Here is a 55,540-nt window from a genome sequence, read left to right on the forward strand (position 1 = left end):
CTCGACGTTCGACCGTGGCATCGTCGCTCCGAACAATCGCTGGAGCGGCGTTTCCCGCTCGACTTTCTTGGGCGAGCCCAACGACGGCGACATCGACAATCACAACAACATGCTCCAGGCCGCCCTCGAACATCAGCTCAACGACACCTGGCAACTGCGCCTGGCCAGTCACTACAAGCAGGGTGAGCTCTGGGGTTTCGCCTCCGAGGCGCGGCCACTGAACGCCGACGGCCACACCGTGAACCGCCGCTATCGCGAGCGCGACAACAATTGGCACGACAGCATCACCCAGCTGGAACTGCGCGGTCTGTTCGATCTCGGCCCCTGGCAGCACGAACTGCTGATCGGCAGCGAATATGAGGACTACCGCAAGAACGAGCGCGTGACTACGATCGGTGGTAGTACCTATCCCATCGACATCTATCAGCCGATCTATGGCCAGCCAAAACCCAACGGTGCTCGGACCGGCACAGACTTCTTCGAACATGTACAAAGCCGTGCGCTGAATCTGCAGGACCAGATCGTCTTCACCGACAAGCTGCGAGGCATGCTCGGCGTGCGTTATGAGCATTTCGAGCAGAGCATCGACGATCACACCCGCAATAACACTAGCCGCCAGCGCCACGACGCCCTGACGCAGCGGGCCGGTCTGCTGTATCAGTTGATGCCCCAGGTCGGCCTGTTCGCCAACGTTTCCACCTCGTTCAAACCTAACAACGGCCTGGATGCCGGCGGCAAGACTTTCGACCCCGAGGAAGGGGTTGGCTATGAAATGGGGATCAAGAGCGAGTTGTTCGACGACCGCCTGAGCACCACCCTGGCAGCGTTCCATATCGAAAAGGAAAACGTCCTGAGCCCAGTCGCCGGGACCGATTTCAGCCGCGCTATCGGCAAGGCCCGCAGCCAGGGCATCGACTTGCAGGTGACTGGGCAACTGACCGACGCCGTGCGGGTGATCGGCGCCTATGCCTACATCGACGCCGAAGTGACCAAGGGTGACCAGCAGACGCCTACCGGCAGCCGAATCCTCGGTGTCGCCAAACATAGCGGCAGTCTATTGGGAGTCTACGAGTTCCAGGACGGGCACTTGCGCGGCTCGGATGTCGGCGCGGCGTTCACTTACGTCGGCGATCGCTCGGGCGAAGCCGGTAAGGATTTCGAATTACCGGCCTATCACACCGTTGACCTGCTGGCTCACTACAAGGCCAGCGACACCGTCACCGTAGGCCTGAACCTGAACAACGTCTTCGACGAAAAATACTACGAACGCTCCTACAGCAATTACTGGGTCACTCCCGGTGATCCGCGCAACTTCACTGTCAGCCTCACCCTCGATCTATAAAGGAAGTCAGCATGAAATACCCCAAGACCTTCGCCCTGCTCGGCCTGCTCCTGGCCACACAGGCCTCGGCCCATGGCCTGTGGACCGAACAGCGCCGCGGCAACATCGAAGTGATCTACGGCCACGGCGCCGAAGACAATGCCTTCAAGGCGCAGAAAGTCAGCGGTGCCTGGGCCTATGACCTGGGCGGCAAAATGATCCCGGTGACCATAGAGCGCCTGCCGGACCACGCCCGCCTGCAACCGCTCAAGCCGCCGGCCGTGCTGGCCGTGGCGCTGGACAATGGCATGTGGTCCAAGACCGCGGACAAGAAGTGGATCAACGAAGGCCGCAGCAAAGTGCCCGGAGCGGTCGAGGCGACCCAGACGTTCAAGTACAGCCTGGCGATCTATGAGCCGGGGGCGAAACTGCCGGCGCTTGAACCGATCAAGTTCGTTATCCTGCCGGAAGTCGACCCGCTGACCGTAGGCCCGGGCCAGTCCTTGCCGGTACGGGTGCTGCTGGACGGCAAACCGGCGGCCGGGGTGAAACTGGTGGGCGACTACCGCAGCGCGCCGAACACCGTCTCGACGGAAACCGACGCCGAAGGCCGGGCCAAGGTGCTGGTGCGCAACGAAGGCTTGAACGTGATTGCGGCGCAGATGGAAGTGAAGCTCAAGGATAACAAGGACGTGGACACCCGCGGCGTGTTCACCTCGCTGACCTTCCTGGGCGAACCGCATCACGAGTAACCGTCCGCTCTCATAATGTCAGGCAGCTCACTTAAGAAAAGCGATGAACCTGTGGCGAGGGAGCTTGCTCCCGCTTGACCGGGCTGGCGCTCCAGTGCGAAGCGCTCACCAAAAGGGGCCGCTGCGCAGCCCAGCGGGAGCAAGCTCCCTCGCCACAATGGCCCAGCGGTAATGCAACATTTCCTGTGGGAGCTTGCTCCGGGCGGCGATCCGACGATGGGGCCAATACAAGCGCCGCAATGCTCAAGCCGGCGTCAAGCACTCCGGCCCATTGAGCTTCGGATCATTGACCATATTGGCCAATACCCGCTCGCGCAGTGGCGCCGGCTCGCTGGCCAACAATCCCTGCAAGGCATGCAGCGGAGTCTCGGGATCGAGCCACAGGCGCTGGCCTGCTTCGTCCAGGATCAACGGCCGACGTTGACCCGCCGCCGGCTGGGTGATGACCGCCGTGCTCAGCCACACCTGTTCCTGCACCGGATACGCCTCCCAGATCGCAGCAAAAAACAACGACGAGCCCTCCCCCGGCGTCAGCCAGTACGGACGCTTGCGCGTGCCGCCGCGCCATTCATAGAAGCCGTTGGCCGGCAGCAGGCAGCGGCGCAGGCGCAAAGCCTCGCGGAACATCGGTTGCTCGGCCACGGTTTCGGCCCGGGCATGGGCCGGGGTGCGGGACAGGTCGGTCAGCCACGGTGGCGTCAGCCCCCAGCGCGCCCGGGCCAGTTCGCGCTGGCCCTCGGCGCCGGCCCGCAGCATCAGCACCGAATCGTTGGGCGAAATATTCCATTGGGCCTTCTGATCGGCGGGAAAACCGGGCAGGGCCGCAAAGGTGGGGTTCCAGCGAAACAGGGCATAACGTCCACACATGGGGCAACACGACTCTTGATCGAACGAACGACCGCCAGCCTAACAGACCAGCGTGCCGGGGTAGCTGTCCGGTTCATCGCCGGGCAGCGGCAGCGCGGCATTGTACGCGGCGATCAACTCCCGGGCGTATTGCGCCTGTTCGTCTTCCACCGCCAGCCCCAGCAGGCCCTGCATGGGTAATTCTCCCGCACCGCCCAGCAGATCGCGCCCCACCAGGTGCGCCGTGATGCCTTCACTGGCGAGCATGCCTTGCAGCAACTCCCCTTCCATCAAGTTGTCCAGCTCGTAGATTCGCTGCATGGGCGCCCCATCATTCGTTTTCGCTGAAGACCTCGAGATGCCATTCCTCGCCATGGACCTGTAGCACAAAGGTGATCGGCCGGCAGCACACCTGACAGTCCTCGATGTAGGTCTGGTCGCCACCGGACAAGTCCACGGTTGTCTCAACTTCCTCCCCACAATAGGGACAATCATAACTAGCCTGTTCCAGCATCGCGGTCTCCCAGGTGACTTGTGCGTATAATCGCCGGTCTATTTGCAGGGCTATTTTTGTCTGGCTTATCTTCCAGGCCGTGCCCTGTCGTTTTTTCGATCGAACCTTTACTTACCCTAGCCGTTTCCAACAAGAGAGCATGATGGGCGAATTCGATGCCATCCGACCTTACGACGACAGCGAAGTCCCAGCGGTGCTGGCACGGCTGCTCGGCGACAAGGCGTTTCTAGATATCCTCACCCACTTCCGCTTCCCACGCCTGGCCGGCGCCTTTGGCTGGATGCTCAAACCCCTTATAGCGCAAAGATTGCGCCGTGAGTTCGCCGGTGTGACGTCAGTCGCCACGTTGCAGGACAAGGTGGAGTTCTACGTCGACCACACCATCGAGCGCGCCACCGATGGCGTGACTTACACCGGAGTGGAGCAATTCAAGTCCGGCAGCGCCTACCTGTTCATCGCCAACCACCGCGATATCGTGATGGACCCGGCCTTCGTCAACTACGCCGTGTACCACGCCGGCCTGCCGACGCCGCGCATCGCCATTGGCGACAACCTGCTGCAAAAGCCTTTTGTCAGTGACCTGATGCGCCTGAACAAGAGCTTCATCGTGCACCGCTCCATCACCGGGCGGCGGGAAAAAATGGCGGCGTACCAGTTGCTGTCGGCGTACATCAACCATTCGATCCGCAACGACTGCGCCTCGATCTGGATCGCCCAGGCCGAAGGGCGGGCCAAGGACGGTGACGACCGGACCGAATCGGCGATCCTCAAGATGTTCCACATGAGTCGCAAGGATGAGCCGTTTGGCGAAGTGATCCAGTCGCTGAACCTCACGCCGGTGTCGATCAGCTACGAATACGACCCGTGCGACCAGGCCAAGGCCCGCGAGCTGTACATCCGCGCCACCACCGGCACCTACACCAAGGCACCGGGCGAAGACGACGTGAGCATCGCCAAGGGCATCACCGGCTACAAAGGCCGGGTCCACGTGAACTTTGCTGCGCCCATCACCGAACTGTTCGAGGACACCAAGCAATTGGCCCTGGAGATGGACCGGCAGATTCTCGGCGGCTACCGGCTGTTCCCGGTGCATTACCTGGCCTACGCCCAATGGGCCGACGCCGATCCGCAGTTGCAGGTGCCGACCGCGGCCGAGGTGTTTGGTGCTGATGAGCTGGCCAAGGCCGAGGAAGAATGGCAGCGCCGGCTGGACGCGTGCCCGCCGGAACACCGGCCGTTCCTGGTGCTGCAGTATGCGACGCCGGTGCGTAATCAGTATCGGGTCAAGGCGGGGTTGGCGCTTTAAAGCCGGGCTTGCGAGGGCCTGGTTTGGCCTCTGTGGCGAGGGAGCTTGCTCCCGCTCGATTGCGCAGCAATCGCAAAACGGGCTTGCAGTGATTTGAGTTGACCGCTCGAAGGGGGCCGCTTCACGCAGCCCAGCGGGAGCAAGCTCCCTCGCCACAAAAGCACTTTTGCCAGGCAATCCTCATTTGCCCTGCAAACACTTTTGCAACGCGATCCTCGATTGCCTTGCAAGGCTACTTCATCAGAACTGCGTACTGATCCACGACACCAACAACGCCAGCGCCAGGCAGCCAAAGCCGAACCGGTAGAAAAACCGGTTCATGCGCTGGGTGGCCAGGTCCAGCAGGGCTTCGAAGCGTTCATCACCGTTGCCACTGCGTGCTTGCAGGCAGGCTCGCGCCCGTAGCTCACGGCGGCGCGTCGCATGCAGCACCCAACCGCCCGGGCAGGCAAACAGCAACGCGAACAGGTTGATCAGTTTGGCGGGGTGGGCGGCGAACAACGAAAACAGATGCGACGACATCACGAACCTCAAGCAAAAAACGGACAGGACATGCCCGTGGCCTACGAACAGGGCGCGGATTCTACCGAAAGCCTGCCGTCCTGCGCCGTTTTTTCCGACCAGTAACGATCCCACCGCCGCACTGTAATACTGTTCACTGAAGGCTTGTGTGAGTCATTGTGGCGAGGGAGCTTGCTCCCGCTGGGCTGCGTAGCAGCCCCAAAACAGGGCCGCTTCGCGCCCCAGCGGGAGCAAGCTCCCTCGCCACAGGATTGTCGCCAGGCATTCGGGCCGTGTGTGTTTTGTTGGGCTGGCCTGGTCATTACAGGATCGGCAATCAGGCCTTGGATTAATTTCCCCAGTCACCGTTTCGTCATCTGATTAGGCCACTCTGTCGCCCTTCAAACCTGCACGGAACCCGTCATGCTGCATGCCGAAAACCAGGATCGCCTCTACCTCATCAGCCCGAGCGACGAACAACAGAACCTCGTCGACAGCCTGTCCTTCAATGTGCAGGACCGCCATTGGCTGGTGTACTGCGCCCTCGGCGGCCATCAACATGCCGACCTGCCGGAGACAGACCTGCTGACCGGGATCAGCGTGCTGGAGTTCTATTCCCAGGCAGCCTGAAAAAACTGTGGGGTTACGGGACTTAAGGTTTACTCAGCCAGCACCTGGCCAATGGTCGGGTCCTTGAACAGCCGGGTCAGGGCATCGCTCAACACGTCGCTGACCAGCTTGGTGTTGGTGTCCTGGTTAGGCGCCATGCCGAAGCGTTGGTCCAGGGACGCCCCGTAACGACCGCTGTAGCGGCGGTTGGCGTTCTGCACGTCGGAGCGGAAGGTCGCGCCGATGGTGGCTTCGGTCACGTACATGCCTTCCTTGGGCGACTGGTACTTGAGCTCGGCCAGGGTCACCGTCAGTTGCGGCGCATTCAAGGCGTTGGCCGTCGGCGTGAAGCCCAGCAAACGCACCGCCGCTTCAGCCTGGGCCTGCAGCTTGGGCAGGATCTGCGCGCCCTGCACCGTGATCACGCTGGTCTCCGGGTACAACCCGCCGCGGGTGCCGAGCGTCGGCGACGGACGACCGTCCACGACCCGCACCACCACCGGCTGGCCACGCCCCACTGGCGCCAGTTGGGCATTGAGCTTGGGCTCCGGGTTAAGTTGTTGCGGGCTGTGGGCGCAGCCGACGAGGGTCAGACTGGTCACAGCGATCAAACCGAACAACAGGCGTTGCAACATGCTCTTCTCTCCAGAATCGGGCACAAACAGGCCGGCAGTATAGCGGTGCGCCATCGCGGTGAACTAGCGCCTTGCGATGAATACTGAAATGTCTGACACGGGCCGTGATTGCCGGTTCCTGTCACCCCATTGTCACGGTCCTTAAACCTGCATGTCATGGCCCGCTGTCAGGCTTGCCCCAAGCTTCCTGACTCGGTATCCGCTCATGCGTTATCTCATCTCCTTGTTCACCCCGCGCCCTCATCACCGCAGCTTCGCCCTGCTCGATCGCAACGGCCGTTGCCAGGCTTTCAAGCAGTGCAGCCTGCAGCCCATGGGTGAAGGCTGGGTGGAAATCGACGAGATCCGTCTCAACTGGTTGCACCAGCCACTGCCCGCCAGCGCCCGCGTGCAACCGCTTCGTGCCCGCGCACGCCACCGGCAACTGTTGACCATCTGACCGGACGCCTAATAAAAGTCATTAAACACGACCATTTCCCTGCGTTTCTTCGATACAATCTCCCCCCGATTATAAGGACGTCTCCTGATCGGGCCTCGCAACACCGCTGATGCGCTGGTATTGGCACCCCGCACCGCCCACAGAGAGCCGCCCACACAGATCGAGTGAAGCTGGCGCGCTTGCTGTTCTCTCAGGCAAATCACCACTTTTCGCGAATCTGCAGAGCTGTCATTACGCTCGGTCACTGAGCTGTCTGCCCGTTTTGCCTGTCATGTACTCCATGGGGGCAACCAAACCGGGCGCAGTGCCAGGCTGGGACAGCCCTTTTTTGAGGTTCACGTCTTCAAAAGAGCGTGAAAAAACGGGTTTTCACAACTTCACGAGAGTGTGGCGAGCAAATGAAGAGTTTTGCGTCTGAACAAGCACCATTAGCGTCTGAAACAGCCCAACGACACAGGACCGGATATCGTTCAAGAACCGGCGCCTGAAGCCTGTCCGCTACGGATTTGGTTGCACGAACGGATGTCTCGGCCATAAGTCGAATTGCCCGCCCGGCGCTTAAATGAGTTCATGTGACTCTTGAGGGCAGGCTGCATGCATCCGCGGTAGGTGCGAAAAATTGCGAAGATTCGGACATGGCGATCCTGGCCATGGATCACTGGGGCGCAACTGACCTGCCCCGCCACTCCTGGCCGCTATGCCGACAATTTGGTGCTGCAGATTTTGGAGACGCGTTAAATGGCGCATAACGAAGCAGTCGATGTAGTTCTGGTAGGGGCCGGCATCATGAGTGCCACCCTGGCCGTGCTGCTCAAGGAGCTCGACCCCGCGATCTCGCTGGAAGTCGTCGAGCTGATGGATTCCGGTGCCGCGGAGAGTTCCAACCCGTGGAACAACGCCGGTACCGGCCACGCCGGGCTGTGTGAGCTCAACTACACACCCCAGGCGGCCGACGGCACTGTCTACATCAAGAAAGCGGTGCACATCAACACCCAGTTCGAAGTGTCGAAGCAGTTCTGGACGTACCTGACAAAAAAAGGCACGTTCGGCTCCTCCAAGTCCTTTATCGCCCCGGTGCCGCACCTGAGCTTCGTGCAAGGCGAGAAAGGCGTGGAGTTCCTGAAGAAGCGTTTCGAGCTGATGCGCCAGCATCACGCCTTCGCCGACATGGAATACACCGAAGACAAAGACCAGATGGCCGAGTGGATGCCGTTGATGATGCCTGGCCGGCCGGACGATGAAGTCATCGCCGCCACCCGCGTCATGAACGGTACCGACGTCAACTTCGGTGCCCTGACCAACCAGTTGCTCAAGCACCTGACCAGCGCCCCGGACACCCAGGTCAAATACTGCAAGCGCGTCACCGGCCTCAAGCGCAATGGCAGCGGCTGGACCGTGAGCATCAAGGACGTCAATTCGGGCAGCACTCGCGAAGTCGACGCCAAGTTCGTGTTCCTCGGTGCCGGCGGCGCGGCCTTGCCGCTGCTGCAAGCCTCAGGCATCGAGGAAAGCAAGGGCTTCGGCGGCTTCCCGGTCAGCGGCCAGTGGCTGCGTTGCGACAACCCGGAAGTGGTCAAGCACCACCAGGCCAAGGTCTACAGCCAGGCAGCGGTGGGCTCGCCGCCAATGTCGGTGCCGCACCTGGACACCCGCGTGGTCGACGGCAAGAAATCCCTGCTGTTCGGGCCATACGCCGGTTTCACCACCAAGTTCCTCAAGCACGGCTCGATCATGGACCTGCCGCTGTCGGTACGCGCCGGCAACATTGGCCCGATGCTGGCCGTGGCCCGGGACAACATGGACCTGACCAAGTACCTGATCAGCGAAGTGATGCAGTCCATGGAACAGCGCCTGGAATCCCTGCGTCGGTTCTACCCCGAGGCGAAAGCCGAAGACTGGCGCCTGGAAGTGGCCGGCCAACGGGTGCAGATCATCAAGAAAGACCCGAAGAAAGGTGGCGTCCTGCAGTTCGGTACCGAACTGGTGGCCGCCAAGGACGGCAGCCTCGCCGCCCTGCTCGGCGCATCGCCGGGCGCTTCGGTGACCGTGTCGATCATGCTGGAGCTGATCGAGCGCTGCTTCCCGGACAAGGCCAAGGGTGAGTGGGCTGCCAAGCTCGTAGAGATCTTCCCGGCCCGGGAAAAAGTGCTGGAAACCGACGCGGCGCTGTATCGCAAGGTCAATGCGCAGAACAACATTGCCTTGGAGTTGGTTGAAGACAGCAAGGCGCAAAGTTACGCCTGATACGTTGCAGTCAATGTAAAAAGCCCCCGTGCAAACGGGGGCTTTTTTATTTCTGCGGCGTTGTTAGTTCATGCTGAACTTGATGCGCGTGCCACCGTGATGAACATAATCGTCATCGTCTTCGACATAAAACAATTCAGCGACACAGGTCCCCGTCGGTTCCGCCTTGACCCAACGATGATAGGGCATTACCGCTTGATCATCGCCCGACGCTCTTGCGACGTGACCAAAACTGAAATGACACGTGCGACTGCCTTGCGTGTAGCTAAAGGCCTCTCGCTCGGCGCGCGATTGGGGCAGGTAATAGGTCAACTCCTGGCTCTCACCGGGGTCTATCGAAAAACTGTGGCCCGCATTGGCCGGATTCTGCGTCCAGGTAAAATCGCTGCCGGGAACGATGACTGCGCCTGTTGCGTTAAAGACTTCGACATTGACAATCTCATCCCGCGCACAGGCTGCTGAACTTGCCAGACACGCCGCCAAAGACAACACGCCGGCGATACACTTTTTTTGATCTTCCATGATAGATACAGCTCCATTGAAACAATGACGTTAAAGCCAATTGGCTTCGACGCAAAGTAATGGAAATCCAAATAAAACAAAACAGCCCGAATGGTGACATAACCTTTCGGAGCAACTTGCAAAGGAAGATATTAGTTGCGCTCAAGCGGTGCCTTCAACGCTCCGAAGAGCGTTGACAGGACTCAACGCACTCAGCCGCGCGCCTTGTTGATCAACTCGATGTATTCCTCGGCATTACGCTGGTCCTTGATCAGCGCAACGAAATCGTTGCCGTGCTCGTCCTTGCCGTTGAGGTCATGGCCGGCCTCGACGAAGAACGTCAGGAAGCGCTCGAAGTCGTCGACCCGCAGGCCGCGGTAGGCCTTGATCAGTTTGTGCAACGACGGCGAAGTGGCATCGACCGGTTCGAAATTGAGGAACAGCTTGATCTGCTCATCGCCAATTTCGTCGCCAATCACTTGTTTCTTGTCTTTACGCATTGCCGGCTCCAACTCGCACAATTCACGGGGCGGGCAGTTTACCCCCCGCAGGCCCCGGGGCTCAACGCGGGCGTTCGGCACCGGTGTGCAGGTCGGCCCAGATATGGCCGTTGGCGTAGGTGAGGAACTGCACATAGACCGTATTGTTGCGCAGCAGATCGACGACCACCCGGTACTGGGCCTGTGGATAAGACAGCGTCAGGGTCTTGCTCGCCTCATCGAAGACTGGCTTCTTCAGGCTTTTGCTTTCGCCGTCGAAGTTGAGGATCACCTGGCTGATGGTCGCCCCCTTGTTCAAGGGCTTGCCCTTGAGACGAATCAGCAAGGGCGAAGTGACCGGAATCGGTTGCTGGTTGGACTGACGCTGGTTACCCAGCACCACCGAATACTCCGTCACTTGCAGCAACTGCTGTTGTTCAGGCTGTTCCTGGCGCACCACCAAGTCATCCGGCGGCAGAAACTGGCTGTGCATCGGCGCGGCCACAGCCGTTAAAGGCAGACTGGCGATCAACAGCGAAATGGCGCAACGGCGGATCGATACACGCATGACAAGCTCCAGGGTCTTGGCCGAGCACTCTAGCATGAGCATGGACGGTAAAAATAAGCGATCCGGATCAATACATCCGGGCAGCGGGCGCGGCATACTCAAAGGGCCATCAGCCCTCGCATCGCATGATGCCCCTTGTGGCGAGGGAGCTTGCTCCCGCTGGTTTTGTGTAGGAGCTGCCGAAGGCTGCGATCTTTTGATCTTGATCTTTCGCTCTCGACTCAATAGGCAGTGGAAAGATCGCAGCCTCGTTGCACTCGTCAGCTCCTACGACGCCGCCGAGCGGGAGCAAGCTCCCTCGCCACAGGGATCGTTGTTCGGCAGGTCCAGATGTAACGCCCGTTCATTTGTGTGGAGTGCCCATGTCTTTCTCCGCCCCACCGCTGTTCGCCGCCTGGCGCCAAACCTGGCGGGCCGGCTATACCCTGGAACGCCTGCGCGGCGATCTGGTGGCCGGGCTGACCGTCGGCATTATCGCCATCCCCCTGGCCATGGCCCTCGCGATCGCCGTCGGCGTGCCGCCGCAGCACGGCCTTTACACGGTGCTGGTGGCCGCGCCGCTGATCGCCCTCACCGGCGGCTCGCGCTTCAACGTGAGCGGGCCGACAGCGGCGTTCGTGGTGATCCTGTTGCCCATCACCCAGCAATATGGCCTCGGCGGCCTGCTGTTGTGCACCATGCTCGCCGGCCTGATCCTGATCGCCCTGGGTCTGATGCGCGCCGGCCGCCTGATCCAGTACATTCCCTATCCGGTCATCCTCGGTTTCACGGCGGGCATCGGCGTGGTCATCGCCACCTTGCAACTGAAGGACCTGCTGGGGCTGACCACCGCCGGCCAAGCCAAACACTACATCGAACAACTGGGTGAATTGATCGTGGCGCTGCCCGGTGCCCGTCTCGGTGATGGGGCCATCGGCGCCGTGTGCCTGGCGGTGCTGATTGTCTGGCCGCGCTGGGTGCCACGGGTGCCCGGGCATTTGGTCGCCCTGCTGGTGGGCACGCTATTGGGGCTGGCGATGGAGCGCGGCGGATGGCCGATCGCAACGCTGGGCGAACGTTTCAGCTACGTCGCCGATGGCATCATTCACCCGGGCATACCGCCTTTTTTACCGAGCTTCGACTGGCCCTGGAACCTGCCGGACGGCCAAGGGCATCCGTTGATCCTGTCCTATGACCTGGTCCGCCAATTGCTGGCGCCCGCCTTTGCCATCGCCATGCTCGGTGCCATCGAGTCACTGTTGTGTGCGGTGGTGGCGGACGGCATGACCGGCAGCAAGCACGACCCCAATGCCGAGCTGATGGGCCAGGGCCTGGGCAACCTGGTGGCGCCGCTGTTCGGCGGCATCACCGCCACCGCCGCCATTGCCCGCAGCGCCACCAACGTGCGCAGCGGTGCCTCCTCACCGCTGGCCGCGATCATTCATAGCCTCGTGGTGCTGGTGGCGATTGTGCTGCTGGCGCCGCTGTTCAGTTATTTACCCATGGCCGCACTGGCCGCGCTGCTGGTGATGGTCGCCTGGAACATGAGCGAAGCCGGGCATGTGCTGCATACCCTGCGCATCGCCCCACGCAGCGATGTGCTGGTGCTGCTGACCTGCCTGGGCCTGACGGTGCTGTTCGACATGGTCCTGGCCGTCGCCGTCGGCCTGCTGCTTGCCGCCGGGCTGTTCATCAAGCGCATGAGCGAATTGACCGACAGCGCCGAGTTGCCACGCCACTTTCACCAGGCCTTGCTGGACATGCCCGAGCATGTACGCTGCTACGGGATTCGTGGGCCGCTGTTCTTCGGCGCGGCGGAAAAGGCCCTGGATGTGCTGCGCCGTTTCGACCCTGGCGTGCGGGTGGTGGTCGTGGACATGAGTGCCGTGCCGATGCTGGACATGACCGCCCTGGCCGCGCTGGAAAATATCCTGAGGGATTATCGAAAGCAGGGTATTGGCCTGATCCTGGTCGCGACCGCCCCCCGGGTGCGCCTGAAGTTGCGCCGCGCTGGCATTCATCGCGAGCAGCGTCAGTTGGCGTATGTGCAGACCTTGGAGCAGGCGCGGGTCAAGAGCGAAAAGTGGCTGGCCGGTGGTGCAGTTCACTCAAAGCCGGCCTGATCGGCAGCAAGGAAAGCCTTAGTAGCGAGGAGCACTTTTGTGGCGAGGGAGCTTGCTCCCGCTGGGCTGCGTCGCAGCCCCAGGGTGAGCTGCGCAATTGCAGGTGGGTGCTCCACCCCCAAGCGGGAGCAAGCTCGCTCGCCACAAAAGCGCCATCGTCACGTACTAGTCGAACTGGGCGCGCATCCAGGCGTGGTATTGCGCCACGCCGGCCTCGCCTTCACGGGGCGCCCAGTGGGCCAGTTCGCCCTCGCCCACGGGCCGATAAGGGCCGGCCTTGCATTCGAACATCAGGCTGTCGGCTTCCAGCACCACCAACCCGTGATACACGCCAGCCGGCAGGTCGACGCCGAGGCAATCGCCACCGGCCTGCAGGATGCGCTTGTCCACCACCGCACCGGCTTCGTCGAAGATCAACACCCCCAGCCGGCCCTTGAGCACCAGCAAGGTCTCCGCCTTGTCGGCGCTCAGGTGACGATGCGGCGGAATATAGGTGGAAGGCTGCAAGCCAACCGCCATGCGGTGGCACGGCTCATCCATCCCATGAAAATTGTGATGCTGTCGGCCGCGAGGGCTGGCCGCGGCTTTCTCGGCCAGTTCATCGAACAGTGCTTGATCCAGGAAACTTGACCGAGTCATCGATTACATCCCCTTGACGGCGAAAATACCATTGGCGTTGCGCCAGTAACCTTTGTAGTCCATGCCGTAGCCGAAGATGTAGCGGTCGATGCACGGCAGGCCGACGAAATCGGCTTTCAAGTCCGGTCGTGCCTTGCGGTCATGGTCCTTGTCGATCAGCACAGCGGTGTGCACGGCACGGGCGCCGGCGTGTTTGCAGAAGTCGATGATCGCGCCCAGGGTGTGACCTTCGTCGAGGATGTCGTCGATGATCAGCACGTCGCGGTCGATGAACGAGACTTCCGGCTTGGCTTTCCAGAACAGGTCGCCACCGCTGGTTTCGTTGCGATAACGCGTCGCGTGCAAGTAGGACGCTTCCAGGGGGAAGTTCAGATAGGTCAGCAATTTGCCGGAGAAAATCAGCCCGCCGTTCATGACGCAGAACACCACCGGATTGGCATCGGCCAGTTGCTCATTGATTTGCGCACCGACACGGGCGATGGCCGCTTCGACTTCGGCTTCGGTGTACAGGCAGTCAGCCTCTCGCATGATTTGACGGATATGCTCGAGATCAGCGGACATGGCGCTCTCCAGGGATGGCAGGTCGGAAAAGCCGGCAAAGGTACGCATCCCGCCCGGCCAGATCAAGCGTTTGTGGACTAACGTTCTGTATTGTCTATAGGACAACACCCTCGGATAGATTAATCTAGGCCGGTTTTTTTGCCCGCCGCCGGAGCCTTCCCCATGCCCATCCTCGAGATCCGCCATCCGCTGATCAGACACAAACTCGGCCTGATGCGCCGCGCCGATATCAGCACGAAGAATTTCCGTGAACTGGCCCAGGAAGTCGGTGCCCTGCTCACCTACGAAGCCACCAAGGACCTGCCGCTGGAGTCCTATGAAATCGACGGCTGGGCCGGTACGGTCCAGGTCGAGAAAATCGCCGGCAAGAAAATCACCGTGGTGCCAATCCTGCGCGCCGGCATCGGCATGCTCGAGGGCGTCCTGAGCCTGATCCCGGGGGCCAAGGTCAGCGCCGTGGGCGTGGCTCGCAACGAGCAGACCCTGCAAGCGCACACCTACCTGGAAAAACTGGTACCGGAAATCGACGAGCGCCTGGCAATGATCATCGACCCGATGCTCGCCACCGGCAGCTCCATGGTCGCCACCATCGACCTGCTGAAAAAAGCCGGTTGCCGGGACATCCGCGCCATGGTGTTGGTCGCGGCCCCCGAAGGCATCAAGGCCGTGCACGACGCCCACCCGGATGTGACCATCTACACCGCGTCCATCGACCAGAAACTCAATGAGCATGGCTACATCATCCCGGGCCTGGGCGATGCCGGCGACAAGATCTTCGGCACCAAGCAGAAGGACGCTTGAGCATGCAGGACGAGTTCAACGATCCGCTCTGGCGCCAGGTCCTGTCCGGCGCACAGATGCTGTTCGTCGCCTTCGGCGCGCTGGTATTGATGCCGCTGATCACCGGGCTGGACCCTAACGTGGCACTGTTCACCGCCGGCCTGGGGACGATCCTGTTCCAAGTCGTGACCGGACGCCAGGTGCCGGTCTTCCTGGCCTCGAGCTTTGCCTTCATCACCCCGATCATCCTCGCCAAGGGCCAGTTCGGCCTGGCCGCGACCATGGGCGGCGTGATGGCGGCGGGTTTCGTCTACACCTTTCTGGGCCTGGCGGTGAAGATCAAGGGCACCGGGTTCATCGACCGGCTGCTGCCGCCGGTGGTGATTGGCCCGGTGATCATCTCCATCGGCCTGGCCATGGCGCCGATTGCCGCCAACATGGCGATGGGCAAGGCCGGCGACGGCACCGAGCTGATTCATTATCAGACCGCGATGCTGATTTCGATGCCGGCCCTGCTCACCACCCTGATTGTCGCGGTGTTCGGCAAAGGCATCTTCCGCCTGGTGCCGATCATTTCCGGCGTGCTGGTGGGCTTCGCCATGGCGTTTTTCTTCGGCGTCGTGGACACCGCGAAAATCGCCGCCGCGCCATGGTTCGCCCTGCCGGCCTTCACCGCGCCGGAGTTCAACTGGCAGGCGATCCTGTTCATCGTACCGGTTGCCCTGGCGCCGGCCATCGAGCACATCGGCGGCGTGATTGCCGTGGGCAGTGTGACCGGCCGCGACTACCTGAAAAAACCCGGCCTGCACCGCACCTTGCTCGGTGACGGCATTGCCACCACCGCAGCCGGCCTGTTCGGCGGCCCGCCAAACACCACCTACGCCGAAGTGACCGGCGCGGTGATGCTGACCAAGAACTACAACCCGAAGATCATGACCTGGGCGGCGATCTTTGCCATCAGCCTGGCGTTCATCGGCAAGTTCGGCGCGCTGCTGCAAAGCATCCCGGTACCGGTGATGGGAGGGATCCTGTGCCTGTTGTTCGGTTCGATCGCGGCGGTGGGCATGAACACGCTGATCCGCCACAAGATCGACCTGGGCGAGGCGCGCAACCTGGTGATCGTTTCAGTGACGCTGGTGTTTGGCATCGGCGGCGTGCTGGTGGGCACCGGCACCGGCCCGGACGACTTCGGCCTCAAAGGCATCGCGCTGTGCGCGGTGGTGGCGATTGCGCTGAACCTGCTGCTGCCGGGCAATGACGGCTGGAAGCAGAAGAAGGCGGATGAGCCGCTGCTGTAAATCAACCAGTACCTAATGTGGCGAGGGAGCTTGCTCCCGCTGGACTGCGAAGCGGTCCCATTATTGATGGGCGCTTCGCACCCAAGCGGGAGCAAGCTCCCTCGCCACAGGTTTGTATTACAACGCTATAGGCGCCCGTTCGCAGAGGGTGCTCAACGCCTTCGCCCACTGCGGCTCATCATTGAGGCAAGGCACCAGCACCAACTCTTCCCCCCCGGCCTCGCGGAACTGCTCACGGCCGCGATCACCGATCTCCTCCAGGGTTTCAATGCAATCGGCGACAAACGCCGGGCACATCACCAACACTTTCTTCACGCCGCTTTTAGCCAGTTCCTCCAGCCGCGCCTCGGTGTAGGGTTCGATCCACTTGGCCCGCCCCAACCGCGACTGGAACGACACCGACCACTTGCCGTGCGCCAGTCCCATGCGTTGGGCGAACAGTTCTGCGGTGCGAATGCACTGCGCGCGGTAACAGGTCGCCATGACCTCCGGCGGCGCGTTCTTGCAGCAGTCGGCATCCTTGAAGCAATGAAACCCCGTCGGGTCGAGCTTGGTCAGGTGCCGCTCCGGCAAGCCGTGGAAACTCAACAACAGATGATCGTGTTCCTGCATCAGGTACGGCTTGGCGCTGGTCACCAAGGCGTCGAGGTATTCGGGCTGATCGTAGAACGGCTGGAGAATCGAGAACTGCACATTGAGTTTCTTTTCCCGCACGACCCGCTTGGCCTCTTCGATCACCGTGGTCACGGTGCTGTCAGCAAACTGCGGGTACAGCGGCGCCAACGTGATCTTCTTGTGACCTTGGCTCGCCAGTCGCACCAGCGCCGATTCAATGGACGGCTCGCCATAACGCATCGCCAGTTCCACCGGACCCTGGGTCCACTGCGCGATCATGGCCTGCTGCAGCCGGCGACTGAGCACCACCAGCGGCGATCCCTCCTGCCACCAGATCGAGGCGTAGGCATGGGCCGACTGCTCGGGACGCTTGATCAGGATCAGCGATACCAACAAGCGTCGCACCGGCCATGGCAGGTCGATGACATACGGATCCATCAGGAATTGATTGAGGTAGCGGCGCACATCGGCCACCGAGGTGGAGGCAGGCGAACCCAGATTCACCAGAAGCAACGCGTGATCGGTCATGCAACGTCCTATTTCAAAGGCGGCTGGACAAGTCTTCCAAGGCCGCAGGCAAATCAGTGAAGCGGAATGTGAAACCCGCCGCCTGCAATCGGGCCGGCGTGGCGCGCTGGCCGCCGAGCAACAGCAAGGACAATTCCCCCAGCGTGACCTTGAGCACCAGCTCCGGCATCGGCACCACGGCCGGCCGATGCAAGACGCGCCCCAGGGCCTTGGCAAATTCGCGGTTGCGCACCGGGTTCGGCGCGCACGCATTATAAGGACCGCTGGCATCGCTGCGGTGCAGAAGAAAATCAATCAGGGCGATTTGATCGTCAATGTGGACCCACGGCATCCACTGCCGGCCATTGCCGATACGCCCGCCCAGCGCCAGTTTGAACGGCAGCAGCAGCCGCGACAAAAAGCCGCCCTCGGCAGACAGGACCAGGCCGGTGCGCACCAGCACCACGCGCAGGCCCAAAGCCTCGGCCCGTTGCGCGGTTTCTTCCCAGGCGATGCACAGTTGACTGGCGAAATCCTCGCTCACCGGTCCCGATGCCTCGGTCAACTCACGCTCGCCACCGTCGCCGTACCAGCCCACCGCAGACCCGGAAATCAATACCTGCGGTTTCTGCTCGCAACGCTCCAGCCACGCCAGCAAAACTTCCGTCAAGGTGATGCGACTGCTCCACAACAACATCTTGCGCTTGTGGCTCCAGGGGCGATCGGCAATCGGGGCGCCAGCGAGGTTAATCACCGCATCCACCGGCCCATCGATTTCGTCGAGCCTGGCAACACCCCGCACCAAGGTCCCGCAAATTTTCACCACCTCTTCGGGGCGACGACTCCATACCGTCAAGCGATGTCCCTGCTGCAACCAGAGGCGGCAGAGCTGACGTCCGATCAAACCAGTACCGCCGGTCAGCAATATGTGCATGAGATGTTCCTCGCATCGCGTTTTACCCGGCCCATTAGTCTATTTTTATAGGTAGGGATTTTTCGTATCGGACAGGGTCTGTGTTTAACAATAGGACAACCTGTCCAAACACGAACGGTAAAACCTATACCAAAAACCCGAATTGTACAGGTTTAAACGACGGCGTAGTCTGTACAGAAAGGTAAACGAGGCCCTTATGACTGTACCTATCGCAATCATCGGCACCGGCATCGCCGGACTTTCAGCCGCCCAGGCCCTGACGGAGGCCGGGCATGTCGTCCAACTCTTCGATAAAAGCCATGGCAGTGGCGGGCGCATGTCCAGCAAGCGCAGCGACGCCGGCGCACTGGACATGGGCGCGCAATACTTCACTGCGCGCGACCGCCGCTTTGTCACGGAGGTCCAGCGCTGGCAAGCCAACGGCTGGGCCGCGGAATGGAACCCGCAGCTCTACAACTTCCAGAACGGGCAACTGAGCCCATCGCCGGACGAGCAGACGCGTTGGGTCGGCACCCCGCGCATGAGCGCCATCACCCGGGCCTTGCTCGACACGTTGCAAGTGCAGTTTTCCTGCCGGATCACCGAGGTGTACCGCGGTCAGGAACACTGGCATCTGCAGGACGCGGAAGGTTTCACCCACGGCCCCTTCGGCCAAGTGGTGATCGCCACGCCCGCCCCCCAGGCCACGGCATTGCTGGCCGCCGTACCGAAATTGGCCGCAGTGGCCGCTGGCGTGAAGATGGACCCGACCTGGGCTGTGGCGCTGGCTTTCGAAACACCGCTGGATACGCCCATGGAAGGCTGCTTTGTGCAGGACAGTCCGCTCGACTGGCTGGCGCGCAACCGCAGCAAACCGGGGCGCGACAGCAAGCTCGACACCTGGGTACTGCACGCCACCAGCGACTGGAGCCGGCAGCACATCGACCTGTCCAAGGAAGCGGTGATCGAACACTTGCACGGCGCCTTCGCCGAACTGCTGCACAGCGCGATGCCCGCACCGAGCTTCAGCGTGGCCCATCGCTGGCTCTACGCCCGCCCCGCCGGCAGCCACGAGTGGGGCGCCTTGGCCGATGCCGACCTGGGCCTGTATGTGTGCGGCGACTGGTGCCTGTCCGGCCGGGTCGAAGGTGCGTGGCTCAGCGGCCAGGAGGCTGCACGCCGCCTGCATGCGAGCCTGCAGTAGATCGCGTCACCCATCGCTCTTCGCTGCTGTCGAACGAGACAGCAGCCTGCCTGCGACACACCCTGGCGTCGCCCAGTTCCTCTGCAAATCCGGTTGACTTGTGCTCGTTCGGACCTATGATGAAAATATTGTACAGAAATATAAATCTGTACAAGATTAATCCTTAGAGGTCGCCCATGCCCCATGCAGCCATCGCCAAACCCAGAATCGCCATCAGCGCCTGTCTGATGGGTGCTGAAGTTCGCTTCAACGGCGGGCACAAGCAATCGCCGCTGTGCAGCCGCACCCTCATCGATTATTTCGACTTCGTGCCGGTGTGTCCCGAAGTCGCCATTGGCCTGGGCATTCCCCGGGAGCCGATTCGGCTGGTAGGCGACCTCAAACACCCCGAGGCACTCGGTACGGTGAATCGCGGCCTCAACGTGACCCGGCCATTGGCCGACTACGGGCAGCAGATGGCCGGAGAACTGGATGACATCTGCGGCTACATCTTCATGCAGAAATCGCCGTCCTGCGGTCTGGAGCGGGTCAAGGTCTACGACCACAACGGCGTGACCCAGGACGGCGGCGGACGCGGCATCTATGCCCAGGCCTTCTGCGAACGCCATCCCGACCTGCCGGTGGAGGAAGACGGTCGCCTCAACGATCCGGTGCTGCGGGAGAACTTCCTGACCCGGGTGTTTGCCTATGCCGCCTGGCAACCGTTGCGCCGCCAGGGCCTGACCCGTCGCGACCTGATCGAATTCCACTCACGCTACAAATACCTGCTCATGGCCCACAACCCGGAGCAGTACAAGGCCTTGGGCAAACAGCTGGGCAACATGGGCAAGGCCGACCCCAATGAGCTGGGCCCACGTTATTTCAGCGCATTGATGGCCGCCTTGAAAAAATGCGCCACCCGCCGCACCCACACCAATGTGCTGCAACACCTGAGCGGATATCTCAAGCGCGCCATCGACGCCGAGGACAAGCAGGAGGTACAGCACCTCATCGGCCAGTATCGCCTCGGCATCGTCCCGTTGGTGGTGCCGCTGACGTTGCTCAAGCATCACCTGCGCCAGCACCCCGACCCTTATCTGGCACAGCAGGTCTACCTGCAACCGCACCCGGAAAACCTCAGTTTGAGAAACGCGATCTAATGAAGAACGACCCCGACGCCAGCGCCCGCGAAGACCTGGGGGCCGATTTTGCCAAGGCCTTGGCCCAAGGCTGGCTGCCTATCCGCGAAGTCGCCCGGCAGACCGGTGTCAACGCCATCACGCTACGGGCCTGGGAGCGCCGGTACGGCCTGATCGTGCCGCACCGTACGCCCAAGGGCCATCGACTGTTCAATGCCGAGCATGTGCAACGGATCCTGAGCATCCTCACCTGGATCGACCGTGGCGTAGCGGTGAGCAAGATCAAGCCACTGCTGGACACTCCGCCGCTGCCGACCGAGCCCGCACAACCGCCGGAGAACGACTGGCAGCGTCAGCGCCACACCTTGGCGCTGGCGGTGACGCAACTGGCCGAGCGGCAGATCGATGACCTGGTCAACCAGGCGATGGCGCTGTATCCGCCCTGGACCGTGTGCGAGCAATTGCTCCTGCCGTTGCTGGCCGAGCTGCACCTGCGCTGGCAAGGCCAGTTCGGTGCGCAGTTGGAGCGGGTCTTCCTGTATTCGTGGATGCGCAGCAAATTCGGCAGCCGGGTCTATCACAACAACCGTCAACTGCGCGGCCCGCCCCTGTTGCTGGTCAACCATTCAGACCTGCCCCAGGAGCCACACCTGTGGCTCACCGCCTGGCTGGCCAGCAGTGCCGACTGCCCAGTGGAAGTGTTCGACAACGCGCTACCGGCGGGTGAACTGGCCCTGGCGGTCGAGCGCCTCAACGCCCGTGGTGTGCTGCTCTATTCCAGCCACGCCATCAACCTGTCCCAACTGCCCAGGCTGCTCAGCGGAATCGCTTGCCCGATTATCATTGCCGGCCCGGCCGCGTCGATTCACCACGCCCGGTTATCCACGGACGCCTCGATGATCGAGGTGTCCTGGGCCGAAGACCCGCTATCGGCTCACCGTGAACTGAGCCACAGAGAACTCCTTTAGATGGTAAACAGCATGCAACTGATCTGGCTGCGCAGCGACCTGCGCCTGCGCGATAACACCGCCCTGGCGGCCGCCGCAGTCCAAGGCCCCTGCGTGGCGGTGTATCTGACCAGCCCCGGGCAGTGGCGTGACCATGACGACGCCCCGTGCAAGATCGATTTCTGGCTGCGCAACCTCGGCGCATTGAGCGCGGCCCTGGATGAATTGAACATCCCGCTCTTGATCCGCGAGGCAGCGCACTGGCACCAGGCGCCGCACGTGCTGCTCAAGCTATCTTGCGAACTGAATATCGGTGCCGTGCATGTCAACGAAGAGTACGGCGTGAATGAAACGCGACACGACGCCGAGGTCGCCCGCGCATTGAATGATCAGGGCATCGAGTTTCACAGTCACCTCGACCAACTGCTGTTCAAGCCCGGCAGCGTACTGACCAAGACCGGCAATTATTTCCAGGTGTTCAGTCAGTTCCGCAAGGTCTGCTACAACCGTCTGCATTTCTCGTTGCCGAGCCTGGTCGCCACCCCGCTGCGGCAGGCTTCCACCGGCATTGTCCGCGATCCGGTGCCGAAACAAGTCGATGGATTCGCCCCACCCAGCGAAACACTGCGCGCTCTCTGGCCTGCCGGAGAAAGCGAAGCCCAACGGCGCCTGGACAGTTTTGTCGACCAGCACCTCGACGACTACCAGCACGAACGTGACTTCCCGGCCCGACCCGGCACCAGCCAGCTCTCGGCCTACCTGGCGGCCGGGGTGGTGTCGCCACGTCAGTGCCTGCATGCCGCGCTGCAAGCCAACCAAGGAGAATTCGAAAGCGGAAGTGCCGGAGCCGTGACCTGGATCAATGAATTACTCTGGCGCGAGTTCTATAAACACATTCTGGTGGGCTATCCACGCGTATCGCGCCATCGCGCGTTCCGCCCGGAAACCGAGGCGCTGGCATGGCGCAAGGCCCCCGCCGAACTGGAAGCCTGGAAGCAAGCACGCACCGGCCTGCCGATCATCGATGCGGCCATGCGTCAATTGCTGGAGACCGGCTGGATGCATAACCGCTTACGGATGGTCGTGGCCATGTTCTTGACCAAGAACCTGCTGATCGATTGGCGCGAGGGCGAGCGCTTTTTCATGCAGCACCTGATCGACGGCGACCTGGCCGCCAACAATGGCGGTTGGCAGTGGAGCGCCTCCACCGGCACCGACTCGGCGCCTTGGTTTCGGATCTTCAATCCCTTGAGCCAGTCGGAGAAATTTGACCCCGAGGGCCTGTTCATCAAGTACTGGCTGCCTGAACTGAACGATCTGGATAGGCAACAGGTCCATAGCCCAAATACCCAAGGCGGCTTGTTTGGCGCAGTGGATTATCCGGCACCGATCGTCGATTTGCGCGAGTCCAGGGCGCGGGCGCTGACAGCGTTCAGAAACCTGCCGGCGCGAAAGGACGTAGCCACAGAAGGGGTGGGCGATCAGCGAACATAAAATTGCCGGGCCGCAGGATGCAATATTTACCCGATAAACATATAGTCTTACTAATCGTGCGGATTCCACTGAAGGCCCTGTCTCAGTGCGCTGCACAATCGAAAGGAGTATGGAATGGGCCTAAGATTGCCACGGCGCTATTGGCTCACCGGGGCTGGCAACGGAATCGGCGCTTCGTTGGCTGAAGCGATACTGGAGACGGGTGCCTACCTGGCCGTCAGTTCACGCTCGGCCCGCTCCTGCGACCCCCTTTCGACACGTTATCCAGGACAAGTACTGATCGTGCCCGGTAATTTGACCGACAGCCAGACCGTGCGCGAGATCGACGAACACATCACTCGACAATGGGGCGCCCTGGACAGTGTGATCCTCAATGTTGGAACGGCTGAGTACGTTGACGGGCAGCCGGCTGATCACACATTGATCGAGCATATCGTGCGCAGCAACCTGCTGGCCGCCAGCTTCTGCATCGAAGTGGCCATACCCTTGTTGCGCGCCGGGACCGAACCTCATCTGGTGGGTATCGCCAGCCCGGCGACTTATTTGCCGCCTTCGCAAATCGAAGCAGGGGGCAATGGGATGCGTCATCTCTTCGAATCGGCACGGACAGAACTGGCCGGCTCCGGCATCGACGTGACGTTGGTATACCCTGGCTTCGATGGCCCATCGCTGGGGTCCGACGATTGTTCCCCCCCCTCGATGCACTGGTCGCCAGAAGAAGCGGCACGGCATGTGCTGAATCACTGGGTGGAACGCCCCTGGGAAGTCGTGCTCCCCATCGCCTCCATGACCGCGCTCTGGCCCCTGCCGTCATCCACCGAGACCTTGCCGAGCGACCTCGACTCATACCAGGCAAAAAACGGCTATCCGATCAAGGGACGCCCCTGAGCCCTCGATTGCCTTACACTGCGCGCCATGAAAACCATCCCCCTCCATGAAATCCAGGCACCGGCCGTCACGTGTTCAACGTGCGCGGCGTGCTGCTGCCAGTTGGAAGTGATGCTGATCACCGATACCGGGGTCCCGGAGCGTTTCATCGACACGGACGATTGGGGTGGGGAAGTGATGCTGCGGCTCGACGACGGTTGGTGCGCGGCCTTGGATCGCGACAGCATGCTGTGCACCATCTACGAAAAGCGCCCGCTGATCTGCCGCGAGTTCGAGATGGGTGCACCGGAATGCCTGGAAGAACGCCAAGGCATTGCGACGGCGTATCGGTAGAAGATGCTCGGCTTTTGAGGGCATGCAGCGCTATTTAGTCAGCAGGATGATAAACCTGTGGCGAGGGAGCTTGCTCCCGCTTGAGTGCGAAGCGCTCATAAAATAGGCTGCTGCGCAGCCAGCGGGAGCAAGCTCCCTCGCCACAATGAATCAAACAACCCTTAAGTGAGCAACATTGCCAAGGGTTCGAGCTTTACAGCGGCATCGTGTAGTGCAGCGCGTAGCTTTCCACACCGTCGTTGGTCGACTTGATGCCGGCGTTGGAGTAATGAGTGGCGCGAATGCCCACTTCATGTCCGCCATTGAAGCGCAGGCCGAATCCGATACGATCTTCGAACTGGAAGGCCGTGCCGAGCTTGTTGTCTTCTACTTGGGTATTGGCGAACAACGCCACACCGATACCTGCCTCGATGTAAGGCTTCACGTTCTGACCGGAAAATTCATACACAAAAACGGGCGAGAACGACAGGCTGTGATTGCTGGATGCCTCGTCCCCATCCCAGTAGGTATAGGCGCCGCTCCAGTAGCCAGTCAGGCGACCGACATCGCTTTGCAGCCAACTCTTGTCCCAGTCGAATTGCATGCCCAGGCGATAGGTCATGGTCGAGTCGCTGGTCTGGCCAACCCCAAATTCCACACCCGCTGCCTGCGCAGTATAAGTGTGCCCCATCAACGCAGCCGCAAACGCGGCAAAGCAGAATAAGCGCTTCATTAGAAACATCCTTTTCCGAACAGACTTAGTAGATTTTGTTACAAACACTCAAACCTATAGAAATCCGCGCTAAAACAGAAGTTCAGCAGGAATTACATCTTTTTCACGTTTTTTTTACAGATCGAAGCTTCGCACAACGCCAGACGAATGCCATAGCGTTGGTAGGATTTTTCTTAGATGTGTCGGATCTGCGCTCGTCCAGAAGTGCGTTTCACCGGCAGGTCCCTGCGCCAACAGCCCACGTTCAATCAACAGGCGCTGAGTTTGCCGGGCCACCGCGGCACCGGTGTCGATGAGGCTGATGTGCTCAGGAATCATCCGCGCGAGCAATGGCTTGAGGAACGGATAGTGCGTGCAACCCAGGATCAGCGTATCGCAGCCGGCCGCCAGCAAGGGCTCGATATACTGTTGCAACAGTTGATACAGGGCCGGGCTTTGCAGGTCACCCGTTTCGATCAGTTCCACCAACCCCGGACATGGTTGCGTGATCACTCGCACATCGGTGGCGAAACGGTCGAGCAAAGCGGCGAACTTGGCGCTTTGCAAGGTGCCGGTGGTGGCCAATACGCCGACGATACCGCTGCGAGTCGCGGCAGCCGCCGGCTTGACCGCCGGCTCCATGCCAACGATGGGCCAGTGGGGGAAATCACGGCGCAGGTCGGCGACAGCAGCGACCGTTGCAGTGTTGCAGGCCACGACCAGGGCCTTGGCGCCCTGCCCCAGGAGAAAGTCGGCAATGATCGCACAGCGCTGTCGGATGTATTCCGGGGTCTTCTCGCCGTAGGGAATATGCCCACAGTCAGCCACGTACAACAGCGATTCATTGGGCAGCAGCCGGCGGATCTCCCCCAGCACCGACAGCCCGCCGACACCCGAGTCGAGCACACCAACCGGCGCTTCACTCATGTTGGCCACCGCAGACACTGCAACCGGGGTCACGCTTGACCCGCAGCTCACGGAAACGCGTCCCCAGGGCATCGATCAACAGCAAACGGCCCACCAGCGGCTCACCGAAACCGGCCAGCAACTTCAAGGCTTCAAGGGCTTGCAGGCTGCCCACCAAGCCCACCAGCGGCCCGATCACACCGGCTTCGCTACAGGTCAGCTCGGCTTCGCTGCCGTGACCGTAGAGGCAGTGATAACAAGGGCTTTCAGGGCGACGCGGATCGAACACCGACAACTGCCCTTCCAGGCGAATCGCCGCGCCGCTGACCAACGGTTTGCCCGCCGCGACACAGGCCGCGTTTACCGCTTCGCGGGTCGAGAAATTGTCCGAGCAGTCGAGCACCAGATCCACCGCCGCGACCGCTGCGGCCAGGCTGTCTTCGTCCATGGCCGACCGGTGAGGCACCAGCCGAACCTCGGGGTTGATTGCCCCCAGGCGCCGCATCGCCGAATCGACCTTGCTCAGGCCGACGCTGTCGGTGTCGTGAATGATCTGGCGTTGCAGGTTGGTCAGGTCGACACTGTCGAAGTCCGCCAGGTGCATCTCACCCACCCCAGCAGCGGCCAGGTACAACGCCACCGGAGCGCCGAGCCCGCCGAGGCCGATAATCAACACGCGGCTTTGCTTGAGACGCAACTGGCCGTCGATGTCGACGTGTTGCAACAGAATCTGCCGGCTGTAGCGCAACAGCTCCTGATCGTTCAGCACGGCAGGCACCCCAGGCTGATGCGTTCATGATTGCCCAGGTCCTTGCGACTGTGGACTTCAGTGAAACCTTGGGCGCTTAGCAAATCGCGCACCGCCTCGGCCTGATCGTACCCGTGCTCGAGCATCAGCCAGCCACCCGGATCGAGGTGCGCCGGGGCCTGGGCCACGATCTGGCGCAGGTCATCGAGCCCGTCCGGCCCGGCCACCAAGGCACTGGCCGGCTCGAAACGCACGTCGCCCTCAGCCAGGTGCGGATCGCTGGCCGCGATGTACGGCGGGTTGCTGATGATCAACTGGAAACGCTCGCCTTCCAAAGCGCTGAACCAGTGGCTGCTCAACACCGTGACGTTGCGCAGGTCCAGGCGCTGGCGATTGCGCTCGGCCAAGGCAACGGCCTCCAGCACCCGATCCACCGCCGTGACCTTCCAGGCCGGGCGCTCACTGGCCAATGCCAGGGCAATCGCGCCACTGCCGGTGCCCAGGTCCAGGACCCGGGACGGTGTCGCTGGCAGCAAGGCCAGTGCGGTTTCCACCAGCAGCTCGGTGTCGGGACGCGGGATCAACGTATGGGGCGCCACTTCCAGGTCGAGTTTCCAGAAACCTTGTTGCCCGAGGATATAGGCCACCGGCTCGCCGGAACGACGTCGCCGCAGGTATTCGGAGAACAGCAATGCCGCCTCGCTGGGCACGATCCGCTCGGGCCACGTGTGCAGGAAGCTGCGGGACTTGCCCAACGCTGCGGCCAGCAACAACTCGGCGTCCAGCCGTGGCGTAGGCGAATCCGGCAGCTCGGCGGCGCGTAACAGACTGGCGATGATGGTCATTGATTCACCTGTGCTTATTCGCCAATCGCCGCCAACTGGTCGGCCTGGTATTCGGCCAGCAACGGCTCGATCACCGCATCGACACCACCGGCAAGGATTTCGTCCAGGGAATACAGGGTCAGGTTGACGCGATGGTCGGTGACCCGGCCCTGGGCGAAGTTGTAGGTACGGATCCGCTCGGAACGGTCCCCCGAGCCCACCAGCAATTTGCGTTCGCTGGCGATGGCATTGGCGGCGGCGCTGGTCTGCTGGTCGTTGAGCTTGGCCGACAACCAGGCCATGGCCCGCGCGCGATTCTTGTGCTGGGAACGCTCTTCCTGGCATTCGACCACGATGCCCGAGGGCAAGTGCGTGATGCGGATCGCCGAGTCGGTCTTGTTGACGTGCTGGCCGCCCGCGCCGGAGGAACGATAAGTGTCGACCCGCAGGTCCGCCGGGTTGATCTCGATGGCTTCCTGCTCGTCCGGCTCGGGCAATACCGCCACGGTGCAGGCCGAGGTGTGGATGCGTCCCTGAGACTCGGTGGCCGGCACGCGTTGTACGCGGTGGGCGCCGGATTCGAACTTCAGCTTGCCGTAGACATTATCGCCTTCGACCCGGGCGATGACTTCTTTATAGCCGCCGTGTTCGCCCTCGTTCTCCGAGAGGATCTCCACCCGCCAACCGCGACGCTCGGCATAACGCGAATACATGCGGAACAGGTCGCCAGAAAAAATCGCCGCCTCGTCGCCACCGGTGCCGGCACGGATTTCAAGGAACACGTTGCGCCCGTCATTCGGGTCCTTGGGCAGCAGCATGCGTTGCAGGCTGCTTTCCAGTTCAACCAGTTGCTCCTTGGCTTCGCGGACTTCCTCCACGGCCATTTCGCGCATGTCCGGGTCGCTGTCCTTGAGCAGCGCCTGGGCGCCTTCGAGATCGCCCTGCACTTTAAGCAGCTGTTTATAAGTGGCGACAATCGGCTCGACCTCCGCGTACTCCTTGGAGTAGGTGCGGAATTTGTTCTGGTCGGAAATGACTTCGCCATCGCCCAGCAAGGCGGTCAATTCTTCGAAACGGTCCTGGAGGATGTCCAGTTTGTTGAGCAGTGACGCTTTCATTGCGGTTTTTTATCCGAAAAGCTATCCGGTGAGCCCTCACCGAGGGCAAAGAGTTCCTGGGCCATGGCCAGCGCATCGAGGCGGCCCTCGGCGGTCAGCTTCTTGAGCTGGACACTGGGGGCGTGGAGCAATTTGTTGGTCAAGCCGCGGGCCAATTGCACCAGCACCTCTTCGGCACTGCCGCCGTTGGCCAGCAGGCGCTGGGCCTTTTGCAGCTCCTCGTCGCGCAGGCGCTCGCTCTGTTGGCGATACGCCTTGAGCACATCCACCGCCGCCAACTCACGCAGGCGCACCATGAAGTCGTCGGCGCCGACGCTGATCATCTCTTCCGCCGCCTGGGCCGCGCCCTGCCGGCTCTTGAGGTTCTCGGCGACCACCTCGTGCAAGTCGTCGACGCTGTAGAGGTAAACGTCGTCCAGCTCGCCGACTTCCGGCTCGATGTCCCGGGGAACGGCAATGTCCACCATGAAAATCGGCTTGTGCTTGCGCAGCTTCAGGGCACTTTCCACGGCGCCCTTGCCGAGGATCGGCAACTGGCTGGCGGTGGAACTGATGACGATGTCGCTGTGCACCAGCTCGGCGGGAATGTCCGACAGCAGCACCGCATGGGCGCCGAACTGTTCGGCCAGGGTACTGGCCCGTTCCAGGGTCCGGTTGGCGACGACAATGCGCTTCACACCCAGATCGTGGAGGTGACGGGCGACCAGGGTGATGGTCTCGCCGGCACCGATCAGCAGCGCCTGGCTGCGTTGCAAGTCACTGAAAATCTGTTTCGCCAGGCTGACAGCAGCGAACGCCACGGACACCGGGTTCTCGCCGATGGCGGTGTCGGTGCGCACCTGCTTGGCGGCGTTGAACGTCGCCTGGAACAGGCGCCCCAGCAGCGGGCCGACAGTACCGGCCTCGCGGGCCACGGCGTAGGCCGATTTCATCTGGCCGAGAATCTGCGGCTCGCCCAGCACCAGCGAGTCGAGCCCCGAGGCGACGCGCATCATGTGACGAACGGCCGCATCGTCTTCGTGCACATAGGCACTGGCGCGCAGCTCTTCAAGGCTCAAGTTGTGATATTCGGCCAGCCAGCGCAGGACTGAATCAGCTGAAACGTGATCCTGTTCTATATAAAGCTCGCTGCGATTGCAGGTGGAGAGGATCGCAGCTTCGCGGCTGTCGGTGAGTCGGCAGAGCTGCTGCAAGGCCTCAACCAGCTGCTCAGGCGTAAAGGCCACGCGCTCGCGGACGTCTACTGAAGCAGTCTTGTGGTTAATACCGAGTGCAAGGAAGGCCATTCAAGGTCGCTGATGGTGACGTGAAGCCGGCAATTGTCCTACTTCGTCAGATCCAGAACAACCACTCGATCTCTATCGCCCGGCCCTGGAGGGTAAATCGACGGGGCGGTTATGTTTGACCTAAGGCTTGTGTCATGATGATCCGACCGCAGGTTAGTCGTCCTCTTCCTATATGAATAGATCTTCCGCGTTGCTCCTCGCCCTTGCCTTGCTCAGCGGCTGCCAGTCCATGGCTCCCGTTTCGACGGACGGTACCCCGCCAGTCGAAGACAGCGTGCAGACCCCTGAAAAACCCAAGGTCTACGGCTCGTTCAGCGAAGAAACCATCTTCAGCCTGTTGAGCGCCGAACTGGCAGGCCAGCGCAATCGTTTCGACATTGCGCTGGACAACTACGTGACCCAGGCCATCAACACCCAGGACCCGGGCATCTCCGAGCGGGCGTTTCGCATTGCCGAATACCTGGGCGCCGACCAGCCTGCATTGGACACCGCGCTGATCTGGGCCAGGAATGCCCCGGACGATCTCGAAGCGCAGCGCGCCGCCGCCGTGCAACTGGCCCGAGCCGGACGCTACGACGACTCCATGGTGTATATGGAGAAAGTCCTGCTGGGCAAGGGCGACACCCATTTCGATTTCCTCGCGCTGTCCGCCGCCGACACCGACCAGGAAACCCGCAACGGCCTGATGAAAAGCTTCGATCGCCTGTTGCAGCGCCACCCGAACAACGGCCAGCTGATTTTCGGCAAGGCCCTGCTGTTGCAACAGGACGGTGACACCCAGGGTGCCCTTACCCTGCTGGAAGACAACCCGCCGGAAGCCGGCGAAGTGGCGCCGATCCTCCTGCGGGCACGCCTGCTGCAAGGCTTGAACCGTGGCGACGAAGCCCTGCCGCTGCTGGAAAAAAGCATCAAGAAATACCCGGACGACAAACGCCTGCGCCTCACCTACGCCCGCATGCTGGTGGAAAACAACCGCATGGACGACGCCAAGGTGGAGTTCTCCAGCCTGGTCCAGCAATACCCGGAAGACGACGAGTTGCGTTATTCCCTGGCGCTGGTCTGCCTGGAAGCCAAGGCCTGGGAAGAGGCCAAGGGTTACCTGGAAGACCTGATCGCCCGGGAAAGCCATGTCGACTCCGCCCACCTGAACCTGGGTCGCATCGCCGAGGAACGCAACGACCCCGAGAGCGCGCTGATCGAGTACGCCCAGGTCGGCCCGGGCAACGACTATCTGCCGGCACAGTTGCGCCAGGCCGATATCCTGATCAGCAACGGCAAGACCGCCGATGCCCAGAGCCGCCTCGCCGTACAACGTGATTCCCAGCCCGACTACGGGATCCAGCTGTACCTGATCGAAGCCGAAACCCTGTCGGCCAACAATCAGGGCGACAAGGCCTGGAGCGTGCTGCAACAAGCCTTGAAGCAATACCCGGACGATCTGAACCTGTTGTATACCCGCGCCATGCTGGCGGAAAAACGCAATGACCTGGCCCAGATGGAAAAAGACCTGCGCCTCATCATCCAGCGTGACCCGGACAACGCCATGGCCCTCAACGCCTTGGGCTACACCTTGTCGGATCGCACCACCCGCTATGACGAAGCCAAACTGCTGATCGAACAGGCCCACCAGATCAATCCGGAAGACCCGGCGGTACTCGACAGCCTTGGCTGGGTGAATTACCGCCTGGGCAATCTCGACGAAGCCGAACGCCTGTTGCGCCAGGCCCTGGAGCGCTTTCCCGACCAGGAAGTCGCCGCTCACCTGGGCGAGGTCCTGTGGGCCAACGGCAAACAACGCGAAGCCCGGCAGATCTGGAGCCGATTCCTCAAGGATCAGCCCGACAGCCCTATCCTGCGCAGCACCATCAAACGACTGACCGGATCCGAGACTCTTTAAGATTATGTTTTTGCGCCATCTCATCGTTTTCAGCTTCATTGCCCTGCTCGCCGGTTGCGCGGGCTTCGGCGCCCGTGAATCCGTCCAGGGACAGGGCAACCAGGCCCAGTGGCGCGAGCACAAGCAACAACTGAGCGGCCTGGACGGCTGGCAGATCGACGGCAAGATCGGCATCCGCGCCCCGAAAGACTCGGGCAGTGGCACACTGTTCTGGCTGCAACGCCAGGACTACTACGACATTCGCCTCTCGGGCCCGCTGGGTCGCGGTGCGGCCCGATTGACCGGCCGGCCAGGCCAGGTTTCGCTGGAAGTCGCCAACCAGGGGCGCTACGAGGCACCCACGCCCGAAGCGCTGCTGGAAGAACAACTGGGCTGGAAACTGCCGGTATCCCACCTGACCTGGTGGGTTCGCGGGCTGCCGGCACCGGACAGCAAAAGTCGCCTGACCCTCGACGCCGACAGCCGCCTGTCCAACCTGGAACAGGATGACTGGCAGATCGAATACCTCAGCTATGCCCTGCAGAACGGCTACTGGCTGCCCGAACGCATCAAGTTGCACGGCAGCAACCTCGACGTCACGCTGGTGATCAAGCAATGGCAGCCGCGCAAGCTGGGGCAATGAGATGACCGCTGCCCGCCTGACCCTGCCCTCCCCGGCCAAGCTCAACCTGATGCTGCACATCCTCGGACGTCGCCCGGACGGCTACCACGAGTTGCAGACGATTTTTCAGTTCCTGGACTACGGCGACGAGATCACCTTTGCCGTGCGCGACGACGGCGTGATTCGCCTGCACACCGAATTCGAAGGCGTCCCCCACGATAGCAACCTGATCGTCAAGGCAGCGAAAAAGCTCCAGGCACAATCCGGCTGTACGCTGGGCATCGATATCTGGATCGAAAAAATCCTGCCCATGGGCGGCGGCATCGGTGGCGGCAGCTCGAATGCGGCGACCACGCTGCTGGGCCTCAATCATCTCTGGCAACTTGGCTGGGACATGGATCGCCTCGCGGCCCTGGGCCTTTCGCTGGGCGCCGACGTGCCGGTTTTCGTGCATGGCCACGCCGCTTTCGCCGAGGGCGTCGGGGAAAAACTCACCCCGGTGGAACCCGAGGAACCTTGGTACTTGGTGCTGGTGCCGCAAGTATCTGTAAGTACAGCAGAAATTTTTTCAGATCCACTGTTGACACGTAACTCTCCTCCCATTAAAGTGCGCCCCGTTCCCAAGGGAAACAGTCGAAATGACTGCTTACCGGTGGTAGCAAGGCGTTATCCAGATGTTCGTAACGCTTTGAATTTGTTAGGTAAATTTACCGAAGCAAAACTCACCGGAACTGGAAGTTGTGTGTTTGGGGGCTTCCCAAGCAAAGCTGAAGCTGATAAAGTCTCGGCCCTTCTGACAGAGACCCTTACAGGGTTTGTAGCAAAAGGAAGCAACGTTTCGATGTTGCATCGCAAGCTGCAAGACCTGCTCTAAACGGAATCGAGTGCTGGGCACTCGCAGCAACAGATACAGGGGCGTCGCCAAGCGGTAAGGCAGCAGGTTTTGATCCTGCCATGCGTTGGTTCGAATCCAGCCGCCCCTGCCATTTTCCTATACTCATCCAGGTATACCCTCAGCCTTCAGGTACTGCGCGTGTCCAAGATGATGGTCTTTACGGGGAACGCTAACCCCGATCTGGCTCGGCGTGTCGTACGTCAGCTGCATATCCCTCTCGGTGACATTTCTGTCGGTAAGTTCTCCGACGGCGAAATCACTGCCGAGATCAATGAAAACGTTCGCGGTAAAGACGTCTTCATTATTCAGCCGACTTGCGCTCCGACCAACGATAACCTGATGGAACTCGTCGTGATGGCTGATGCCTTCCGCCGTTCCTCGGCTACTCGTATCACTGCTGTTATTCCTTACTTTGGTTATGCCCGTCAGGATCGCCGTCCGCGTTCCGCACGTGTGGCGATCAGCGCGAAAGTCGTGGCTGATATGCTGACCGTAGTCGGCATCGACCGTGTTCTCACGGTTGATCTGCATGCTGACCAGATTCAGGGCTTCTTCGATATTCCCGTGGATAACATCTACGGCTCCCCGGTCCTGGTGGATGATATTGAAGATCAGCGCTTCGAAAACCTGATGATCGTGTCCCCGGACATTGGCGGCGTCGTGCGTGCACGGGCTGTCGCCAAATCCCTGGGCGTGGATCTGGGTATCATCGACAAACGCCGTGAGAAAGCCAATCACTCCGAAGTGATGCATATCATCGGCGACGTCGAAGGGCGCACCTGTATCCTGGTCGATGACATGGTCGATACCGCCGGCACCCTGTGCCACGCGGCCAAGGCCCTGAAAGAGCATGGCGCAGCCAAGGTCTTCGCCTACTGCACACACCCTGTGCTGTCGGGTCGAGCGATCGAAAACATTGAAAATTCCGTGCTGGACGAGCTGGTGGTGACCAACACCATCCCGCTGTCCGCTGCCGCACAAGCCTGTGCGCGTATCCGCCAACTGGATATCGCACCGGTAGTTGCCGAAGCGGTTCGCCGCATCAGCAACGAAGAATCGATCAGCGCGATGTTCCGTTAAGGGCCCTGCCCTTTCCAGAAGGTCTCGTTGACGAAAAGCGCCCCGCCCCAACACTCATGTTGGGGCGGGGCTTTTTTGCCCATACCGCTTTGGCGTCGGTCGCAGACGTCATTCGGAAATGGCTATTTTGGAGATACAACATGAACGATTTTACTCTGAATGCTGAAGTGCGTTCCGACCTGGGGAAAGGTGCGAGCCGCCGCCTGCGTCGTCTCGCAAGCCTGGTTCCAGCTGTAGTCTACGGTGGCGACAAAGCCCCTGAGTCCATCAGCATGCTGGCCAAAGAAGTTGCCAAACTGCTCGAAAACGAAGCGGCCTACAGCCACATCATCGAGCTGAACGTTGGCGGCACCAAGCAAAACGTCGTGATCAAAGCCCTGCAGCGTCACCCGGCCAAAGGCCACGTGATGCACGCTGACTTCGTCCGCGTTGTTGCTGGTCAGAAGCTGACTGCTGTTGTTCCAGTGCACTTCATCAACGAAGCTGCTCCGGTCAAGAAAGGCGGCGAGATCTCGCACGTGACTTCGGAAATCGAAGTTTCCTGCCTGCCGAAAGACCTGCCTGAATTCATCGAAGTCGACCTGGCTGACGCCGAAATCGGCACGATCATTCACCTGTCCGACCTCAAGGCCCCTAAAGGCGTTGAGTTTGTTGCTCTGGCACACGGCGATGACAAGGCTGTTGCCAACGTCCACGCTCCACGTGTTGCTCCAGAAGCCACTGAAGAAGGCGCTGCAGAGTAATTTCACTCTGTCGCCGGAGTGACCGGAAACATCGCGGACTGGAACGTAGCGAGACGGCGGGCGAGAACGCGAAGTTTACTTAACGGTAAATCCGCCATTTTCGTCCACTGTCGCAACACCGCCTGATTGCGACATTGTTATCCACACTCCAGGAAGGGCCCCTATCGTGACTGCCATTAAACTGATCGTTGGCTTGGGAAATCCAGGCACTGAATACGAACAGACCCGGCATAACGCAGGGGCCCTTTTTGTTGAGCGCATCGCGCACGCCCAAGGCGTCAGCCTGGCCGCCGATCGCAAGTATTTCGGCCTGACCGGGCGCTTCTCGCACCTGGGCCAGGATGTTCGCCTGTTGATTCCCACCACCTACATGAACCGCAGCGGCCAGGCCGTGGCGGCATTGGCCGGTTTCTTCCGCATCAAGCCTGAAGAAATCCTGGTGGCCCACGACGAACTCGACCTGCCTCCGGGCGTTGCCAAGCTCAAGCAAGGCGGCGGCCATGGCGGTCACAACGGGTTGCGCGACATCATCGCGCAATTGGGTAATCAGAATACCTTTCACCGCCTGCGGCTCGGCATCGGCCACCCGGGCGTTGCCAGTATGGTTTCAAACTTTGTCCTGGGTCGTGCGCCTCGCGCCGAACAGGAAAAACTCGATGCCAGCATCGACTTTGCCCTCGGCGTGCTGCCGGATATCCTCGCCGGTGAATGGAACCGTGCGATGAAAAACCTGCACAGCCAGAAGGCCTGACACTTATCCGAGGGGAAACACCATGGGATTCAATTGCGGCATCGTCGGCCTGCCTAACGTCGGCAAGTCCACCCTGTTCAACGCCCTGACCAAATCCGGTATCGCGGCCGAGAACTTCCCCTTCTGCACCATCGAGCCGAACAGCGGCATCGTGCCGATGCCCGATCCACGCCTGGAAGCCTTGGCGGCGATCGTCAACCCCAAGCGCATCCTGCCGACCACCATGGAATTCGTCGACATCGCAGGCCTGGTGGCGGGCGCGTCGAAAGGCGAAGGCCTGGGTAACAAGTTCCTGGCCAACATCCGTGAAACCGATGCCATCGCCCATGTCGTGCGCTGCTTCGAAGACGAGAACGTAATTCACGTCTCCAACAGCGTCGACCCGAAACGCGACATCGAAATCATCGACCTGGAATTGATTTTCGCCGACCTCGACAGCTGCGAAAAACAGCTGCAGAAAGTCGCCCGCAACGCCAAGGGTGGCGACAAGGACGCCGTCGTCCAGAAAGGCCTGCTGGAGCAGTTGATTGCCCACTTCACCGAAGGCAAGCCTGCGCGCAGCCTGATGAAGAACATGAGCACCGACGAGAAGCTGGTGATCAAGGGCTTCCACCTGCTGACCACCAAACCGGTCATGTACATCGCCAACGTCGCTGAAGACGGTTTTGAGAACAACCCGCACCTGGACGTGGTCAAGGCCATCGCCGAAGAAGAAGGCGCCATGGTCGTTCCGGTCTGCAACAAGATCGAAGCGGAAATCGCGGAGCTGGACGACGGTGAAGAGAAAGACATGTTCCTCGAGGCCCTGGGCCTGGAAGAGCCTGGCCTGAACCGCGTGATCCGCGCCGGTTACGAGATGCTTCACCTGCAGACCTACTTCACCGCCGGTGTCGAAGAAGTCCGCGCCTGGACCGTCCGCGTCGGTGCCACCGCACCGCAAGCCGCCGGCGTGATCCACACTGACTTCGAAAAAGGCTTCATCCGCGCTGAAGTTATCGCCTATGCGGATTTCATTCAGTACAAGGGCGAATCGGGGGCCAAGGAAGCGGGGAAATGGCGTTTGGAAGGTAAGGAATACATCGTCAAGGATGGTGATGTGATGCACTTCCGCTTTAACGTCTGAGTTTGCACATAGTGCGGTGTGTATATCCGTTATCTAGGTAACGGCTACTTATGGTTCCGCTCTTACAGCGGGTCACTTTTGAGAAGCCCGGAAGCCGGCCCAGTCAAAAGTAACCAAAACGCTTCTGCCCCACCACTCGGTGCCTCGCTTAGGCTCGGCATGCCTGAACGAAGGCATTGCTCCGTGGGCCGCCGCGAAGGGCCATCCATGGCCCAGCGCGGCTATCCCGGCATCCATGCCGGGATACCCACTCCACAACACCTCCGTTCAGCCATCGTGGTTAACGGGGCGTCCGAGATCAACATCCTCCCCGAGGCGGCCTTATAGCCGACCTGGTTCTGGTGGGACCGAGTTTCCCCTGTGGGAGCGAGCCTGCTCGCGAAAGCGGTATCACAGCCAATGAAGTTGTTGAATGTACAGGCCTCTTCGCGAGCAAGCTCGCTCCCACAAGTTTTGTGGTGTACATGAGTTTTGTGTCTGCAGAAGATTATGTGTGGGAGCGAGCTTGCTCGCGATAGCGGAGGCTCAGACAAATAGATGCTGGCATGTTGCTCTTGCTCTTGCTCTTGCTCTTGCTTTTGATCTGGAGGCCCCGTTAAACCACGATGGCCGAACGCAGGCATTGCGCAGTGGGCATCCCGGCATGGATGCCGGGATAGCCGCGCTGGGCCATGGATGGCCCTTCGCGGCGGCCCACGGAGCAATGCCGGAGTGAGGGCACACCGAGCCTAGGCGAGGTGCCGAGTGGTGGGGCAAGAGCGTTTTGGTTACTTTTGCGCTCTTCAAAAGTGACCCGCTGTAAGAGCGGAACCATAATTAGCCGTTACCTAGATAACGGATATACACACAAGATCTTTAACAACACGCAAAAAAGCCCCGAAAGTCACCGACCTTTGAAAATCACACCACTCATATATTGATTCAAATCGCGAAAATCCCTAACCCCCCAAGCGAACGGCACCAACTTCACACCATTCTCTTTCAAAGTCCTGGGAATCAAGTCTCCATTGGGCCGAAGTATTACCGACGACACAATAACCCCCGGATAAATCCTAAGACGCTCCTTGAAAGCCGCAGTCGTAAGATCAGGCGTAGGCGGATTGCTTTTATGAGCCAATGGCCCCGTCCCCTTAAGGTCCGCGCCATGGCACATGACACATCGCTGCAAGTAGATATTCTTCCCATTGGCACTCTCCGCGAAGGACAGTGATGTTTGTATCAGCGACAAAATCCCTAGCGAAGCAATGACTAACCTTCTCACTATTCACGCGGCCTTGTTGTAGAAATCAGATCGGCGCTATTCCCTCGGGAGCAAACTCGCCCCCGCGCCTACTAGAACAGATAACCCATGTAGATCGCCGCACCACCACCGGCCTGCAAGCCAGCGTTCACCCCGGCCATGACCACCGCGCCTTTGGCCGAGCGCGCCAGTTGCCGGTTGACCGTGGTGGAAGCGATAAGCGACGTTGCCGGGTTGGAACTCAGCGCCACCGACAACGCCAGCAACTTGGGATCAAGCCCGAACAGCAGGGCCGTGGCCGAGCCGCCAACCACCAGGCCCACACCCACTTCGGTATACATGCAAGGGCCAGTGATGTCGTCGCTGGTCAGGTCGCGATTGGCCAGGGCATCGCTGACGAACACCTTGCCGGTGCTGGGAAACGCCTCCGCCGCACCGGCCGCAGCCACACCCTTGCCCTTGATCTGGATATTGATCTTGCCGAAGCGCGGCAGCCGTGCGCCAAACCCGACACCCACGCCGACACCACCATAGCGGTAGCTGACGTCCTCGCCTTGGGGTGAACGCAGGATAATCGAGCCGCCACTGCCCGCCACCATGACCACGGTCAGGCCTCCGCCGCTGGCGGTCTGGTACTGCCAGCGACTTTCATTGACCGGGAGTGGGATGTTGTAGCTCATACGTTCAAAGTCCTTTATGTGAATGAGCCGCACCGCGGCCGCGCAGACGGAAAGTTTTTAGCAAGCCGACGAGGGTAAATACCAGGCCGATAACCCCCAAGACTACGGAGGTGCCCCAGAGTGCGGCCGGGGCGTCGACGATGGCGCTGCCAGCCGGCTGCTCGGGCAGGTAATGCACCCGCACCGGCTGGTCTTTCTGATAACCGAAGATAAAGCCGCCCTGGGGATAGGAAATTTTTTCACCACTGACGGTGGTGAAGGCGATTTCAGGATGCGAACCACCAGCATTCAAATGGCTGACGATGCCATCGGCGGTCTGTGCCCGGGCGAGAAAGTTGCGCCGGTCGAGGGTGAGGTTGACGGCAATGCCCAACAAGCCAATGCCAATCAGGGCAAAAAGCAGGCCCAGCAGTATCGTCCCGATGCGTGACGGGGTGTCGTTAGCCATGGGTTGTCCCGATATTCATCCATGAAAGAAGGCGGCGAGAATAACAAAAAGCCGGGCTATGGCGTAATGCTAGATTTGAACGCGGGCGACGGTGTTGGGCCCGTTTGAAATGATGTTGGAGGTGCCGATGTCTTCGCGAGCAAGCTCGCTACCACAATGGATTTTCGGTGTTCGCGAGCGCATAAACACCACTGAACCCTGTGGGAGCGAGCTTGCTCGCGATAACGGTGACTCAGCTCACCTAAATGCCAGACCTCTTCCTTCTCAAGCCTTTCGGGTCCTCGGCAGGAAAATCGCCAACACCCCGAGCAACGGCAGGAACGAGCACAGCCAGTACACATACTCGATACCACGGATGTCCGCCAGGTGCCCCAGCAACGCGGCGCCAATCCCGCCGAAACCGAACATCAGTCCGAAGAACACGCCGGCGATCATCCCGACATTGCCCGGCACCAGTTCCTGGGCGTACACGACGATGGCCGAGAACGCCGAGGCAAGGACGAAGCCGATGACCATGCTGAGGATGCTGGTCCACAACAGGTCAACGTGAGGCAGGATCAGGGTGAACGGTGCCACGCCGAGGATCGAGAACCAGATCACCGCCTTGCGCCCGATCCTGTCGCCAATCGGCCCGCCAAAAAAGGTCCCCGCCGCCACCGCGCCAAGGAACAGGAACAGGTGCAACTGCGAAGAGGCCACCGAGAGGTCGAACTTCTCGATCAGATAGAACGTGAAGTAACTGGTAAAACTGGCCATGTAGAAATACTTGGAAAACACCAGCAGCCCCAGCACCACCAGCGCACTCAAGACCCGCCCCTTGGACAAGCCGTGGGTCGCCGCCTGGCCTTGCTTGAGCTTGAACAGGTTCAGGTGGTTGGCGTACCAGCGGCTGATGCGGTACAGCACGTACAACGCAAACAGGGCGAACAGCCCGAACCAGGCCACATTGCCTTGCCCGTAGGGAATGATGATCGCAGCCGCCAGCAGCGGGCCGAAGGCTGAGCCGGCATTACCGCCCACCTGGAACGTCGACTGCGCGAGCCCGTAGCGGCCGCCCGAGGCCAGTCGGGCCACCCGGGACGCTTCGGGGTGAAAGGTCGACGAGCCGATACCGATCAACGCAGCCGCCAACAGGATCAGGGCAAAATTGCCAACCATGGCCATCATCACAATGCCGATCAGCGTGCACACCGTCCCGGCCGGCAACAACCAGGGCTTGGGATGACGATCGGTGTGATAACCGACCCAGGGCTGTAGCAAAGATGCGGTCAACTGGAACGTCAGGGTGATCAGGCCAACCTGGGTGAAGGTCAGGCCATAGCTGTCCTTGAGCATCGGATAAATCGACGGCAGCACCGCCTGGATCAAGTCGTTGATCAAGTGCGCCAGCGCCACGGCACCGATGATGCGCATGACCAATGGGCTGCTTTGCGCGGGGGCGGCAACGGCCGGAATATCGGCCTGAGTATTGCTGATAGCCATGGGAGTTTCCATACGACAGAGGGTGCACACGGGCAGGTGCGTCAATGTGCCATTTTTCGGTGCAACAAGGCTATCCCCTTAGCTAGCTATCGACCTTGAAAAATTGTCGAAATCCAAGGTGATAGCCCAACGCCATGGTCTGAATCTTGCCTTGTTAACGGCCTACAACGCGGCTCCTTACAAAGGGGACCGAGAATGGGAAGTTTCGCTACAGAGCTGGCCTACCGAGCCGATTTGGACAAACTTTCGAGGCCTTTTAAAAGGGCACCTGTTTCAGCACTTGTGTAGAAACGCACAAAAACAGTGCAAAGGTGTTCAGGGGAGTATGGGCATGCAGGCTTTTTTATCACCGGGAATCAGGTTGTTGGGGCATTTTGGCTTCGCCCGCAAATTCCAATTGCTGTTCCTGCTTTTTATCCTGCCGCTCATGGGCAGCCTGTGGCTCATCGGCCAGGACTATCGCGACAAACTCAGCCTGGTTTCCGGGGAGCGCGCCGGGGTGCGCCAATTGCTGGCCCTGGATAATCTCGACAACCTGCTCACTGCCCAGCGAAACCGAGCTGCCCGCTGGCGTGCCACCGAAACCAATCGGCAGCCGACACCCGCGACGCTGGCGGCCATGGCGGCGTACGATGCCGTGCAACCGGCCCTCAACCAGGCCGCCAGTGACCTGGCCAATACGCTGCAAACCGAAGGGGCCGAAGCCGATACCCTCGCCCGCTATCAAACCCTGCAAACCAGCCTCAACGGTCTGGATTCGAAAAGCCTGGGCAGCGTGGGTTGGTGGCCAGATGGCTACGACCGCTTCACCGCGGCCCTCAGCGCCCTGCAATCGTTGCGCGAGCAGATGGTCATGGACAATCGCCTGACCCTCGCCTCCTGGCTGGAGACTTATCTGCTGACCCAGATCTCCACCCAACAGACGCCGGACCTGATCGAACGGGTCGGCCGCCTCGCCAGCGTTGGCCAGGCCTCGGTGGTGTCGGGCCAGTTCACGCTGCAGAGTCGCCTGCAACTGCGAGACCTGCGCAGCCGTATCGGCGACGCCCGGGATCAACTGGTCAAGACCGGAGCCTTGTTGGAAACCCGCCTGCCCAGCGATCTGCAAACCTGGGCCGGACAATTCCAAGGCAGCCTCAAGCACTTGGATGCAGGCCTGAAAGTACTGGATGACGGCGTATTCGGCGGCGCCATCAACCTGAAGCCGGAAGATTTCGAGAAACATATGGATGCCCTCCTCGCCGACCTGGCGACCTTGCGGCAACAGTCGCTGGTGGCGTTGGATACGCGGCTGGACCACTACCACAGTTCGGCCATTCGCCAGTTCATCCTGGTAGCGACGGTGCTGGGCTGCCTGCTGCTGGCGGCGCTGTATCTTTTTGTGTGCCTGCAAGCGTCGATCCGACGCAGCGCCAGCGGCATCACCGTGCTGGCCGAGGCCCTGCGCGACGGCAATCTCAGCCTGCAAGTGCCGGTGCAAGGACGCGATGAACTGGCGGCCATCAGCACCGCCCTCAACGTCGCCGTGGTGCAGTTGCGCAACAGCCTGCTTGGGGTGGATCACGAGACGTTGCAGTTGAGCAACGCCGTGCGCACCCTCAACACACACTCCAGCGGCGCCCTGGGAGAAGTCGAGGCCCAGCAAATGCAGATCAGCCAGATCGCCGCCGCCGCGACGCAACTGGCCGCCACCTCCCAAGGCGTGGCGAAGAGCTGTGAACAAGCTTCCGATAGTGCCCAGCAGACCCGGCGCATCGCTGCCGACAGCAGCCGCGACAGCCAGCGCACCACGGCGAGCATCCAGCAGCTCAACCAGCGACTCAACGAGACCGCCGCCGCACTGGGGCGGGTCAGCGAACAGGGGCAACAGATCCAACTGGTGGTCGATACCATTCGTGGCGTGGCCGAGCAGACCAATCTCCTGGCCCTCAATGCCGCCATCGAAGCGGCTCGCGCCGGGGAACAGGGCCGTGGTTTCGCGGTGGTCGCCGATGAAGTGCGCAGCCTGTCGCAACGCACCCAATCCTCCACACAACAGATCGCTGGCACCGTCGACAGCCTGCGCGCCACGGTCAACGAAGCCGTCAGCCTGATGGAAGCCGCCTGCGGCCAAGCCCAGACCGACGCCCAAGCCGTCACCGGCCTGGGCGAACGGCTGGGGGAAATTGCCAGCGCCGTGCAAAGCGTCACCGACACCCTGGCGCAAATCGCCACCGCCGTGGATGAACAAGCCAGCACCGCCGACGAGGTCAGCGGCAATATCCAGCAGGTCGACCAGGCGGCCATGCGCTTGCTCGAAGGCGCACGGGCCGTGAACGTGGCGGCCGATACCTTGAGCCAGGGAAGCCAGGCCTTGAGTGCCAACACAGGGAGATTTCAGCTCGGCTGACAGGGATTTGCAGCGAGGATTGTTAAGCGGTTGAAAGCGCAGAGAAATATTTCAGATTTACGCTTGACACATCTTCGTTACCGGCGAATAATGCGCGCCACTTGGCTACATAGCTCAGTTGGTTAGAGCATAGCATTCATAATGCTGGGGTCCGGGGTTCAAGTCCCTGTGTAGCCACCAAGTACTAAAAACGGCCTATCGAAAGATAGGCCGTTTTTTTATGCCCTGAGAAAAGCACCTACGCTTTCAGGGTTTGTTCGCTCCCGCGATTTCAGGGTAGCAAGCCCGAGCATTCAGGCAATCCCGAGTCCAGGGTGATTTGCGCCACACGCCTCGCATCGCTACAGTCGATCTCTATACCCCAGGCCCACGGATGGAGCGACACGTGCTTACCGATCTGAAATCGAACCTTCATCGCCTGTCAGCCGTTTCGCTGCTGGCTGTCACCCTGACACTCATCGCCTGCAAGGCCCCGCCCTCCTCGACCGCCACACCCGCGTTGCCTTCCCCGCCGGAGATCACGTCCGGCTACCGCACCGACGTGCAGACCCGTTACGCCGACAAGCACATGGCGGCCGCAGCCAATCCGCTGGCGGCCGAGGCCGGTCGGGAGATGCTGCGGCGCGGCGGTTCGGCCATCGACGCGGCGATTGCGATGCAAGCCGTGCTGACCCTGGTGGAGCCGCAATCTTCGGGCATTGGCGGCGGTGCGTTCATTGTGTTGTGGGATGGCAAGGCCGTGCGCACCTACGACGGTCGCGAAACGGCACCGGCCGGCGCCACCGAGAGACTTTTCCTGCAAGCCGACGGTCAACCCATGCCGTTTACCGCCGCGCAGATCGGCGGTCGTTCCGTGGGTATACCGGGGGTATTGCGCGGACTGGAACTGGCCCATCGCAAACATGGCCGTCTCGAATGGGCGAGGCTCTTCGAGCCGGCCATCGCGCTGGCGGAGCAGGGCTTCGCGATCTCCCCCAGGCTGCACGCCTTGATCGCGTCCGACCCGTCGTTGCCGGGCTCGCCCGACATGGCGGCATACTTTCTCAATGCCGATGGCAGCCCGAAGGCAGTTGGCACCGTCCTGAAAAACCCGGCATTGGCAGGTGTGCTCAAGCGCATCGCCAACGAGGGTCCCGATGTTTTGTACAAAGGGCCGGTTGCCGAGGAGATCGTCGCCAAGGTGCAGGGTCACGCCAACCCCGGCAGCCTTTCGTTGAACGACCTCCAGGACTACACCGCACGGGAACGGCCCGCGTTGTGCACCGACTACAAGCACTGGCAAATCTGCGGCATGCCACCACCGTCTTCGGGCGGGGTTGCCGTGGCACAGATCCTCGGGACGTTGCAGGCCTTGGAACAGCGCGACAGCAACGCGGCCCTCGCCCCCTTGAAACCCCTCAAGACCGCTAAACCCGCCGGCATTGAACCTTCCCCCGAAGCAGTGCACCTGATCGCCGAAGCCGAGCGCCTGGCCTACGCCGACCGCGCCCAATACATCGCCGACCCGAATTTTGTAGCCGTGCCACTCAAAGGACTGGTCGATCGAGGTTACCTTGCCAGCCGAGCCAGCCTGATCGGCCCTCGTAGCATGGGTGTCGCCAAGCCCGGCACACCACCGGGCATCCAGGTAGCCTACGCCCCGGACCGTTCCCCCCTGCGTATTTCCACCTCGCAAGTGGTGGCGGTAGATGACCAGGGCGGTGCTGTGTCCATGACTACCACAGTGGAGTCGGCGTTTGGCTCGCACTTGATGGTCCAGGGTTTCATGCTCAACAACCAAATGACCGATTTCTCGTTCATCCCGGAAGAGAACGGGCAAAAAGTCGCCAACCGTGTCGAACCCGGCAAGCGCCCGCGCTCGTCGATGGCGCCGACGCTGATTTTCGATCATCAGGGCAGACTGCTGGCTGCTGTCGGCTCCCCCGGCGGCTCGCAAATCATCGAATACGTCGCCAAGTCAATCATTGGTCTGCTGGATTGGAATCTGGACCCGCAAACCGCCATCAACCTCCCCAACTTCGGCAGCCGCAACGGCGCCACCGAACTGGAAAAGGGACAGTTCAGCCCAACGCTGGTCCAGGCGCTGAAAGACAAGGGCCACGCTGTGAGCGAGATCGACATGAACAGCGGCACCCAGGCGATTGTCCGGGTGCGTGATGCTCAGGGAAAAACCTCGCTGGCCGGCGGCGCTGATCCAAGGCGCGAAGGTCAAGCACTGGGCGACTGATCGAACTCGTCCTGCGGTTGATAGACCAGCAGATCCGCCGGCTGGCATTGCAGGTAGCTGCAAATGGCGTCGAGGGTTGCCAGGCGGATACCCTTGACCTTTCCTTGTTTCAGCAGGGAAAGGTTGGCCTCGGTAATACCGATTGCAGCAGCCAGGTCCTTGGATTTGACCTTGCGCATGGCCAGCATCACATCGAGTTGAATAACAATGGGCATGAGGATCTCAAACGAACGTTCTGTTTTCTGAATCGACTTCACTGGCCTGGGACAGTATCCGGGCAATGATCGCAATACAGGCGGCAAGAAATAAAGCGACGAAAGACGGCGCGGTGATACTGAAGGTCAGCAATCGCTGGCCGACCGGCGCATTGATCGTCACCAGCAGGCTCAGAAACGGTTCGCAGATAAAGTCCAGCAGCACCCACACCGCCACCGCGCGCCCCGCATTCCCCAGGTACCCCGCTGCTGAGTTGGAAAAGTATTGCCCTTGGGCATAGTGCTTGAAAAGCCTGCGCAAGTTAGTGAGCCCGACCGCCAGGGCCAGCAAGGGAATGCTCGAAAGCAGTATCGCCCCCAGGCACTGCCACCCCGTCAACTGCATGCCCCCTTCGGGCAGGCTCGACAGCTGCCGCTCGGTCAGGGCAAACCCCAGGCCGTATCGCGAGGCCGCTTCAGGGTACAGCCAGGCCACGGCGTTGACGACCATCATCGCGACCATGAAAACCAGGGTTATGGCAGCCATCCGCTGGCTGTACAGGGCTAGACGATTCGAATGCATGTGAGGCTCCAATAAAGTAAGGGAGCCCAGAACATAGCCATTAAATTATCGCAAAACAATAATTAATATGTAAAAAACGATAATAATGCTTTAAGTGGACAACTGATTGGCGAACTGACTCACAGCATCGACGACCTTCTTCGCCCCGTCCTGAATCTCGACGATCACCGTCCCCGCCTCGGCCGCCAGGGCCAGGCCGTGCTCGGCCTGATGCTGGCCGTCGCTCATCAATGCCACGGCGTTGCGGGCCATGTCCTGGTTCTGGCGGACCACACCGACGATTTCATCGGTGGCCTGGCTGGTACGCGATGCCAGCTGTCGCACTTCATCGGCCACCACCGCAAAACCCCGGCCTTGCTCACCGGCCCGGGCCGCTTCGATCGCGGCGTTGAGCGCCAGCAGGTTGGTCTGTTCGGCGATGCCGCTGATGGTCTTGACGATGGTACCGATCACCAGGGATTGTTCGTTCAACGCCTCAATGCCCTCACCGGCCGTTTGCATGTGCCGGGCCAGGTCACGCATCACATCCACGGCCTGGGTCACTACAGTTGTGCCGCGCTGGGCGCTGTTGTCGGTCTGCAATGAGGTGCTGTAGGCGATGTTGGCCGCTTCGGCGACGGCTTTTTCCTGGTTGACCTGGTCAGTGATGTTGGTGGCGAACTTGACCACTTTGTACAGTCGTTCGTTAGCATCCAGTACTGGGTTATAGGAGGCTTCCAGCCAGACCTCACGGCCATTGCTGTCGATACGCTTGAAGCGGCCCGCCACGAACTCACCGCTGTTCAGACGTTTCCAGAACTGCTCGTAGGCCGCGCTGTTGTATTCCTCAGGCTCGCAAAACATGCGGTGGTGCTTGCCCTTGATCTGCGCAAGGCTGTAACCCATGGCGTTGAGGAAGCGATCATTGGCCGTCAGTACATGGCCGCCCAGATCGAACTCGATCACCGCCGTTGAACGCACCAGCGCGCCAATGAGGTTTTCATGCTCGCGAGAAGCTTCGATGGTGCGGGTCAGGTCATTGGAGTACATCGAAAAATAGCGGATCCGCCCGTCAGCACTCCGTACGGGCTGGAGGATCGAACGCAGCCAGGCTTCCTGGCCATTGCCCCGCAGCAGGCGCACGGCACCGGAGAAGTGTTCGCCACGGGTCAGCGCCGACTTGAAGCGAACCTGGAACTCATTGGATTTCAAATACGCCGGAACCAGCTCATCCACAGCCCGGCCGATCAGGTCCTGGCTCTTGTAGCGCATCTCGTCGAGGAAATTCTGATTGACCGATTGAATCCGTCCATCGGCATCCAGGGTGAGGCCAAGCATTTCGCGATCCAGGCTTTCCTTGACTTGCACAAGGCTGGACAGTTCTTGGCGAAGAGCCAGTAGCTCCTGCTTCAGGCGGTTGTTGAACATGGGCAGCTCCGACAGCAGAAGAATTGAATAGGCTGTTCCCTTGCCATCGGCCCGGCATTTTTTTTCTAAAGAGCACCGCGAGCCCCCATTGAAAATATTCCAGGGTGTCCTCGAACCCGATAGGCCTCCCATGGTCACTGGATTGTTCTACTGTTGCGCCTGACCTTTGAAGCCTTGCCGCCATCAATGCCCATAACCATAAAAACGAGGTAATTGCCGTGACCACCGACATCGAAGACAGCCGTTCCGCCCGCTTTGCCTTGCGCTGCTCCAGCTTCGCCGAGCGCTGGTTCCCCGACTCCTGGGTCTTCGCCGCGCTGGCGGTGCTGGTGGTCGCCGTGGCGACGCAATTCATCGGCGCCACACCCACGGCAGCGGCCATGGCGTTCGGCGATGGCTTCTGGAGCCTGATCCCGTTCACCATGCAGATGGCCTTCGTGGTGATTGGCGGCTATGTGGTCGCCAGCTCGCCGCCCGCCGTCAAACTGATTGATCGCCTGGCACGCATTCCGACCAACGGTCGCTCCGCAGTGGCGTGGGTGGCCCTGATTTCCATGGTTGCGTCGCTGCTCAACTGGGGCCTGTCGTTGGTATTTGGCGGTTTGCTGGTGCGCGCCCTCGCCCGGCGCACCGACCTGAAGATGGATTACCGCGCCGCTGGCGCCGCCGCGTACCTGGGCCTGGGCGCGGTGTGGGCGTTGGGGTTGTCTTCGTCTGCGGCGCAATTGCAGGCCAACCCGGCCAGCCTTCCGCCGTCGATCCTGTCGATTACTGGCGTCATTCCTTTCACCCAGACCATTTTTCTCTGGCAGTCTGGCGTGATGCTGCTGGCGCTGATCGTGATCTCATTGATTGTCGCCTACGCCACCGCTCCCGGCCCCAACAGCGCCCGTGACGCCGCCGCTTGCGGGATCGACCCGAGTTTCAGCATGCCGGCATTGCAGCCCCGTACCCGCCCGGGAGAATGGCTGGAGCACAGTCCGCTGCTGACCATCGCCCTCGTGCTGCTGGCCGCCGGCTGGCTGTTCCACGAGTTTTCGACCAAGCCTGCGATCAGTGCCATTTCCGGGCTCAACACGTATAACTTCCTGTTCATCATGCTGGGCGCCTTGCTGCACTGGCGGCCACGCAGCTTTCTGGATGCCGTGGCCCGCGCGGTGCCGACCACCACGGGCGTGTTGATCCAGTTTCCGTTGTACGGCTCGATCGCCGCGCTGCTGACCACGGTCAAGGGCAGCGATGCCCAGACCCTGGCCCACCATATCTCGACCTTTTTCGTCCAGATCGCTTCCCATGACACCTACGCCTTGCTGATGGGCGTCTATTCGGCGGTGCTGGGCTTTTTCATTCCTTCCGGCGGCGGCAAGTGGATCATCGAAGCGCCCTACGTCATGCAGGTGGCCAACGACCTGAACTATCACCTGGGCTGGGCCGTGCAGATCTACAACGCCGCCGAAGCGCTGCCGAACCTCATCAATCCGTTCTACATGCTGCCGTTGCTGGGGGTGCTAGGGCTGAAGGCCAGGGACTTGATCGGCTTTTCCTTCGTGCAGTTGCTGGTGCATACGCCGTTGGTGCTGGCGCTGCTGTGGGCGCTCGGGACGACATTGACCTATTTGCCGCCAGTGATGCCATAAAGCCATAAAAAAGGGCCGATATTTCCATCGGCCCACTTCTTCTTCGGCTCGGTCTGTTTCAGTATGGATACGCCCTGCTTTTGAGGGTCCCTCACGCTGAAAAGGATCTGAGCATGTTCAAACTCGCCGTACTTCCTCTTGCCGCCCTCGCCCTGAGCGCCACCGTCCACGCCGCCGACACCACCCACATCGACGTACAGCTGGGCAGCACCGAGCGCGTTACCCGCCTCTTCGCCTACCCCAACAACTGCAACGTCATTTGTTTTCGCGACTGGACCCTGGAGCAGACCGTCGAGCACTACCTGACCCAAAGCGTACAGCGCGACGGCTACGCCACGGCCAAGGTCGAGGTCAAAATCGACAACGACAAGGTCTATGCCAGCATCGATGGGGTGCCGAAGAGCTACGGCCAACCGCTGAAGGCGCTGCTCGACGCCGGGGACCTGGCGTACAACGGTGCCTCGAAACTCAACAGCGACAAGAAATGGTCCTATAACTGGTACCTGTTCCTGCCGCTGGGCATGGCCCTGGAAAATCGCAAGAGTGTCGAGTTGCTGCACTTCCCGCCGGATTACTCCCTGACCCAGGCCCAGGATTACCTGGAGTCGGCGACCACCGATCGCTGGGCCACGCTGCTGACCGCCAACGGCATTGCCGTTGAACAGACACCGGCCTACCAGACCATCATCGACATCGCGCCTATCGCGGCACCGTCCAATGCCGGTAGCACCTTGGAGGGGCTCTACAGCTACTTCAACGATTACCAGACCACCATGGTCACGCAGATCACCCAAACCGCCAGCGGCGCCGCATTGCCGATGGTGGCCTTCGGTGCCCCTGTGCGCAATTGGATCAAGACCCAGTACGGCCCGACCGTGAATGTACTCGGCCTGGCAAGCATCACTACCGGCAGCGGGGTCAAGGTTCCGGTCCTGGGCTCCAACCATCCGAGCTACATCTGGTATGCCGCCGACAAAGACAGCTACGACGGTGACGAAGCCAAGGCGGATGCCGCCGGCTTGAAAGTCATGGGCCAGGACCTGAGTGCCGCCTGCTGGCAGGCCGGCATGGGCAGCAAGCCAGGCACCGACCCGAGCACCTTGCTGAACCAATGCACGCAAACCTGGCAGGTCACGCAAAAGGAAAAGACCTGCGAGTTGTTCTACACCTCGGTTCGTAAGCTGAGCGAGGAAGACGCAACGAAAAAATGCGAAACACCGGCGATCAAGTCGCAACTTCCACAACTGAAGGTGCCTATGCCGCTGCCTGCCGAAGCGGTGTAAACCTCGCGGCGCTTTCCCGCGTCAGCGCATGCTGACGTCGGAAAGCGCCTTTGGCTACTGTCAGAGTTGACAGTAGATGACGCCCCCGACTTGAGCGAAGCTATCCAGGTTTTTTTACAACCGCCGGCAGGATCGCCAGCGTCAGAAAGTCGAATGTCAACCACCGACAGGGACTGTCATGAGCCTGCTCACCCGCGATAGCGCCTGTTCACAGCGCCGGGACTGCATCTACCCGGAAAAACAACTCAGCACCCGCCTGGGCTACCCTTCTGCGCGCGACTTTGAAGTACACCAGACGACCGACGGACGCGGCAACGGCATCATCGCCCGCAAGCCATTCGCGCCCATGACGCGGATGTGCAGGGTTTCGGGGTTGCTGGTGAGCCGACGGCGCCTGCACACGTTGCAGATCCTGCCGGACGTGCACATGTATGACCCACGCTTCGCCGGATTGCTGCTGCACTCCTGCAACCCGAACGTGTTCCTCGACATGAGCGAGCTGTGGCTGTGGTCACTGGCTCGTATCGATGAAGGTGACTGCCTGACGATGGACTACGCCAGTACCGAACAGAAACTGTACCGACAGTTCGCCTGCCGGTGCGGTTCGTACAACTGTCATGGCTGGATTACCGGCTATGACGAACCGCCCAATGAGCAGGGAATGACCTTTCTACGGCACTGGCGTCGTCAATGTCACCGCGACTGACGATCCGGCCTCAGGGCGCGCCGACCGGACGCAGCCGATACTGCGGCGGCAATTGCTCGAAACCGCTGATCGTGGTGTCCAGGCTCTTCCAGCGTCCGTCCTTGATACCGTAGATGCAGCCATGAATCGACAGTTTCTGCCCACGGTGCCAGGCGTTCTGCACGATGCTGGTATGGCCCACGTTGGCCACCTGCTGGATCACGTTGAGTTCGCACAGGCGGTCGACCCGTTCCTCTTCGGTCGGCAACTGACCCAACGCTTCGCGATGCTCGTAGTACAGGTCGCGAATCGAGCGCAGCCAGCCGTCGATCAGGCCCAGTTGGCGGTCCTGCATCGAGGCCCGCACACCGCCACAGCCGTAATGGCCGGTGACCAGGATGTGTTTGACCTTGAGCACGTCCACGGCGTATTGGATCACCGACAGGCAATTGAGGTCCGTGTGCAGCACCACGTTGGCCACGTTGCGGTGTACGAACAGATCGCCCGGCAGCATGCCGACGATCTCGTTGGCCGGCACCCGCGCATCGGAACAGCCGATCCACAGGTACTCGGGGGTTTGCTGACGAGCCAGCTTGGCGAAGAAGTCAGGATCCTCCTGCTTGATCGCATCGGCCCAGCGCGCGTTGTTATCAATCAGATCTTGTAATTCGTTCATGCTGTCCAGCCTCGATAGAGAGTGCGCAACTGTGACAGACGACCGCCGGTCGAGGTCACGTCGGCGACGCATTGGAATTCCTGGCTGCGCTGCCGGTCGACACCAGTAAGGCCCACAGTATGAGGAATTGCCATGAATGATTCACGACGCCCCTTCGATGCGACGCAACCGGAACCCATCGACGACAACGAGGATCGCATGGGCTCGATGCATGAGTTGGAGTTCGACGACGAACAGCCCAGCGCGAAGATCGGCGACGAACTGCCGAAAGACGAGCGCGAACAGCTGATGCCTCGTGAACGCGTGCGTGAAGCGGGCATGACAGGCGCCTCGACGGATGATCACCAATCGACTGACGACGACATGAGCCCGGAAACCCTCATCCGCGAAGACGGCGCCCGGGACGCCTCCGAGGCCGGCGACGACGAGCAGGCGGATTGGGACCTGAGTGTCGTGCATGAAAACGACATTGGCGGAGGCGGTGGGTTGGACGAAGCGGAAATGGCCGATATCGATCCGCTGGATGGCAAGCGCTAACCCGACCCTGTGGGAGCGAGCCTGCTCGCGAAAGCGGTGGGTCAGCCTGTATCAAATGTCGGATGTGCCGAAGCCATCGCGAGCAAGCCCGCTCCCACAGAGAGTCGTGGCCGTTCAATCCACCAAGGTACACGCCATGACCACCGCATCCTCGCGCCCCCCCACCGCCGGGTAGTAATCCCGGCGCCGGCCCACTTCGTTGAAGCCATAGCGCTCATACAACCGGAACGCCGTCCGATTGCTGTCGCGCACTTCCAGGAAGCATTCCCGGGCTTCGGCCTTGTAGGCAATCGACATCAGGTGTTCCAGCAGACGCAAGCCCAGGCCGCGGCCCTGGTTTTCCGGCTTGACGGTGATGTTGAGCAGGTGCGCCTCGTCCAGGATGATCTGCACCACCCCGTGGCCCACTTGCTGCTGGCCTTCGAACATCAACCAGATCTGGTATTTGCCCAGCCCGTCGAGAAATATTCCCCGGGTCCAGGGGTGGCTGTAGGCCGCGTATTCGATTTTCAGTACAGCGTCGAGGTCCGCCTCGGTCATCGGGCGGAACGATACAGCGTCACTCATTCGATTCTTTCCAACGCGCCATCAGCCGGCGCATGGCTTGCCAGACATCAGCCTTGCGCTGTGGCGTTTCCATTAACAGTTCCAGCCCGGGCAACGCCCAGGCCGAGCCCAGGCCTTCGACCTGCAGTTCGCGATTGAACGCTTCGGCATCCGCCTCGCCGGCAAACTTCACCGCCGGCAGGCCGATCAGCCACAGGCACACGCAGGGCGCGTCTTCGAGGCGCGCCGAAACGAAGCCCTGGACGAAATCCCGTGCCGCTTCAGGCCCTTGGTCCATGGTGCCGCGTGACAACAGCGGCCAGCGTACCGGTTCGCCAATGATCTGCGGACTGTCCGGCAGACCGGCGGCGCGCAGCATGTCCTTGAGCAGCAGGTAGGCCGGATCGCGGCTTTGAAACGGCTCGCCCGTGGGCAACTCCACCAACAGCAGGCAACGCCCGGCCCGCAGCAATTGCAGGGCGAAACGCGGCGGGGCGACATAGGAGGCCTTGGGCGGCGCCTCGACCACCTCCTCCACCACCTTGGCATTGGTGCGGGTCGAGGCCAGACTCGGGCGCGGCACTTCGATTTTTGGTCGCTCGGAGGCTGGCGCTGGCGGCTCGGCGACCGTCTTGGCCACAGGCGCCGTCACGACCGGCGCGACGTACTCGGGCTCGGGCGTTTCCAGCAGTTCGGGCCGCGACGGGGCGGCGAACGGCAATTCGGTACGCGGCAGCCAGTTGACCACCTGCATGGCGGTCAGATAGGCGCGGCGGCGGGACTCGATAAGCAAGGGTCGGCCACTTGTGGATAACTGAAAGTGGAAGCGATTCTACCGCCCTTCTACGCGGATCGCTTCCCTGTCGCTTGATTAGTTGCTCAATACACGACGACAGTCCGTCCAAGGGGTGAATCGCAACCGGCCCTATGCAGTACAATCGCCGCTTTTAATTGCCAACCCGACGGCCATTGCGATGATCGAACCCAAGCGCGTCTTGCGCGCCCTCGCTGAACACTGGGCATTGCTGGAACCTTTGTGCGAGCACTTCGACCAGGGCACCCTGAGCCTCAACGAACTGCGTTCACAGCTGGCCGCCCAACAATTGGACAGCACGCCCCAGGACATCACCAGTCTGCTGGACGTGTGGATCCGCCTGGACATCCTCGTACCGGTGGCGAAAAGCCCGAACCGCTTCGAACTCAATGCCCAGATCCATGATTTCCTCGCCTACCTGCGCCGCGAGCACCGCCTGGGCCTGTGCCTGGAAATCGAAGCCTACCTGCGCCACCTCGAGCGCCTGGCCGGCTACATCCAGGACGCCTTCGATGTGCGCGACGGCAACGACCTGGCCCGCCAGTTGCGCCTGCTGGACATGCGCGTGCGCGATGTCCTGAAGAAACTCGCCAACGATGAACAGGCCCTTGTGGCCGTGGCCGAACGGGCCAAGACCAGTGACCGACAGATCCCGCTGCGCCAGCGCTACGCCGAAGTGCTGGCGACCTGGGACGAATACGTTGAGCCGATGATCCAGTTGGTGAACGCCGACGGCGCCTTCGAGCAAGGCGTGCGCAAGGTCGAGAACGTGCTGTTGCGCATGCTCACCGAACAGCAGCGCCTCGGCCACCTGGTGGACGACGACATGCTGCTGCGCACCCACGCGCGCATCCTGGAGATGCAGACCAGCGCCCAACTGACCCTGCGACATGCCCGTGAGCTGCTCCTGCCGCTGCGTGAAGAGGCTCGCCGCCACAACGCCGTGACCCGTGGCGCCGCCCTGGCCCTGGCGGCCATTCGCCGCAAAGGCATCGACGCCGTGCCGCAAGCCGCCATGCCGCTGTTCACCCGGCCACAAAGCACCTTCCTGGGCAGCGCCAGCCAGGTCGAAGCCTATGTCTATGCCCTGGCCCGCTTCGAGCCGAAACCGGCGCGTTTCCCCAAGTCCCACAAGACTCACAAGGGTGGCGAAGCGCCGCGTGCGCCACGCACCGTGCGCGAGATGGTCGAGCGCTGCGAAGATGCCCTGCCGATGCCGGACTTGATGACCTGGCTGCTGGAGCAGGAGCCGGACGGCGCCACCGACGAATTGCTGTACTGGTTCTCGCGCCTGTCGCGGGAAAAACGCTTCAAGCGCGAGCGTCTGGAACGCCGCGAATACCACACTCACGAGCATCAGGTCAGCCTGCGCTCCTTCGCCCTGCTCTCGGCCGGCGACACCGCCGCCGAGGATTCTGCGAGCATCCCCCATGCATCTTGATCTATCCGAACTGTCCCAGCTGGCGCCGATCTTCCGCGAGCTGTTCAAGGGCTATCACGTCAGCCGCCGTGACCCTGAGCTGTACGCGCAACTGTCGAACTTCCAGGACCAATACCGCACCCTGTTCAAGGCCCTGGGCTTCGAGCTGGTGTGCGACACCCGTGGTTTCTACTACTTCGTGCCGGACCTGGCCGCCGCCGCGGTGAACAAGACCGCCCAGCGCCTGGCCCTGTTCACTTTCATCCTCGTCGAGCACCTGGCTGACCAGGGCCGCGACCCGATCGCCGTGCTCGACGGCGGCAGCCTGGGCCGCGACGAGCTGCCTTCGTTGCTGGAAAAATACCGCGACCTGTTCATCCAGGCCGAAGTACAGACCCAGGAAGAACTGGAAGAAAAAATCATGCGCCGCATGACCCAACTGGGTTTTGCCAGCGAAGAGAACGGCGTGTACCGCTTCCTGCCGCCCATGCATCGTTTCCTCGACGTTTGCCTGT

General features: G+C 61.1%; 58 protein-coding genes, 2 tRNA genes and 1 pseudogene (2 of these 61 cut by a window edge). 32 read left to right on the top strand and 29 right to left on the bottom strand.

Going from position 1 to position 55,540, the window contains the following annotated elements; translation table 11 throughout:
* On the top strand, positions 1-1,342 hold the 3' portion of the coding sequence (locus AD659_RS22260) for a TonB-dependent siderophore receptor (RefSeq protein ID WP_053125148.1). The gene continues 764 nt to the left of window position 1, outside the view; 1,342 of the gene's 2,106 nt are visible here — the last part of the coding sequence; its start codon lies beyond the left edge, outside the window; it ends in the stop codon at positions 1,340-1,342.
* Between the two features lie 11 nt (positions 1,343-1,353).
* Positions 1,354-2,073: a DUF4198 domain-containing protein gene (locus AD659_RS22265; protein ID WP_053125150.1), complete on the top strand. Its 720-nt coding sequence runs from the start codon at positions 1,354-1,356 to the stop codon at positions 2,071-2,073.
* Between the two features lie 243 nt (positions 2,074-2,316).
* Here the strand turns inward: AD659_RS22265 and AD659_RS22270 are convergent, their stop codons facing one another.
* From AD659_RS22270 to AD659_RS22280, 3 genes are read right to left on the bottom strand one after another with little or no spacing between them, the layout of a single operon-like run.
* Positions 2,317-2,940, bottom strand: coding sequence for an SOS response-associated peptidase (locus AD659_RS22270; protein ID WP_053125152.1), 624 nt, complete (start codon positions 2,938-2,940; stop codon positions 2,317-2,319).
* A gap of 39 nt (positions 2,941-2,979) precedes the next feature.
* Positions 2,980-3,240 carry a putative signal transducing protein gene (locus AD659_RS22275; RefSeq protein WP_053125154.1) on the bottom strand — a complete coding sequence of 87 codons (261 nt, stop codon included), beginning with the start codon at positions 3,238-3,240 and terminating at the stop codon, positions 2,980-2,982.
* A gap of 10 nt (positions 3,241-3,250) precedes the next feature.
* Complete coding sequence (locus AD659_RS22280) at positions 3,251-3,433, bottom strand: CPXCG motif-containing cysteine-rich protein (protein WP_053125156.1); 183 nt, start codon at positions 3,431-3,433, stop codon at positions 3,251-3,253.
* A gap of 139 nt (positions 3,434-3,572) precedes the next feature.
* Between AD659_RS22280 and AD659_RS22285 the strand changes: the two genes are divergently transcribed.
* A complete protein-coding gene (locus AD659_RS22285; protein WP_053125158.1) occupies positions 3,573-4,739 on the top strand; it encodes a 1-acyl-sn-glycerol-3-phosphate acyltransferase in 1,167 nt (388 codons plus the stop codon).
* A gap of 240 nt (positions 4,740-4,979) precedes the next feature.
* On the opposite strand, the gene AD659_RS22290 is transcribed toward AD659_RS22285, so the two are convergent.
* A complete protein-coding gene (locus AD659_RS22290; RefSeq protein WP_053125160.1) occupies positions 4,980-5,261 on the bottom strand; it encodes a hypothetical protein in 282 nt (93 codons plus the stop codon).
* Between the two features lie 402 nt (positions 5,262-5,663).
* On the opposite strand from AD659_RS22290, the gene AD659_RS22295 reads away from it, so the two are divergent.
* Positions 5,664-5,870, top strand: coding sequence for a hypothetical protein (locus AD659_RS22295; RefSeq protein WP_003185312.1), 207 nt, complete (start codon positions 5,664-5,666; stop codon positions 5,868-5,870).
* A gap of 29 nt (positions 5,871-5,899) precedes the next feature.
* Here AD659_RS22295 and AD659_RS22300 read toward each other — a convergent pair whose 3' ends face one another.
* A complete protein-coding gene (locus AD659_RS22300) occupies positions 5,900-6,484 on the bottom strand; it encodes a YajG family lipoprotein (RefSeq protein WP_003205489.1) in 585 nt (194 codons plus the stop codon).
* Between the two features lie 205 nt (positions 6,485-6,689).
* Here AD659_RS22300 and AD659_RS22305 point away from each other — a divergent pair, with 205 nt between their 5' ends.
* Complete coding sequence (locus tag AD659_RS22305; RefSeq protein WP_053125162.1) at positions 6,690-6,923, top strand: hypothetical protein; 234 nt, start codon at positions 6,690-6,692, stop codon at positions 6,921-6,923.
* Between the two features lie 738 nt (positions 6,924-7,661).
* Positions 7,662-9,167, top strand: a complete 1,506-nt coding sequence (mqo, locus tag AD659_RS22310) for a malate dehydrogenase (quinone) (protein ID WP_053125164.1) — start codon at positions 7,662-7,664, stop codon at positions 9,165-9,167.
* Positions 9,168-9,230: 63 nt separating this feature from the next.
* Here mqo and AD659_RS22315 read toward each other — a convergent pair whose 3' ends face one another.
* The 3 genes from AD659_RS22315 to AD659_RS22325 all read right to left on the bottom strand — a co-directional run bounded on the left by AD659_RS22315 (position 9,231) and on the right by AD659_RS22325 (position 10,715).
* Complete coding sequence (locus AD659_RS22315) at positions 9,231-9,689, bottom strand: hypothetical protein (RefSeq protein ID WP_053125166.1); 459 nt, start codon at positions 9,687-9,689, stop codon at positions 9,231-9,233.
* Between the two features lie 191 nt (positions 9,690-9,880).
* A complete protein-coding gene (locus AD659_RS22320; RefSeq protein WP_053125168.1) occupies positions 9,881-10,168 on the bottom strand; it encodes a PA4642 family protein in 288 nt (95 codons plus the stop codon).
* A 61-nt stretch (positions 10,169-10,229) separates the two neighbouring features.
* Entirely contained in the window at positions 10,230-10,715 is a 486-nt protein-coding gene (locus AD659_RS22325; protein WP_053125171.1) for a hypothetical protein, read from the bottom strand.
* A gap of 362 nt (positions 10,716-11,077) precedes the next feature.
* Between AD659_RS22325 and dauA the strand changes: the two genes are divergently transcribed.
* On the top strand, positions 11,078-12,817 hold the full coding sequence (gene dauA, locus AD659_RS22330; protein ID WP_053125173.1) for a C4-dicarboxylic acid transporter DauA: 1,740 nt from the start codon (positions 11,078-11,080) through the stop codon (positions 12,815-12,817).
* A 165-nt stretch (positions 12,818-12,982) separates the two neighbouring features.
* On the opposite strand, the gene AD659_RS22335 is transcribed toward dauA, so the two are convergent.
* Positions 12,983-13,456, bottom strand: coding sequence for a WbuC family cupin fold metalloprotein (locus tag AD659_RS22335; RefSeq protein ID WP_053125175.1), 474 nt, complete (start codon positions 13,454-13,456; stop codon positions 12,983-12,985).
* Positions 13,457-13,459: 3 nt separating this feature from the next.
* The gene (locus AD659_RS22340; protein ID WP_053125250.1) at positions 13,460-14,017 is read right to left on the bottom strand and encodes a hypoxanthine-guanine phosphoribosyltransferase; all 558 of its coding nucleotides are present in this window, start codon (positions 14,015-14,017) and stop codon (positions 13,460-13,462) included.
* A gap of 162 nt (positions 14,018-14,179) precedes the next feature.
* On the opposite strand from AD659_RS22340, the gene upp reads away from it, so the two are divergent.
* Together upp and AD659_RS22350 are read left to right on the top strand one after the other, a co-directional pair.
* Positions 14,180-14,818 (top strand): uracil phosphoribosyltransferase, encoded by a 639-nt coding sequence (gene upp / locus AD659_RS22345; protein WP_018606486.1) that lies wholly within the window; start codon positions 14,180-14,182, stop codon positions 14,816-14,818.
* 2 nt (positions 14,819-14,820) lie between these two features.
* On the top strand, positions 14,821-16,095 hold the full coding sequence (locus AD659_RS22350) for a uracil-xanthine permease family protein (RefSeq protein WP_053125177.1): 1,275 nt from the start codon (positions 14,821-14,823) through the stop codon (positions 16,093-16,095).
* A 117-nt stretch (positions 16,096-16,212) separates the two neighbouring features.
* Here AD659_RS22350 and hemH read toward each other — a convergent pair whose 3' ends face one another.
* Entirely contained in the window at positions 16,213-17,238 is a 1,026-nt protein-coding gene (gene hemH / locus AD659_RS22355; protein WP_053125178.1) for a ferrochelatase, read from the bottom strand.
* 13 nt (positions 17,239-17,251) lie between these two features.
* Positions 17,252-18,151: a TIGR01777 family oxidoreductase gene (locus AD659_RS22360; protein ID WP_053125180.1), complete on the bottom strand. Its 900-nt coding sequence runs from the start codon at positions 18,149-18,151 to the stop codon at positions 17,252-17,254.
* A gap of 196 nt (positions 18,152-18,347) precedes the next feature.
* On the opposite strand from AD659_RS22360, the gene AD659_RS22365 reads away from it, so the two are divergent.
* The 6 genes from AD659_RS22365 to AD659_RS22390 all read left to right on the top strand — a co-directional run bounded on the left by AD659_RS22365 (position 18,348) and on the right by AD659_RS22390 (position 24,114).
* Positions 18,348-19,334 carry an NAD(P)/FAD-dependent oxidoreductase gene (locus tag AD659_RS22365; protein ID WP_053125182.1) on the top strand — a complete coding sequence of 329 codons (987 nt, stop codon included), beginning with the start codon at positions 18,348-18,350 and terminating at the stop codon, positions 19,332-19,334.
* Positions 19,335-19,510: 176 nt separating this feature from the next.
* Entirely contained in the window at positions 19,511-20,473 is a 963-nt protein-coding gene (locus tag AD659_RS22370) for a YbgA family protein (RefSeq protein ID WP_053125184.1), read from the top strand.
* Positions 20,473-21,420, top strand: a complete 948-nt coding sequence (locus AD659_RS22375; RefSeq protein ID WP_053125186.1) for a MerR family transcriptional regulator — start codon at positions 20,473-20,475, stop codon at positions 21,418-21,420. Before AD659_RS22370 ends, AD659_RS22375 begins: the two co-directional genes overlap by 1 nt.
* Before the next feature lie 12 nt (positions 21,421-21,432).
* Positions 21,433-22,893 (top strand): deoxyribodipyrimidine photo-lyase, encoded by a 1,461-nt coding sequence (gene phrB, locus AD659_RS22380; protein WP_053125252.1) that lies wholly within the window; start codon positions 21,433-21,435, stop codon positions 22,891-22,893.
* Positions 22,894-23,007: 114 nt separating this feature from the next.
* Positions 23,008-23,781 (top strand): SDR family NAD(P)-dependent oxidoreductase, encoded by a 774-nt coding sequence (locus AD659_RS22385; protein WP_053125188.1) that lies wholly within the window; start codon positions 23,008-23,010, stop codon positions 23,779-23,781.
* Positions 23,782-23,808: 27 nt separating this feature from the next.
* Positions 23,809-24,114 (top strand): YkgJ family cysteine cluster protein, encoded by a 306-nt coding sequence (locus AD659_RS22390; protein ID WP_053125190.1) that lies wholly within the window; start codon positions 23,809-23,811, stop codon positions 24,112-24,114.
* A 193-nt stretch (positions 24,115-24,307) separates the two neighbouring features.
* Here AD659_RS22390 and AD659_RS22395 read toward each other — a convergent pair whose 3' ends face one another.
* From AD659_RS22395 to hemA, 6 genes are all read right to left on the bottom strand, one after another.
* The gene (locus tag AD659_RS22395; RefSeq protein WP_053125191.1) at positions 24,308-24,826 is read right to left on the bottom strand and encodes an acyloxyacyl hydrolase; all 519 of its coding nucleotides are present in this window, start codon (positions 24,824-24,826) and stop codon (positions 24,308-24,310) included.
* 114 nt (positions 24,827-24,940) lie between these two features.
* Positions 24,941-25,732, bottom strand: coding sequence for a glutamate racemase (gene murI, locus AD659_RS22400; protein WP_053125193.1), 792 nt, complete (start codon positions 25,730-25,732; stop codon positions 24,941-24,943).
* Entirely contained in the window at positions 25,725-26,480 is a 756-nt protein-coding gene (locus AD659_RS22405; protein ID WP_053125254.1) for a molybdopterin-synthase adenylyltransferase MoeB, read from the bottom strand. The genes murI and AD659_RS22405 overlap by 8 nt, the downstream gene beginning before the upstream one ends.
* The gene (prmC, locus tag AD659_RS22410; RefSeq protein ID WP_053125195.1) at positions 26,474-27,304 is read right to left on the bottom strand and encodes a peptide chain release factor N(5)-glutamine methyltransferase; all 831 of its coding nucleotides are present in this window, start codon (positions 27,302-27,304) and stop codon (positions 26,474-26,476) included. The genes AD659_RS22405 and prmC overlap by 7 nt, the downstream gene beginning before the upstream one ends.
* Positions 27,305-27,318: 14 nt before the next feature.
* Positions 27,319-28,401, bottom strand: coding sequence for a peptide chain release factor 1 (gene prfA, locus AD659_RS22415; protein WP_053125197.1), 1,083 nt, complete (start codon positions 28,399-28,401; stop codon positions 27,319-27,321).
* A complete protein-coding gene (gene hemA, locus AD659_RS22420; RefSeq protein WP_053125199.1) occupies positions 28,398-29,687 on the bottom strand; it encodes a glutamyl-tRNA reductase in 1,290 nt (429 codons plus the stop codon). Before hemA ends, prfA begins: the two co-directional genes overlap by 4 nt.
* A 172-nt stretch (positions 29,688-29,859) precedes the next feature.
* Between hemA and AD659_RS22425 the strand changes: the two genes are divergently transcribed.
* From AD659_RS22425 to ychF, 8 genes are all read left to right on the top strand, one after another.
* Positions 29,860-31,584 carry a tetratricopeptide repeat protein gene (locus AD659_RS22425; protein WP_053125200.1) on the top strand — a complete coding sequence of 575 codons (1,725 nt, stop codon included), beginning with the start codon at positions 29,860-29,862 and terminating at the stop codon, positions 31,582-31,584.
* Between the two features lie 4 nt (positions 31,585-31,588).
* Positions 31,589-32,206, top strand: coding sequence for a lipoprotein insertase outer membrane protein LolB (gene lolB, locus AD659_RS22430; protein ID WP_053125202.1), 618 nt, complete (start codon positions 31,589-31,591; stop codon positions 32,204-32,206).
* Between the two features lies 1 nt (position 32,207).
* Complete coding sequence (gene ispE, locus AD659_RS22435; protein WP_053125204.1) at positions 32,208-33,059, top strand: 4-(cytidine 5'-diphospho)-2-C-methyl-D-erythritol kinase; 852 nt, start codon at positions 32,208-32,210, stop codon at positions 33,057-33,059.
* A gap of 37 nt (positions 33,060-33,096) precedes the next feature.
* Positions 33,097-33,171: transfer RNA gene (locus tag AD659_RS22440), tRNA-Gln, on the top strand.
* 47 nt (positions 33,172-33,218) lie between these two features.
* On the top strand, positions 33,219-34,160 hold the full coding sequence (locus AD659_RS22445) for a ribose-phosphate pyrophosphokinase (RefSeq protein ID WP_003171603.1): 942 nt from the start codon (positions 33,219-33,221) through the stop codon (positions 34,158-34,160).
* Between the two features lie 140 nt (positions 34,161-34,300).
* On the top strand, positions 34,301-34,903 hold the full coding sequence (locus AD659_RS22450) for a 50S ribosomal protein L25/general stress protein Ctc (RefSeq protein WP_053125206.1): 603 nt from the start codon (positions 34,301-34,303) through the stop codon (positions 34,901-34,903).
* 166 nt (positions 34,904-35,069) lie between these two features.
* Positions 35,070-35,654, top strand: coding sequence for an aminoacyl-tRNA hydrolase (gene pth / locus AD659_RS22455; protein WP_053125207.1), 585 nt, complete (start codon positions 35,070-35,072; stop codon positions 35,652-35,654).
* A gap of 22 nt (positions 35,655-35,676) precedes the next feature.
* Positions 35,677-36,777, top strand: coding sequence for a redox-regulated ATPase YchF (ychF, locus tag AD659_RS22460; protein WP_053125208.1), 1,101 nt, complete (start codon positions 35,677-35,679; stop codon positions 36,775-36,777).
* Positions 36,778-37,660: 883 nt separating this feature from the next.
* On the opposite strand, the gene AD659_RS30275 is transcribed toward ychF, so the two are convergent.
* The 4 genes from AD659_RS30275 to AD659_RS22475 all read right to left on the bottom strand — a co-directional run bounded on the left by AD659_RS30275 (position 37,661) and on the right by AD659_RS22475 (position 40,627).
* Entirely contained in the window at positions 37,661-38,038 is a 378-nt protein-coding gene (locus tag AD659_RS30275; RefSeq protein WP_082343600.1) for a c-type cytochrome, read from the bottom strand.
* A gap of 71 nt (positions 38,039-38,109) precedes the next feature.
* Positions 38,110-38,697 (bottom strand): hypothetical protein, encoded by a 588-nt coding sequence (locus tag AD659_RS22465; protein WP_053125210.1) that lies wholly within the window; start codon positions 38,695-38,697, stop codon positions 38,110-38,112.
* A 4-nt stretch (positions 38,698-38,701) separates the two neighbouring features.
* A complete protein-coding gene (locus AD659_RS22470) occupies positions 38,702-39,145 on the bottom strand; it encodes a DUF3592 domain-containing protein (RefSeq protein WP_053125212.1) in 444 nt (147 codons plus the stop codon).
* Between the two features lie 264 nt (positions 39,146-39,409).
* Positions 39,410-40,627, bottom strand: coding sequence for an MFS transporter (locus AD659_RS22475; RefSeq protein ID WP_053125214.1), 1,218 nt, complete (start codon positions 40,625-40,627; stop codon positions 39,410-39,412).
* A 331-nt stretch (positions 40,628-40,958) separates the two neighbouring features.
* On the opposite strand from AD659_RS22475, the gene AD659_RS22480 reads away from it, so the two are divergent.
* From AD659_RS22480 to ggt, 3 genes are all read left to right on the top strand, one after another.
* Entirely contained in the window at positions 40,959-43,016 is a 2,058-nt protein-coding gene (locus AD659_RS22480) for a methyl-accepting chemotaxis protein (RefSeq protein WP_053125256.1), read from the top strand.
* Positions 43,017-43,119: 103 nt separating this feature from the next.
* A tRNA-Met gene (locus tag AD659_RS22485) sits at positions 43,120-43,196 on the top strand.
* 193 nt (positions 43,197-43,389) lie between these two features.
* Entirely contained in the window at positions 43,390-45,243 is a 1,854-nt protein-coding gene (gene ggt / locus AD659_RS22490) for a gamma-glutamyltransferase (RefSeq protein WP_053125216.1), read from the top strand.
* Here ggt and AD659_RS22495 read toward each other — a convergent pair.
* The 4 genes and pseudogenes from AD659_RS22495 to AD659_RS30595 form a co-directional block, all read right to left on the bottom strand.
* Positions 45,225-45,458, bottom strand: coding sequence for a helix-turn-helix domain-containing protein (locus AD659_RS22495; protein WP_053125217.1), 234 nt, complete (start codon positions 45,456-45,458; stop codon positions 45,225-45,227). The genes ggt and AD659_RS22495 overlap by 19 nt on opposite strands.
* 7 nt (positions 45,459-45,465) lie before the next feature.
* Complete coding sequence (locus AD659_RS22500) at positions 45,466-46,020, bottom strand: DUF2975 domain-containing protein (RefSeq protein WP_053125219.1); 555 nt, start codon at positions 46,018-46,020, stop codon at positions 45,466-45,468.
* Between the two features lie 90 nt (positions 46,021-46,110).
* Positions 46,111-46,542, bottom strand: coding sequence for a methyl-accepting chemotaxis protein (locus AD659_RS30590; protein ID WP_408003326.1), 432 nt, complete (start codon positions 46,540-46,542; stop codon positions 46,111-46,113).
* A 108-nt stretch (positions 46,543-46,650) separates the two neighbouring features.
* Positions 46,651-47,559 (bottom strand): annotated as a pseudogene (locus AD659_RS30595) (PAS domain-containing protein); the annotation flags it as partial.
* Between the two features lie 86 nt (positions 47,560-47,645).
* Between AD659_RS30595 and AD659_RS22510 the strand changes: the two are divergent.
* From AD659_RS22510 to AD659_RS22520, 3 genes are all read left to right on the top strand, one after another.
* A complete protein-coding gene (locus tag AD659_RS22510; RefSeq protein ID WP_053125223.1) occupies positions 47,646-49,064 on the top strand; it encodes a short-chain fatty acid transporter in 1,419 nt (472 codons plus the stop codon).
* A 113-nt stretch (positions 49,065-49,177) separates the two neighbouring features.
* Positions 49,178-50,347 (top strand): hypothetical protein, encoded by a 1,170-nt coding sequence (locus tag AD659_RS22515; protein ID WP_053125225.1) that lies wholly within the window; start codon positions 49,178-49,180, stop codon positions 50,345-50,347.
* A gap of 178 nt (positions 50,348-50,525) precedes the next feature.
* The gene (locus AD659_RS22520; protein WP_053125226.1) at positions 50,526-51,053 is read left to right on the top strand and encodes an SET domain-containing protein; all 528 of its coding nucleotides are present in this window, start codon (positions 50,526-50,528) and stop codon (positions 51,051-51,053) included.
* A 10-nt stretch (positions 51,054-51,063) separates the two neighbouring features.
* On the opposite strand, the gene can is transcribed toward AD659_RS22520, so the two are convergent.
* A complete protein-coding gene (gene can, locus AD659_RS22525; RefSeq protein WP_003185433.1) occupies positions 51,064-51,708 on the bottom strand; it encodes a carbonate dehydratase in 645 nt (214 codons plus the stop codon).
* A 132-nt stretch (positions 51,709-51,840) separates the two neighbouring features.
* On the opposite strand from can, the gene AD659_RS22530 reads away from it, so the two are divergent.
* Positions 51,841-52,245, top strand: coding sequence for a hypothetical protein (locus AD659_RS22530; RefSeq protein ID WP_053125228.1), 405 nt, complete (start codon positions 51,841-51,843; stop codon positions 52,243-52,245).
* 114 nt (positions 52,246-52,359) lie between these two features.
* On the opposite strand, the gene rimI is transcribed toward AD659_RS22530, so the two are convergent.
* The gene (gene rimI / locus AD659_RS22535) at positions 52,360-52,812 is read right to left on the bottom strand and encodes a ribosomal protein S18-alanine N-acetyltransferase (RefSeq protein ID WP_047229376.1); all 453 of its coding nucleotides are present in this window, start codon (positions 52,810-52,812) and stop codon (positions 52,360-52,362) included.
* Positions 52,805-53,545 carry a hypothetical protein gene (locus AD659_RS22540; protein ID WP_053125230.1) on the bottom strand — a complete coding sequence of 247 codons (741 nt, stop codon included), beginning with the start codon at positions 53,543-53,545 and terminating at the stop codon, positions 52,805-52,807. The genes rimI and AD659_RS22540 overlap by 8 nt, the downstream gene beginning before the upstream one ends.
* A 220-nt stretch (positions 53,546-53,765) precedes the next feature.
* Here AD659_RS22540 and mksB point away from each other — a divergent pair, with 220 nt between their 5' ends.
* Positions 53,766-55,046, top strand: coding sequence for an Mks condensin complex protein MksB (mksB, locus tag AD659_RS22545; protein WP_053125232.1), 1,281 nt, complete (start codon positions 53,766-53,768; stop codon positions 55,044-55,046).
* Positions 55,036-55,540: the 5' portion of an Mks condensin complex protein MksE gene (gene mksE / locus AD659_RS22550; protein ID WP_014340217.1), read on the top strand. Its footprint extends 197 nt past the window's final position; 505 of the gene's 702 nt are visible here — the first part of the coding sequence; its start codon is at positions 55,036-55,038; its stop codon lies off the right edge, out of view. Before mksB ends, mksE begins: the two co-directional genes overlap by 11 nt.

The sequence above is a fragment of the Pseudomonas thivervalensis genome (genome assembly GCF_001269655.1).
In the GTDB taxonomy this organism is placed as follows: Bacteria; Pseudomonadota; Gammaproteobacteria; order Pseudomonadales; family Pseudomonadaceae; genus Aquipseudomonas; species Aquipseudomonas thivervalensis.

Coding starts and splice junctions, on each gene's coding strand:
- AD659_RS22265 (WP_053125150.1), top strand. CDS start 1,354: ATGAAATACCCCAAGACCTTCGCCCTGCTCGGCCTGCTCCTGGCCACA.
- AD659_RS22270 (WP_053125152.1), bottom strand. CDS start 2,940: ATGTGTGGACGTTATGCCCTGTTTCGCTGGAACCCCACCTTTGCGGCC.
- AD659_RS22275 (WP_053125154.1), bottom strand. CDS start 3,240: ATGCAGCGAATCTACGAGCTGGACAACTTGATGGAAGGGGAGTTGCTG.
- AD659_RS22280 (WP_053125156.1), bottom strand. CDS start 3,433: ATGCTGGAACAGGCTAGTTATGATTGTCCCTATTGTGGGGAGGAAGTT.
- AD659_RS22285 (WP_053125158.1), top strand. CDS start 3,573: ATGATGGGCGAATTCGATGCCATCCGACCTTACGACGACAGCGAAGTC.
- AD659_RS22290 (WP_053125160.1), bottom strand. CDS start 5,261: ATGTCGTCGCATCTGTTTTCGTTGTTCGCCGCCCACCCCGCCAAACTG.
- AD659_RS22295 (WP_003185312.1), top strand. CDS start 5,664: ATGCTGCATGCCGAAAACCAGGATCGCCTCTACCTCATCAGCCCGAGC.
- AD659_RS22300 (WP_003205489.1), bottom strand. CDS start 6,484: ATGTTGCAACGCCTGTTGTTCGGTTTGATCGCTGTGACCAGTCTGACC.
- AD659_RS22305 (WP_053125162.1), top strand. CDS start 6,690: ATGCGTTATCTCATCTCCTTGTTCACCCCGCGCCCTCATCACCGCAGC.
- mqo (WP_053125164.1), top strand. CDS start 7,662: ATGGCGCATAACGAAGCAGTCGATGTAGTTCTGGTAGGGGCCGGCATC.
- AD659_RS22315 (WP_053125166.1), bottom strand. CDS start 9,689: ATGGAAGATCAAAAAAAGTGTATCGCCGGCGTGTTGTCTTTGGCGGCG.
- AD659_RS22320 (WP_053125168.1), bottom strand. CDS start 10,168: ATGCGTAAAGACAAGAAACAAGTGATTGGCGACGAAATTGGCGATGAG.
- AD659_RS22325 (WP_053125171.1), bottom strand. CDS start 10,715: ATGCGTGTATCGATCCGCCGTTGCGCCATTTCGCTGTTGATCGCCAGT.
- dauA (WP_053125173.1), top strand. CDS start 11,078: ATGTCTTTCTCCGCCCCACCGCTGTTCGCCGCCTGGCGCCAAACCTGG.
- AD659_RS22335 (WP_053125175.1), bottom strand. CDS start 13,456: ATGACTCGGTCAAGTTTCCTGGATCAAGCACTGTTCGATGAACTGGCC.
- AD659_RS22340 (WP_053125250.1), bottom strand. CDS start 14,017: ATGTCCGCTGATCTCGAGCATATCCGTCAAATCATGCGAGAGGCTGAC.
- upp (WP_018606486.1), top strand. CDS start 14,180: ATGCCCATCCTCGAGATCCGCCATCCGCTGATCAGACACAAACTCGGC.
- AD659_RS22350 (WP_053125177.1), top strand. CDS start 14,821: ATGCAGGACGAGTTCAACGATCCGCTCTGGCGCCAGGTCCTGTCCGGC.
- hemH (WP_053125178.1), bottom strand. CDS start 17,238: ATGACCGATCACGCGTTGCTTCTGGTGAATCTGGGTTCGCCTGCCTCC.
- AD659_RS22360 (WP_053125180.1), bottom strand. CDS start 18,151: ATGCACATATTGCTGACCGGCGGTACTGGTTTGATCGGACGTCAGCTC.
- AD659_RS22365 (WP_053125182.1), top strand. CDS start 18,348: ATGACTGTACCTATCGCAATCATCGGCACCGGCATCGCCGGACTTTCA.
- AD659_RS22370 (WP_053125184.1), top strand. CDS start 19,511: ATGCCCCATGCAGCCATCGCCAAACCCAGAATCGCCATCAGCGCCTGT.
- AD659_RS22375 (WP_053125186.1), top strand. CDS start 20,473: ATGAAGAACGACCCCGACGCCAGCGCCCGCGAAGACCTGGGGGCCGAT.
- phrB (WP_053125252.1), top strand. CDS start 21,433: ATGCAACTGATCTGGCTGCGCAGCGACCTGCGCCTGCGCGATAACACC.
- AD659_RS22385 (WP_053125188.1), top strand. CDS start 23,008: ATGGGCCTAAGATTGCCACGGCGCTATTGGCTCACCGGGGCTGGCAAC.
- AD659_RS22390 (WP_053125190.1), top strand. CDS start 23,809: ATGAAAACCATCCCCCTCCATGAAATCCAGGCACCGGCCGTCACGTGT.
- AD659_RS22395 (WP_053125191.1), bottom strand. CDS start 24,826: ATGAAGCGCTTATTCTGCTTTGCCGCGTTTGCGGCTGCGTTGATGGGG.
- murI (WP_053125193.1), bottom strand. CDS start 25,732: ATGAGTGAAGCGCCGGTTGGTGTGCTCGACTCGGGTGTCGGCGGGCTG.
- prmC (WP_053125195.1), bottom strand. CDS start 27,304: ATGACCATCATCGCCAGTCTGTTACGCGCCGCCGAGCTGCCGGATTCG.
- prfA (WP_053125197.1), bottom strand. CDS start 28,401: ATGAAAGCGTCACTGCTCAACAAACTGGACATCCTCCAGGACCGTTTC.
- hemA (WP_053125199.1), bottom strand. CDS start 29,687: ATGGCCTTCCTTGCACTCGGTATTAACCACAAGACTGCTTCAGTAGAC.
- AD659_RS22425 (WP_053125200.1), top strand. CDS start 29,860: ATGAATAGATCTTCCGCGTTGCTCCTCGCCCTTGCCTTGCTCAGCGGC.
- lolB (WP_053125202.1), top strand. CDS start 31,589: ATGTTTTTGCGCCATCTCATCGTTTTCAGCTTCATTGCCCTGCTCGCC.
- ispE (WP_053125204.1), top strand. CDS start 32,208: ATGACCGCTGCCCGCCTGACCCTGCCCTCCCCGGCCAAGCTCAACCTG.
- AD659_RS22450 (WP_053125206.1), top strand. CDS start 34,301: ATGAACGATTTTACTCTGAATGCTGAAGTGCGTTCCGACCTGGGGAAA.
- ychF (WP_053125208.1), top strand. CDS start 35,677: ATGGGATTCAATTGCGGCATCGTCGGCCTGCCTAACGTCGGCAAGTCC.
- AD659_RS22465 (WP_053125210.1), bottom strand. CDS start 38,697: ATGAGCTACAACATCCCACTCCCGGTCAATGAAAGTCGCTGGCAGTAC.
- AD659_RS22470 (WP_053125212.1), bottom strand. CDS start 39,145: ATGGCTAACGACACCCCGTCACGCATCGGGACGATACTGCTGGGCCTG.
- AD659_RS22475 (WP_053125214.1), bottom strand. CDS start 40,627: ATGGCTATCAGCAATACTCAGGCCGATATTCCGGCCGTTGCCGCCCCC.
- AD659_RS22480 (WP_053125256.1), top strand. CDS start 40,959: ATGCAGGCTTTTTTATCACCGGGAATCAGGTTGTTGGGGCATTTTGGC.
- ggt (WP_053125216.1), top strand. CDS start 43,390: ATGGAGCGACACGTGCTTACCGATCTGAAATCGAACCTTCATCGCCTG.
- AD659_RS22495 (WP_053125217.1), bottom strand. CDS start 45,458: ATGCCCATTGTTATTCAACTCGATGTGATGCTGGCCATGCGCAAGGTC.
- AD659_RS22500 (WP_053125219.1), bottom strand. CDS start 46,020: ATGCATTCGAATCGTCTAGCCCTGTACAGCCAGCGGATGGCTGCCATA.
- AD659_RS30590 (WP_408003326.1), bottom strand. CDS start 46,542: ATGCGTGACCTGGCCCGGCACATGCAAACGGCCGGTGAGGGCATTGAG.
- AD659_RS22515 (WP_053125225.1), top strand. CDS start 49,178: ATGTTCAAACTCGCCGTACTTCCTCTTGCCGCCCTCGCCCTGAGCGCC.
- AD659_RS22520 (WP_053125226.1), top strand. CDS start 50,526: ATGAGCCTGCTCACCCGCGATAGCGCCTGTTCACAGCGCCGGGACTGC.
- can (WP_003185433.1), bottom strand. CDS start 51,708: ATGAACGAATTACAAGATCTGATTGATAACAACGCGCGCTGGGCCGAT.
- AD659_RS22530 (WP_053125228.1), top strand. CDS start 51,841: ATGAATGATTCACGACGCCCCTTCGATGCGACGCAACCGGAACCCATC.
- rimI (WP_047229376.1), bottom strand. CDS start 52,812: ATGAGTGACGCTGTATCGTTCCGCCCGATGACCGAGGCGGACCTCGAC.
- AD659_RS22540 (WP_053125230.1), bottom strand. CDS start 53,545: ATGCAGGTGGTCAACTGGCTGCCGCGTACCGAATTGCCGTTCGCCGCC.
- mksB (WP_053125232.1), top strand. CDS start 53,766: ATGATCGAACCCAAGCGCGTCTTGCGCGCCCTCGCTGAACACTGGGCA.